This window comes from Spirillospora sp. NPDC052269 (assembly GCF_040679435.1).
Taxonomy (GTDB): domain Bacteria; phylum Actinomycetota; class Actinomycetes; order Streptosporangiales; family Streptosporangiaceae; genus Spirillospora.
In genome coordinates this window covers 281367-326482 of record NZ_JBFAUU010000004.1, presented here as the reverse complement: position 1 = coordinate 326482, position 45116 = coordinate 281367, and the positions used below count along the sequence as shown (strand labels likewise).

The following is a 45116-nucleotide window of genomic DNA, read 5'->3' as shown; positions in this document are numbered from 1 at the left end:
CCGCCCGCCCCGCCTCGGACGCGGCTGGGGGGGGGGGGGTGGGTGGGCGCGCGGCGGCGGTGTTGTTTTCCGCCCTCCCGGGGGGCGGGGGGGGGGGGGGCCCCCCCCCCCCCCGACCGGGCGTTGACGACGACCGTCCAGCCGTCGCGGGCGAGTTCTGCGGCGAGGGCGCGCCCCAGCCCCCTGGACGCTCCGGTGATCAATGCGGTCTTCGTCATGCCGACGACGCTATTTCGCGCGCCCGCGCGGCACATCGGCCGCGCGGGCGCACGAGCCTCAGCCCTTGGACCTAGGGCTTCCGCCCCACCGCCCCACCTCCAGCCCAGGCATCCGGCCACGCCGGGCCCGGCATTACGGGCTGCGTCCCGTGGAGACGAGGGGGGCGGCTCAGGTCAGTGGTTCGGCCTGTACACGACCACGGCCGCGTCCGAGGTGTGAGCGGTGTTCAGGGTGCCCGGGAGCAGGATCGTGCCCATGCCACGCAACGGAGTGGCCGCCTCCCAGGCTTCGAAGCCGCGTCCGGCCAGTTTCTCCGGGACGACGTCCACGTGCCACTTGCCGGGGCCCTTGCGGTGGAACATGATCTCGCGCTCGCGCCAAGCGGGCAGGGTGTCGTCGCCGACCGGCATGGTCATGAACATGGGCTCGCCCCGGTCGGTCAGGAACGGGCGGGACATCGGCCCGAGGTGCAGGGCGAAGGGGATCCGCTCCCGGTGCCAGCCGCGCCGGTCCCGGACGAAGGCGTAGGCCCGGCTGTTCGGGCCATCGGCGTCGTCGCCGGTCACCCAGACTCGGTCGCGGTCGGCGGCGACGCCGGAGAAGAACACGCCCCCGGCCGGAAGCGGCAGGCGTTCGCGCTTCCAGGAGCGTCCGTCGAAGTGCAGGACGCGTTCTTGGCCGTTGCCGGAGGTGTCGAAGCCCGCCGCCCAGATGTCCCTGGGGGATCGGACGGCCACGCTGATGACCGCGGTCTTGGAGTACGTTCGCTTCCAGGTCTTGCCGTTGAAACGCCACATGACGGGCGTCAGGGCCCTCTCGTTCGGCTGAGCACCGAAGACCCGGACGTCGCGCGGGCCCGCTACGGCGATCGCCGACACGAACGTGTTCCGGAGCGACTTCATGACCGTCCATGAGCGTCCGTTCCAGCGCACGATCCGAGCCGGGGACAGCTTGGAGCCAGCCGTCGCGGAGCGGAGGCCGGGACGTTCGGCAGGGAGCCGGGGCGTGGACGCCGTGGACATGGTCATGGGCTTCGCCAGTGCCGCGGCCCAGACGTTGCGGTCGGACGAGGCGGCCGCCTCGATGACATCGCCGTTCACCGTGCGCGGCATTGCGGACGCGCGCCACTTCCCGCCGGACAGGTGGAAGGCGCGGACCTTGGTTCCCGCGTTGTTCGTGACGAACGTCCAGGCGGTCTTCTTGCCAGTGGCGACGACCGGCGACGCCTCCGACCCGGCGGACGTGCGGAGGGAGACGCGCCAGGTGCCCTTGGCGGCGGCCTTGGGTTCAGACGCGTTCGCAGGGGAAGGGACGATCGCCAGGGCGGTCGCGGCAGCGGCGGTGAACACGGTCACCGACCGGAGGGGAAGGCTCAACGGAACCCCGATCTCGGAGAGCATGAAAATCGGCGAATCTTACCGAAAGGTGGTCATAGCGCTGAAGGGGGAGGGGGCGTACACGGGGCTCGTCCGGGCGGATGACGGGCGGACGGCAGAGCCCGGCCCAAGGGCTGATTCGCCGTATGGCGTCCAGAGAGTACGGTCTTCACAGGTGGGCGCACCGGCGCTCACCGACGACGGTGAAGGGCCGGACGGAGCCGGTATGAGCGCATCCGAGGTGGGCTGCGGAAACGCACGCGCGGGCGTGGACACCCGCGTGCGCGCGCTCGCGCGTACTGAGGAACCGCCCACCCACGTGGGCGAAGAGGGCGCGAGGACGGGCGAAGAGGCCACACTCCACGCCGTGAGTTCCGCCGTGCTCGCGGTCACCCGGCACCTGTCGGTCCGCGAGGTGCTCCAGGTGATCGTCCGGGCCGCCGCGCGGCTGCTGGACGCCCGCTACGCCGCCCTCGGCGTCCCGGACGACCAGGGCTCGTTCGCCGAGTTCGTCGTCGAGGGCATCAGCTCCGCCCAGTGGGACCGGATCGGCCCCATGCCCCGGCAGCACGGCATGCTCGCCGCGATGCTCCGCGACAACGAGCCCAAGCGGCTCGCCGACATCCGCACCGCCCCCGAGTTCGAGGGCTGGCCCGCCGCGCACCCCGTCCTGAAGGACTTCCTCGGCGTCCCGATCCGGGACGGCGACCAGGTGCTCGGCATCATCTTCCTCGCCAACCGCCGCCGCTCACCGTCCCGTCCCGCCCACTGCACCTGCGCGAGCGGCGCCTGCGGGTCGAACGCCGCCGCGAGCGACGTGGTCCAGGACGGCGACGGCGCGTCCGGATGCGCGGACGGGCCCGGGTTCTGCGAGCGGGACGAGGAGCTGCTGACCCTGTTCGCCGCGCACGCCGCGATCGCGATCACCAACGCGCGGCTCTACGAGGCGAACCGCGAGCTGACCGTCGTCGCCGAGCGCACCCGGCTCGCGCGTGACCTGCACGACGCCGTCGCCCAGAAGCTGTTCTCGCTGAGGCTCACGGCACGCGCCGCGTCCGCGCTGGCCGAGCGGGATCCGGCGCGGGCCGTCCAGGAGCTCGACCAGGTCGAGAAGCTCGCCGCGGACGCGCTCGCCGAGCTGCGCGCGGTCATCTTCGAGCTGCGTCCGGCCGACCTCGCCGACGGGCTCGCCGCGTCCCTGCGCAAGCACGCGGAGGTCCTCGACCGCGCCTTCGACGCGCGCGTGGTGTGCGACGCGGACGGCGCGGTCGACCTGCCGGAGGAGCACGAGCTCGTCCTGTTCCGGATCGCGCAGGAGGCCCTGCACAACGCGCTGCGACACGCCGGGGCGCGCACCGTGCGCGTCCGGCTCGCCTCCGGCGCGGACGCCGTCACCCTGGAGATCGCCGACGACGGCAGGGGCTTCACGCCGTCCGACACGCCCGTGGACCACGCGGACGGCGGCGTGGGGGACGGCGCGGGAAACGGCTCCGGAAAAGGCGACACGCCCGGGAGCGGAGACCCGAACGGCCTCGGACTCGTCTCGATGCGGGACCGGGCGCACTCGATCGGGGGCACACTGTCGATCGACACCGCGCCCGGCCGGGGCACGGTGGTCCGCGTGGAGGTGGCCCTGTGAGCGGCTCTGTGACGGGCACCGACGGAGGTCCGGCGCGCACCGCGGCCGCGATCCGGGTGCTCATCGCCGACGACCATCCGGTCGTCCGGCAGGGGCTGCGCACCTACCTCGGCATCCAGGACGACATCGAGGTGGTGGGTGAGGCCGCGGACGGTGTCGAGGCGGTGTCCATGGCCGAGCGGCTGGAGCCCGATATCGTGCTCATGGACCTGAAGATGCCGGGTGCGGGCGGCCTGGCCGCGCTCACCGAACTGCGTGCTCGCGGGGTCGCGGCGAGGGTGCTGGTGCTCACCAGCGTCACCGAGCGGGGCCACGTGCTGCCGGCAGTTCAGGCGGGCGCGGCTGGGTATCTGTACAAGGACGTCGATCCGCGGGCGCTCGTCCAGGCGATCCGCGCGGTCCACGACGGACACGTGCTGTTCGCGCCGGACGCGGCCGAGGCGGTGCTCGGCGCCGACGCGGCCGGCGACGGACGGCATGACGACCGCGGCCTGGCCGCGCTGACCGACAGGGAGCGTGAGGTGCTCGTGCAGATCGCGCGGGGCAGGTCCAACCGGGAGATCGCGCGCGCCCTCGCGGTCTCCGAGAAGACGGTCAAGACGCACGTCAGTAATCTGCTCATGAAACTGGGAGTACAGGATCGGACGCAGGCGGCTCTCCATGCCGTCCGGCATGGACTCGTCGCGGACTGATAGAACAACTTCCACTGACAGGATCGTCATCGAAATCGGTATGAACGTAGCAATCAGGTACGCAGCAGGCAGCGACATCGGATGCAGCCGGGAGAACAACGAGGACTCCGGCTACGCCGGGGCCCGGCTCATCGCGGTGGCGGACGGGATGGGCGGCTACGCCGGCGGCGAGGTGGCGTCCTCGACCGTCATCGGATCGCTGCGCTCACTGGACGCCGACGCCCCCGTCGAGGACCTCGTCGGGGTCCTCGGCCGCGCCGTCGCCGAGGCCAACGAGAAGCTCCGCATCGTCCGCGAGGAACGCCCCGACCTGTCCCGGATGGGCACCACGCTCACCGCCATGCTGTGGGACGGGGCGCGCGTCGCCCTCGCCCACATCGGCGACTCGCGCGGCTACCTCCTCCGTGACAACGAGCTGTTCCAGATCACGCAGGACCACACCATGGACGAGCTGCTCAAGGCCGAGGCCGAGCAGGCCGGCCAGACCCCGGACCCGGCCGAGACGTCCCGGCTCTCGCACGTCCTCTACCGCGTGCTGGACGGACGCGAGGACCGCGAGCCCGACCTGCGCCTGCGCGAGGCCCGCGCCGGCGACCGGTACCTGCTGTGCTCGGACGGCCTGTCCAACGTCGTGGACCCGCAGACCACCTACGAGGTCCTCGCCGCCGAACCCGACCCGGCCCGCGCCGTCCACCGGCTCATCGGCCTGGCCAGGGACGGTGGCGGCCCCGACAACATCACCGCCGTCGTCGCCGACGTCGTCGAGGCCGACCACCTCGCCGCCGTCCCGCCGGCCGCCCCCGTGACGGTGGGCGCCGCGGCCAACGCCTGACGCCGCGCGCCCGCCGACCCCCCCACGGGCCGCACCACCACGCCCGCGCCGCGCCGCCCGCTCCCACGGCCGCGCACCCGCGTGTTCTCCCCGCGCCTACCTCGCGCGCTCTCCGCACCCTTCGTGCCGCAACGCGCCCTTCCGCGCCCATCGGGTCCTGACACGCCCCGTCGCGCCACTTCCGCGCCGTGCCCTGCGCTCTTCGTGCCGTGATCTGCGCTCTTCGTGACCGCAGTACGCGCCTGCTGCCGTCCAGCGCCCTTTCGTGTCGTCCTCACGCTCTGGCGCGCGTTGTTTCACGCCGTGCTCTGGCCTCACCCAGCGCGGTGCGCGTGCCGCGTGTTTCGTGTGCGGTCTCGCTGGTCGTTTCAGGGGTTGGACGCCAGGTGTTGCGTATGCGCACGTTCTGTTACGCTGTCCGACCGGTTGTGGAGTGACCTGCTACGTCCTATCCCGTTAATCACGCACTCCATTGAGATGGAATGTCCTACCCTGCTGCCAGGGTGAGACGGGTCATGTGCCAGGTAACGGTCGCATCGCGGATACCTGTGCCGACTTGACCCATCGCGGGGTGGGCCCGCTATATGGGTCAGTTGGACAAAGTGTCATCGGGGCGGAGGAATCGGTGGGGGGAACGACCGGCCCGACGGTCGCCGACGGGCCGCAGGGCTCGCTCGGCGGCATCGTCGACCGGAGCCTCGTCGCCGCACGGCGCGGCCCCCTGGGCGTCGCCCTGCGGATCGCCGCCATGGCCACGGCGGCGGTCGCCGCGGCCTGGATGCACCGCGCCCACGACCCCGGCGTGATCTGTCCCCTCCGGACGGTCACCGGGATCCCCTGTCCCCTGTGCGGGGGCACCACCGTCTTCATGGAGTTCGGTTCGGGCCGTCCAGGCCAGGCCCTGCTCGCGAACCCGGTGGCGCTCACCGGAGCCGTGGTGATCGCCCTGGCTCCGCTCGGGCTGGGAGCCCGGTGGTGGGGGCTGGCCCCGAAGACCCGACGCGGGGTCCTCGTGGCCGCACTCGTCATCTCGGAGCTCTGGCAACTCGTCAGGCTCGGCGTCCTGCGGGTCTGAGCAGGCGTCCGTCGTCGGCCAGATCCATGGAGCCCTCCAGGTCCGGCGGACGTCACAACACCACAGGGTCAATCAATCAAGGAGCGAGTGTGGGCAACCCCTACGACCCGTACGGCCAGCAGCAGCCGGGGTACGGTCAGCAGCAGCCCGGTTACGGCCAGCAGCCCCCGGCGCAGCCGGGCTACGGCCAGCAGCCCGGTTACGGACAGCAGCCTCCGGCGCAGCAGCCGGGCTATGGCCAGCAGCCCGGTTACGGCCAGCAGCCTGGCTACGGTCAGCAGCAGCCGGGTTACGGCCAGCAGCCTCCGGCGCAGCCGGCCTACGGTCAGCAGCCTCCGGCGCAGCCGGCCTACGGCCAGCAGCCGGGGTACTACGGCGGCGGGCACGGTGGCCACCTCGCCGAGTGGGGGTCCCGTGTCGGTGGCTACTTCATCGACGGCCTGATCGCCGGCGCCCCGGCCGGGGTGCTGTACTTCCTCGGCTCCGCCCTCGCGTCGGGCGGCAGCGGCGCGGCCCTGTTCGGCGTCCTGCTGATGCTCGTCGGCGCGGTGCTCGGCTTCGGCATGTTCCTCTGGCTGGTCTACCAGGAGGGCACCACCGGCCAGACGGTCGGCAAGCGCCAGATGGGCATCAAGCTCGTGAGCGCCGACACCGGTCAGCCGATCGGCTTCGGCATGGCCTTCCTGCGCAAGATCTGCCACGCCGCCGACAGCTTCGCCTGCTACCTCGGCTGGCTCTGGCCGCTGTGGGACGAGCGCAAGCAGACGTTCGCCGACAAGATCGTGAACACCATCGTGGTCCGCGCCTGACGAAGACCACCTTCAGCGACGGGGCGTCCTCCCAGGGAGACGCCCCGTTTCGCGTTCCCGGACCGGCCCGGGGTGTGTCTCGAGTCACCTGGCCGCCGCTCGCGACGGGCACCGACTTCGAGACACGCCTCTAGCGCCGCCGGTCGGAGTCGGGGACGGGGTCGAAGACGCTGTCGCAGGCGGACACGACGGCCCGCCGGACGGCCCGGTCGAGCAGCCGCAGGGCCTCGTCGCGGCGGCGCATCTGCGGGGCGTCCAGGCCGCGCGCGTCCATCCGCCGGGCCAGCCGGACGACGGTCGTGAGCTGGACGGCGCGGGCCGCGGTCCGCTGCGCGCGCGGCGGGTACCCGGGCGCGAGCGGCGGCTCGTCGGCGCCGGCCGAGCGCAGGTTCATCAGCTCGTCGGCGATCTCCCGCGGGACGGCCGCGACGTCGTTCACCGTGATCAGCGCCTCGGTGGCCTCACGCATCGCCATCGTGAGATCCCGGTCGGCCTCGGGCAGGGACGGTATGTCGGGCCGTCCGCCCGTCGCCGCCGAGACCTCCCAGCGCACGCCCGCGTAGGACGAGCCGCGCAGATCCTCCCGCGGGACGAACCCGACCGCCCGGTCGGCGAGGACGGCCACGACGGCGCACTCCGCGTCGATCGCCGCCCGGTTGAACGCGGCGGGGCCGGTCAGCCCGAGCGGATCACCCGGCACCGGCAACGCCAGCCGCAGGGCGGTCATCCCCTCCACCCGGAGCTCGCCGAGCGCCCGCCGCAGCGGCACGTCGCCGCCTGCTCCGGGCAGCACGAAACCCGGGCCGGACGGCGCGTCCGGGTGGTTCGGGGAGGCGCCGACGATCTGCGGGCCGGCGGCGCGCTCGACCGCGTCCACGGCCTCGTCCAGGCCCACGTGTCCGGCCAGCCAGGCGTTCCCCCACGCGCACAGCGCGGTCGCAGCCTCGCCCGTCGAGCCCGTTCGGTCAGCGCCTGCGTCCATGCCGACCACCATAAGCGCTGCGAATCGCATAGGTTCTCTTCTGCGGATCGGATCACCTGAGAAGTCGGATTGGGGACAAAGGCGCGCGATGGCCGGCGAGGTACTGCGACTCCAGGGAGTCGGCGTCAAGCGCGAGGGAGCCTCCCTGCTGCGCGACGTCACGTGGACGGTGGACGAGGGCGACCGATGGGTGGTCGTGGGGCCGAACGGGGCGGGCAAGACGACGCTGCTCCAGATCGCCGCCGCGATGCTCCATCCGAGCGAGGGGACGGTGGAGATCCTCGAGGAGGAGCTCGGCCACACCGACGTGTTCGAACTCCGGCCCCGGATCGGGATCGCGAGTTCGGCGATCGCGCAGAAGGTGCCGGCGGGGGAGACCGTCCTCGACGTCGTCCTGACCGGCTCGTACGCGATCCTGGGCCGGTGGCAGGAGGAGTACGAGTCCACCGACCTGGCGCGCGCGCTCGGGCTGCTGGAGGCGCTCGGCTGCTCCGAGCTGGTCAAGCGGCGGTTCGTGACGCTGTCGGAGGGCGAGCGCAAGCGGGTGCAGATCGCGCGTGCGCTGATGCCGGACCCCGAGCTGCTCCTGCTGGACGAGCCCGCCGCTGGGCTCGACCTCGGCGGGCGCGAGGACCTGGTGCGTCGTCTCGGCGTCCTGGCGAACGACCCCGCCGCGCCGACGAGCGTGATGGTCACCCATCACGTCGAGGAGGTCCCGGAGGGCTTCACGCACGCCCTGCTGCTGCGCAAGGGCCAGATCGTGGCCGCCGGGAAGGTGGACGAGGTGTTCACTCCCGCGCACCTGACCGACTGCTTCGGCATCCCCCTCACCGTGGACCGGCAGAACGGGCGCTGGTACGCGCGGGCCGACTACTGACGGCTTTCTGAACGTCGACGGGCCTTCCGAGGGCTGGAAGCGGCTGATCAGGCCGAGGGCTGGGAAGCAGCTGATCAGAGGGCCCAGGGGCCCTGTTCCGGTGTGGTGGACCGATCTACGATCCGGGAGTGAGCGCTGCTCTGACCCTGGTCGTCGTCCTCATCGTGGTGGGCGGGCCGCTGCTGTACCGGTCGGTGCGCATCGTCCCGCGGGACATGGTGGACATCGTCGAGCGGCAGGGCCGGTACGACCGGACGCTGTCCGCCGGGCCCCATCTGATCGTGCCGTTCCTGGACCGGGCCCGCGGCCGCGTCGACCTGCGTGAACGGGTCGTCCCGTCCAACCTGTGGGTGAACACCTCGGATGACCTGCGGGTGATGATCGACATGGTGCTCCGCTACCGGGTCGTCGACGCCGAGGCCGCCACGTACGGGGTGGCCGACGTCCCGAGCGCGATCGAGCAGCTCACGGCCACGGCCCTGCGCGACATCGTCGGCGGTATGGACCTCGTGCGGGCGCTGACGTCCGCCGAGGAGATCGGCTCCGGACTGCGCGGAGTGCTGGCCGACGCGACCGGCAGGTGGGGCGTCCAGGTCGACCGGGTCGAGCTGGAGCTGCCCGATTCGCCCGCGGCGTGGAACAGGCGGCGCGCCGAACGTGAACGGCTCGCGGAGCAGGATCGTGGCGCGGAGCAGGATCGTGGCGCGGAGCGGGAGCGTGGCACCAGGCGGGAGCGCGATGCCGGGCGGGAGGGGCGTGCGGGGCGGGAGCGGGGCGTGGGGCGGGAGCGGCGGGCGTCCGATGATCCATGACGCCCGTCTCGGTATGTGGGCGGACGGCCCCGACCAATCCGGTGAACTCTCCCTTCCCTAACATCGGGTGACTGCAGGACGCTCGGATCACTGGACGGGACGATCGTGAACTTGTTCGACGCGGGCGCGGTGTTCGCCGCGGGGGTCGCCGCGGGCGGGATCAACACCGTCGTGGGCTCCGGCTCGCTCATCACGTTCCCGACGATGGTGGCCCTCGGTTTTCCGCCCGTGACCGCGAACGTCTCGAACAACATCGGCCTCGTCCCGGGATCGGTGACCGGCGCGTACGGCTACCGGGACAAGCTCAAGGGGCAGCGGGGACGGCTGCTGCGGCTCGGCAGCGCGTCCCTTCTGGGCGCGGCGCTCGGGTCGCTGCTGCTGCTGGAGCTGCCCGCGTCGGCGTTCGACGTGATCGTCCCGGCACTGATCATCCTCGCGCTGGTGCTGGTGATCGTCCAGCCGCGGCTGCAGGCGTACCTGAAGGGGCGCGCGAAGCAGCGGGAGCACGGCGGGCCGGGGCTGTGGTCCGGCGTGTTCGGGGCGGGCGTGTACGGCGGGTACTTCGGGGCGGCGCAGGGCATCGTCCTGATCGGGCTGCTCGGGACGGGCCTGAACGAGGACCTGCAGCGCGTCAACGCCGCCAAGAACGTGCTGTCCGCGCTGGTCAACGGCACGGCGGCGGTCGTGTTCATCGGTTCGTGGGCGATGGGCCGGACCGCGATCGACTGGCTCGCCGTCCTGCTCATCGCGGCGGGATCGACGCTCGGCGGGCTGATCGGGGCGAAGGTCGGGCAGCGCATCCCGTCGAACGTGCTGCGCGCCGTGATCGTGGTCGTGGGGCTCGTCGCGCTCTACAGATTCCTGTTCTGACCTGCGTTTTCGACGGTTGCCAACCCCTTGATCTGGGTATGAGTCGAATATACGTTCGACTGCGAGGGGTGCTCATGAAGGGCGACAGGGTCGAGATCGTCATCGACGCGGGCGGCGAGGGTGTCCGCACCTACGAGGTCATCGCCACCCGCGCCGGACGCCGCGTGGAGGTCGACACGCGGCGCGGCGTCGTCGAGGTCAGCGAGGTCACCCGCACCGGAACCCCCGTCCGGACCGCCCGCTTCATGGCCAGCCGCGTCCTCGCCCTGGTCGAGTACCCGATCTCGGACGAAGGGCCCGACACATCCGAGGCGTCCGGTCCGTCCGGGAGCTGACGCGGGGGTTCAGTAGGGCTGGTTCGGGGGTCAGTGGGGGCGGACCGAGCGGTAGCCGGGGTGGACGCCCGGCGTCAGGTCCCGGTCGACGGCGATGCGCTGGAGGAGGCCCATGAGCTGCTGATGCTCCTCGGGTGACAGTGCGGAGGCCAGGTCCGCCTCGTGCGCCATCGCGATGGGGCGCAGCTCGTTCAGGAGGGCCTCGCCCGCCTCGGTGAGGTGGAGCGCGTGCAGGCGGCGATCGTCGGGATTGCGGCGGCGTTCGACCAGCCCGCGCTCCTCCATCGTGTCCACGAACGGGACGAACCGGCTCGGCGGCATCCCGAGCCGGTCGGCGAGTTCCCGCTGGCTGGACCCGGGACTCCCCTTCAGTATCCGCAGCAGCCCCGCCTGCGGCGGCGTCAGATCCAACGCCTTGATCCGCTCCGCGAACAACGCCGCCGCATGCGATCCCAGCTGTGCCAACAGGAACGCCACCCCCACCGGCGGCCCCGGCACGGACTTCGTGGCCCTGTCCGCGGGCGCGGGTGGGGTGGCCTGCGTGGGACGGGACTGGTCCGTGGTCATGCTCCGAATCGTACCCGGTTGACAATCGTTCCGGTTTGTAATCATTATCGAGACGGAACGATTCTAGGAGCTGACATGACCACCGCGTCCCAACAGGCCACCCCGGCCGCCACGCGTCGCCGCCCTCCGCATGGGCCGCCGTTGCTCGTCCCCGTCCTGGCCTATGTGGCGCTGACCATCGCGTATGTCGCGGTCAACGCGTCCACGCCGCAGCCGACGGCCTCCGCCGCGGAGGTCCTGCGGCACGACCTGGGCCACGCCACGCAGATCAAGGTGGGCGCGTTCCTGCTGATCGCCTCGGCGATGCCGCTGACGGTGACCGCCGGCTTCCTCCACCGGCGCCTGCGCGCCCTCGCCGTCAACGCGCCGGGCGGCGCGATCGCCCTGGCCGGCGGCGTCCTCGCCGCGTCCGCGCTGTCCCTGTCGGGGATGTTCGCCTGGACCGGCGCGCGCCTCGGCCACGACGCGAGCCCGGCGCTCGCCCGCGTCCTCGCCGACCTCTCCTTCGCCGCCGGAGGGCCGGGCTTCGCCGTCACGTTCGCCCTGCTCATCGCGGGTGTCTCCGTGCCCGGCCTCGTCGCCCGCCTCCTGCCGCGCCCGCTCGCCGTCCTCGGGCTGGTGATCGCCGTCGTCGGCGTCCTGTCGTCGGTGAGCTTCGCCGTCTACGGCTTCGTCTACCTGGTCCCGGTCGTCCGCTTCGGCGGCACCCTCTGGCTCATCGCGGCAGCCGCCCTTCTTCCCCGCACGCGCACGCGCACCAAGGAATGACCGCCTGCTCCGCACGGAAAGCATGCGGTCACGCCGGAGAGGCGCAGGCGTCGGTCGTGGGCATGTCCGCGTGGGCGTTTCCTGCCTACGCCGTTGGGAACCGCGTTGGCTCGCGTGGACGAGTGGTATCTCCTGCCTACGCGGTCGTGAACGCGTCCTGAGTGCCCGGAAGTGCTCCTTGGCTCTGCGCCTTCGCTTGCGAGGCCGTCAGTGCCGGCCATGGTGGCTGAGGCGTCGCGGGCGGGTCAGGAAAGGGGACGGACCTGGACCATGCCGTCTTCGCTGACACGGCTCTCGAAGGCGGGTTGGCGGCTGGTCGCGGGGCCGTGGACGACCGAACCGTCCGCGACGCGGAACGTGCTGCCGTGCCAGGGGCAGACCACGCAGGTGTCGCCGTCGTCGTCGTTGGTGATCCGGCCCTGGTGGAGGGGGCCGGCGAGGTGGCTGCAGCGGTCGGTCAGGACGTGGATGTCGTCCCCCTCACGCAGGACGAACAGGGCGATGTAGCCGAGGGCGCGGCGCACCGGCCAGCCGTCCGGGAGGTCGTCGGCGGGGCACAGGTCGTGCCAGCCGAGCGAGACCAGGTGGGAGACCTGGTCGGCGTGGTTGGCGCCGGCGGCCTGCCGGAAGGCGAGGTGTCCGCCGAGGTAGCCGCCCGCGAACAGCGCGCCGAGGCCCGCGAGGCCCAGGGTGCGGCCCGCGGCGTCCCGGCCGCGCAGGCGGGCGACCAGCGACGCGCCGTACAGGGCGCTCGCGGCGGCGGTGCCCATCGCGTGGACGAGTCCGACCCGCTGCTGTTCGCGATGCAGGGCGGACCAGTCGGCGATGCCCGTCAGCGCGGTCGGCACGGCCCCGGCGAGTCCGACCGCGACCAGCGCGGACGACGCGCGCCGCGTGCCGGGGACCAGGTCGAGGACGGCCGAGGAGACCCAGCACCCCATCGGCAGGTCGGTGAGCGGCGGATGCGCCGGATGCCCGACCGGGACGCCGTGCAGCGCGTCCTTGACCGGTCCCACGGGGAGCACCCGTGCGACGCCCATGGAGATCGTTCGGATGGCGCGGTCCAGGAAGCCCGCGTGCTCCAGGTTCTCGGCCACGTCCACCGGATGCGTCCTGACCTGCGGTCGGGGGCCGCGCCGGAAGATGCTGCTCGTCCGTCGGTTCAAGGTCGTCCCCTCCTCGGGTGCGTGCCTCGCGTTCCGGCTCCGGACGGATCCGGCGCCGGAGGGCTCCGATGGGTCTCGGCTCCGGTGGTACCGGTCTTCTTGGTGTCTGATCCCGGTCTGGTCCCGGCCCGGCCCGGTCTGGTCCCGGCCCGGCCCGGTCTGGTCCCGGCCCGGCCCGGTCCGGTCCCGGCCCGGTTCCGATTGGCTCCGGTTCCGATTGGCTCCGGATTTCGGTTCGGCTCCGGTTTCGGTGGCCGGACCGTCCGTCCCCGGCGATCGGCCCGTCTTGGGCGACCCCGTATGCCGCTGGTGTCGCCCGTCGCCGTCCCGTCCGCGACCACATGAGGTGGCCGGCCGGACGGGCCGACCCGCCGTCGTTGCCCTTCGCCTAGACGGACCGTCCATGCCGAGGGGATTCCTACCTGTGGGTAAGGGGGCCTAAACCCGGTATCGACCGTCCAGTACCAGGACAAAACCAATCAATCACCGCAGGTTGGACGCCGGGTGGCCGTTCCGCAGCGGGCCGGCCGGGCTCCGCTGAACGGCATCGGGCGCGGTGGCCGGGCCGACTGAAAGATCTTGATGGACGGCCCCAACGTTCCGCGGGGCCCGGACGTTTTACAGGGGTGAGGGCAGCGGGGTGAGGGTGACGGGGACGCCGTTGAAGGCGGCGTTTCCAGAGAGGGGGTCGATGAGCCGATCATCGGTGATGGCGTTGACGTTCACGCCTGGGCGGGCGGCGGCGACCCGCGTGCGGGTGCCGGGGAGGTCGTGCCCCCAGCCGTGGGGGAGGCTGACGACACCGGGCATGACGGTGTCGGTGGGGGAGGCGACCGCCTCGACGGCCCCGGTGCGGGACGTCACGCGGACGCGGGCGCCCTCGGCGATTCCGAGGCGCTCGGCGTCGGCCGGGTTCAGGTGCAGGGTGCAGGTGTTGGAGCCGCCGAGCAGCTCCGGGACGTTGTGCAGCCAGCTGTTGTTCGAGCGCAGCTGCCTGCGCCCGATCAGGACGAGGTCGGGGCGCGGGGCGTCCAGGGCGGCGGCGAGCCGGTCGATGTCGGCGGCGAACGCGGGCGGGCACAGCTCGACACGTCCGGACGCGGTGCACAGCACCTCGTCCAGCCGTGGCTTGAGGGGGCCGAGGTCGACGCCGTGCGGGTGCTCGTCGCGGAGCCGGGCGAGGGTGAGACCGTCCGGGTCCGCGCCGAAGCCCTCGCCGTAGGGGCCGAGCCGCAGCATCATGTCCAGCCGCTGCTCGGTGGAGGACGACCCGTCCGCGAGCATCTTGCGCAGCTCGCCGGGGTCCCGGCCGTGGACGGGCGAGCCGGGCGCCGCCACCGCCCGTCCGAGCGTGGACATGATCACCAGTTCGTCGAGGTCGGCGGGGGAGGCGTCGATCCCGGCCGAAGGGGCGCCCGCCCCGGCGGCCATCGTCGCCAGCCGCGCGAGGATCTCCGTCTCCGCCGGGCGGCCGTCCGGGAGCGGCACGGCGGGCGGCGAGTAGCGGGCGTAGTCGCGCACGGTGAACGCCAGCAGCGCCAGGTCGTAGTGCGGGGTCTGCGCGGGGCGCGGGGGCGGCAGCACGACGTGCGCGTGCCGGGTCGTCTCGTTCAGGTACGGGTCGACGCTGACCACCAGGTCGAGAGAGGGAAGGAGGCGGTCGAGACGGGCACCGTCGGGAGCGGACAGCACGGGGTTGCCGCCCACCGTGATCAGCGCGCGGATCTGGCCCTCGCCGGGCGTCTCGATCTCGTCCGCGAGCGTCGCGACGGGCAGCTCGCCCATGGCCTCGGGCAGCCCGCGCACCCGGCTGCGCCAGCGGCCCGTGGTGAACGGACGCCGCCGCCGGTACACCGGCATGTGCGCGGGCCGGGGGAACATCGCGCCGCCCGGCCGGTCGAGGTTGCCGGTGAGGACGTTCAGCACGTCCACGAGCCAGCTCGCGAGCGTCCCGAACTCCTGCGTGCACGTCCCGATGCGGCCGTATACGGCGGCGCGCTCGGCGGCGGCCAGCTCGCGCGCCGTCCGCCGGATCACCTCCGCCGGGACGCCCGTGATCGGCGCGACCCGCTCGGGCGAGAACCCGACGACCAGCGCGCGCAGCTCGTCCAGCCCGTTCAGCGGCAGCCCTCCGGGCACCGCCGTCAGCTCCTCGGCGAACAGCGTGTGGACGAGGGCCATCAGCAGGTGCGCGTCCGTGCCGGGCCGGACGAACAGGTGCTCATCGGCGAGCGTGGCCGTCCGCGTGCGGCGCGGATCCACGACGACGACCCGTCCGCCGCGCGCCCGGATCGCCTTCAGCCGTCCGCCGAAGTCGGGCGCCGAGCACAGCGACCCGTTCGACTCCAGCGGGTTCGCGCCGAGCATCAGCAGATGGTCGGTCCGGTCGAGGTCCGGCACCGGGATCGCGAGCGGATCCCCGAACAGGTGCCCGCAGCTCACATGCTTGGGCATCTGGTCGGCGGTGCTGGCGGTGTACACGTTCCGCGTGCCCAGCGCCTTGATCAGCGCCGATCCGTACAGCGGCCCGGCCACCGAGTGCGCGGTCGGGTTCCCGACGTAGATCGCGACCGCGTCCCGCCCGTACCGCGCGATCACCCCGGCCAGCTCGTCCCGGACGACCGAGAACGCCTCGTCCCATCCGGCCGGCACTCCGCGCACCAGCGGCCCGTCCAGCCGGTCCGGATCCCCGTCGAGCCGCCCGAACGTCGCCCCCTTGGGACACAGGAACCCCGCGCTCAGCGGATCCTCCCGATCCCCCCGCACGGACGTGATCGAACCCGCCTCGTCCACGGTCAGCTCCAACCCGCAGAGCGCCTCACAAAGCGGACAAGTCCGATACACCGCGCGGCTGCCCATGCCCGTACTCCTTGTCACCGACCCCGCCCCCATGATGCTCCGCCCCCACCCCCCACGCCACCGACTCCCGCCCCCATCCCCGAGTCCTCCAAGCCCACCACCCCAAATCCCCCGCCCAGCCCTCGCCGCCCCTCCACCCCACCCCCCATGCCCGCAGGACACCGGAGCCCAGTGCCCCCCTCGCGAGCCCCCACCGCGCCGCGCCAACCCAAGCCCGCAGGCCGTCCAGCCCAGTGCCCCCGCCCTCCGCCCCCGTACACGTCAGCCCCAAGCGCGCAGGACGCTGGCCCTGGTGTCCCGCGCTTCCGCGAGCCTTCGCCTCGCCCTCGCGCCAGCCTCCAGGTCCGGGGGGGCCTGGCCCGGGCTACCCGTGCTCTGCGAGCCTTCGCCTCGCCTCCACGCGAGTCCCTTTCCCCGCGGGATGTCGGTCCGGTGACTCACATTCCTCTCGAGCGTCCGCCTCGCCCCCGCGGCAGTCCTCAATGTCCGCAGGACGCCGGGCTCCGGTGTCTCACGCTCTTGCGAGCCCTCGTCTCGCCCCCGCGCCAGGTTTCATGATCGCGGGCCGCCTTGCCCCGGCGACCCGGGCCTTGATTTCGCGGCAGGTCCCAAGGTTCGCGGGACGCCCGGTCCTGGGTGATCGAGGCCCTCGGGAGGCCGGGACGTGCTGGCTGTGCGAGGCGCATGCCTGCATTCGTGGGGCCTGCGGCGCTGTCACGCCGTCTGTCGTGCCCCCTGTGGTTCGCGCTGGTGCCCTGTCTGCGCGTGCTCGGCGGCCGTTGGGGCCTTGGTGTTCGTTTTGGTTAGCGGGCGCGCTACGCCGGGCTGGCTGCGCCTTGGCCTGGCGGGTGGTTTTGGGGGCTTTTGCAGGTTGTTTTAGGTGGCGGGGGCTGGGGCGGGGCCTTTGAGAGGGGGTGGGGCGGAGTTAACGTGAAAGGGAGGACATCGACCGCCTCTGGGAGATGACGCGAATGGGGGCGTGGGTCGCCTGGTTGCTGGCTGCGGCGTTGCTCGGTGTGGCTGAGCTGTTGACGTTGACGCTGGCGCTCGGGTTGCTCGCGGTGGCGGCGTTCGCGGCCGGGTTGACGGCCGCGGCGGGGCTTCCCGTCGTGCTTCAGGCGGTGGTGTTCGCTGTGGTCGCGGTCGGCGGGATCGGGGTGGTGCGGCCGCTCGCGCGGCGGCACGTCCGGCAGCCGCCGAAGATGCGGTCGGGCACGGCGGCCCTGGTCGGACGCGAGGCCGTGACGCTGACGGAGGTCAGCCGGACGGGTGGGCGCGTGCGCATCGGCGGCGAGGAGTGGACGGCCCGTCCCTACGACCCCGACCTGGTCATCCCCGCCGGGGCGACCGTCGACGTGCTCGCGATCGAGGGCGCGACGGCACTGCTGTATCCGGTGGGACCGGCCCGGATCCCGGAGGTGGAGCCATGACGGACGTCGTCATCGCCTTGGTGGTGTTGCTCGCGGGGGTCGCGGTGCTGGTCACCGCGACCATCCGGACGGTCTGGATCATCCCCCAGGCGCGGGCGCGGAACGTGGAGCGGCTCGGCCGGTACCACCGGACGCTGGAACCGGGCATCACCTTCGTCGTGCCGTTCGTGGACCGGGTGAAGGCCCTGATCGACCTGCGTGAGCAGGTCGTGTCGTTCAAGGCGCAACCGGTGATCACCGAGGACAACGTGGTGGTGCACATCGACACCGTGCTGTTCTTCCAGGTCACCGACCCGCGGGCGGCGGACTACGAGATCGTCAACTACATCAAGGCGATCGAGCAGCTCACCGCGACCACGTTGCGCAACGTGATCGGGACCCTGGATCTGGAGGCCACGCTGACCTCCCGGGACAGGATCAACACCGCGCTGCGCGGCGTGCTGGACGACGCGTCCGGCAAATGGGGCATTCGCGTCACCCGCGTGGAGATCAAGGCGATCGAGCCGCCGACGTCCATCAAGGACGCGATGGAGAAGCAGATGCGCGCGGAGCGGGAGAAGCGCGCGGCGATCCTGACGGCGGAGGGCGCGCGGCAGTCCAAGATCCTCACTGCGCAGGGTGAGAAGCAGGCGGCGATCCTGCGCGCCGAGGGCGGCAAGCAGGCGGCGATCCTGGAGGCCGAGGGCCAGGCCACCGCCATCCAGAAGGTGTTCACGGCCGTCCATCGCGCTGATCCCGATCCGAAGCTGCTCGCCTACCAGTACCTGCAGACGCTTCCGAAGCTGGCCGAAGGGCCGAACAGCACGTTCTGGGTCATTCCGAGCGAGGTCACGTCCGCGCTGGAGGCCATCACGCAGGCCTTCGGCGGCGATATCGGGTCCGCTGTTCACCGACGCTCGGGCGACGGCGGTCGTCCCGAGGCGTCCGAGGAGCGCGGCGACCGCGAGGTCGAGGCGTCCGATGACGGCGGAGGACGGGCCCGCGCCTTGGAGTCGTCCGAGGAAGGGCGGGGGCGTGCGTTGGAGTCATCCGCCGATTCCGCCGGACTCGGTGAGGACACCGGGTCCAGGGAGGACGTTGAGGGGACGCGCAGGTTCACGCGCCACTGACTTCGCGGCCGTCGGCCCGGCGTCCCACTTCCTTGGTGGCCGCCGACAGCAGTGCGCGGTCGCGAGCGGCGCGACAGCGACACTGTTTCGGGTGGGCCGGACCGAGTCGCGGGCGCGGCTGGTGGCGGTGGATCCGGACGAGAGCGTGCCAGCGATTGCGCGGCGCAAGGCGGTGCGAGCGTTTCTTGGACAGCGCCCGTCCGCCGCCGGGGTGCCGGTGGCGGACGGGCGACGGTCTTTCGGTCGTGGCGCGGGTGTCGGTCTTTCGGGTGTGGTGCGGGTGTCGTCGGGGGGCGCCTCGCGTGTCAGGCGCCGAGGCCCTTGGAGACCCGGTCGCCCAGGTCCTTGTGGACGTTGCGCCAGTACTCGACGACCCGCTTCTTCATGTCGGCGGTGACCTCCGGGGTGGAGGCGTGGCCGACGATGTTGGAGACGAGGTGGTCGCGGTCGGTCTCGGAGAGGACCCTCTCCCAGAGGGCGCGCGGCTGGGAGAAGTCGTCGTCGTCGCGGTGCAGCTCGTAGGCGTGCCGGATGATCTCGCCCGCGACCTCGTAGGACTCGCCCGCCCAGGTGTCCGGGTCGGCGGCGACCGGGCCGCCGGCCGAGTTCGGCGCGTAGACCGGGTCGGTGGGGTTCCGGTAGGTCATCGGGCCGTCGAAGTTGTAGCTGTGGACCGGGCTCTTCGGACGGTTGACCGGGAGCTGCAGGTAGTTCGGCCCGATGCGGTAGCGGTGGGTGTCGGGGTAGGAGAACAGGCGTCCCTGGAGCATCTTGTCCGGGGACGGGCCGATGCCCGGCACGAAGCTGGACGGCTCGAACGACGCCTGTTCGACCTCGGCGAAGTAGTTCTCCGGGTTCCGGTCGAGGGTCCAGCGGCCGATGGTGATCTCCGGGTGGTCCTCGTGCGGCCAGACCTTGGTGAGGTCGAACGGGTTGAACCGGTAGTCGGCGGCGTCCTCGAACGCCATGATCTGCACGTTCACCGTCCAGGACGGGTACTCGCCGCGGTTGATCGCGTCGTGCAGGTCGCGGATGTGGGAGTCGGGGTCGGTGGCCTGGACCTGGGCGGCCTCGGCGTCGGTGAAGTTCCGAATGCCCTGGTCGGTCTTGAAGTGGTACTTCACCCAGAATTTCTCGCCGGACGCGTTGTACCAGAGGAAGGTGTGCGAGCCGAAGCCGTGCATGTTCCGCCAGGAGGCGGGGGTGCCGCGGTCGGACATCAGGAAGGTGACCTGGTGCGCGGACTCCGGTGACAGCGTCCAGAAGTCCCACTGCATGTTGTGGTCGCGCAGGTGGCTGTCGGCGCGGCGCTTCTGGCTGTGGATGAAGTCGCTGAACTTCTGCGGGTCGCGGATGAAGAAGATCGGCGTGTTGTTGCCGACCAGGTCGTAGTTGCCGTCCTCGGTGTAGAACTTCATCGCGAAGCCGCGCGGGTCGCGTGCGGAGTCGGCCGAGCCCATCTCGCCCGCGACCGTGGAGAACCGGACGAAGGACTCGGTGCGCGCGCCCTTCTGGAACAGCTTGGCCTTGGTGAACTGGCTGACGTCCTCGGTGATCTCCAGGACGCCGTAGGCGCCGCCGCCCTTGGCGTGGACGACGCGTTCCGGCACCCGTTCGCGGTTGAAGCGGGCCATCTTCTGGATGAGGAACTGGTCCTGGAACAGCAGCGGGCCGTTCGGGCCGACGGACTGCGAGTGCTCGAGGCTCGGCGCCGGGTTGCCGGTGTCGGTGGTCGCGATGCGCTTGTCGGACATGGGCGCGTTCCTCCTTGCTCGTCGCTGCATCGGATCCGCGTGGGCGGTGCCACCCGGTCGGCCGCCGCGATGTCCGAAATGCCGGGCTTCAAGGTGCTGGCACGATCGATTCAATGAAGCGAGTCATCCAGGTTTCTGGCTCTTTTCCCTGGTTGTATGCCCGCAAGGTGTGGTTCGTACGGGTCGGCACCCCTGATGTTTCTTGTGAAACCAGGTAAAGAGAGGGCCGTGCCAGACGCCTCCCATCTGGGGAAATCACCTGAATTGCCCGGCTCGTCTGTCATTCTTGGGCCAGACGATCATGGAGGTGCGGGCGGATGCGGCGGACGCGGGGCTTCGCGCTGGTGGCCGTGGGATGCGCGGTGGCGCTCGCCGCCTCCGCCTGCGGGAGCGACGGCAAGGGCGGCAAGGACGGCTCGAAGGACGGGACGTACTCGCGCCCCGGCGGCGCCCCCAAGTCAGGGAAGGGGCACGGGCGCGAGCCGATCACGATCGCGTTCGGCGGCGACACCCACTTCCAGGGCTCGGCACTGCGCAAACGGCTCGCCTCGCCCGACACCGCGCTCGGCCCGATCACCGCCACGCTGAAGTCCGCCGACTTCACCATGCTCAACCTGGAGACGGCGATCACCACCGGCGGGACGCCCGCGCCGAAGAAGGAGTACCACTTCCGCTCGCCGCCGTCGGCGTTCACCGCGCTCAAGGCGTCGGGGGTGGACGTGGTGTCCATGGCCAACAACCACGGCATGGACTACATGGAGTCCGGCCTCCGCGACTCCCTCCGCGCGATCAAGAAGAGCGGCTTCCCGGTCGTCGGGATCGGCAAGGACGAGGACGAGGCGTTCCGTCCGCGCCGCTTCACCGTGAAGGGCAACAGGCTCGCGGTCGTCGGCGCGACGCAGGTGCTCGACGACCACCTCGCCAAGGCGTGGACGGCGACTCCGACCAAGGGCGGCCTGGCGTCCGCGAAGAACGTGCCGCGGCTCGTCCAGGCGGTGAAGGAGGCCAGGAAGGGCTCCGACTACGTGATCGTCCACCTGCACTGGGGTCAGGAGATGCACAACTGCCCGCTGCCCCGGCAGCAGGCGCTCGCGAAGACCCTGATCGCGGCGGGCGCGGACATGGTGATCGGCGGGCACGCGCACGTCCCGCTGGGCGGCGGCTTCATGAACGGCAAGTACGTCCACTACGGGATGGGCAACTTCGTGTTCAACGGAGTGTCCGGGCAGCCCGACACGACCGGGCAGACCCGCCTGTCGGGCGTCCTGGAGCTGCGCCTCGCGGACGGCAAGGTCACCAACGCCGCCTGGAAGCCCGCGCACCTCTCCGGCGGGCTCCCCATCCCGATGACCGGAGCGTCGGGGGCCGCCGAGCTCAAGCGCTGGAACGGGCTGCGCGCCTGCACGGGCCTCACCGCCAAGCCCTGAGCCGCCGAACCCCGACGCCGCCGAGCCCTGAGCCGTCGAATCCCTGAGGTCGTCACGTCCTGAGGCTGCTGAATCCCGGCGCCGTCGCGTCCTGAGCCGCCGAATCCCGGCGATCGTCGCGTCCTGAGGTCGGCGACGTCTGAGTGGACTCTCCCATGGTGGGAGAGGACACAGTGGGGGACGTGAGCGAAGATCTCCTTCCGATCGGGCGGTTCGCGCGGCTGTGCCGGTTGAGCGTGAAGCGGCTGCGGCACTACGACGACCTCGGGCTGCTGGCCCCCGCGCGCGTCGACCCGGTGTCCGGCTACCGGTACTACCGGCCGGAGCAGGCGCGGGACGCCCTCGCGATCGGGCTGCTGCGGACGCTGGACGTCCCGCTGCCGATGATCGCCCGGACCCTGGCCGAGGACGACCCGACCGGTCCGCTGACCGAGGTCCGGGACCGGCAGGCCGCCGAGCTGGCGCGCCGCCGCCGTGCCCTGGACGTGCTGGAACGCCTCCTCACCGAGGGGCTTCCCGCGCCGTCGGTCACGGTCGTGGACGAGCCCGGCCGCACGGTCGCGATCGCCCGTGACATCGCGCCGCTGGACGAGGTCGGTCCGGCGATGGGGCGGTGCGCGGCGCGGCTGGCGGGCGTCGCGTCCGCGGAGCCCATGATCGGCGTCTTCCCGCTGGAGCCCACCGACGAGCTCCCCGTCGCGCTCGCCGCCGTCCTGCCGGACGGGGCGGAGGCGCCGCCGGGGACGCGGTGCGAGCTCCTGCCGGGCGGGCCGTTCGCGACGGCCGTGCACGTCGGGCCGTTCGACCAGGTGGGGCTGGTGGTGCACGGGCTGCTGGCCTGGTGCGCCGACCACGGCCACACCCCCGGCGGGACGACCCGGGAGACCTACCTCGCCGACCCTGAACGCACCCCACCGGAAGCGCTGGTGACGCGGGTGCAGATCCGACTGGAGGACGAACGATGACCGACGCCCCAACGACCACGCCCGGGGGCCCGACGGCCATGCCCGACACGACGACGACCATGCCCGGGGCGCGGAACGCGGCGCCCGACGCCTGGTACGCGGCGACGGACGAGCCGACGCTCGTCGAGCTGGACGCCGTCCGCGGCCTGTCCGTGAGCGGGCTCGGCGACCCCGAGGGCCCCGAGTACGGCGCCGCGATCGAGGCGATGTACGCGGTCGCCGCGGCGATGGGGACGCCCGGCATGCCGCTCGAGGCGCGCTGGTGGGTGGAGGACGAGCGTCCGCCGCTGGAGGTCCCGCGCTCCGAATGGCGCTGGCACATGTTCCTCAAGGCGAGCGGGGAGATCACGGCCGAGCAGGTGGAACGCGCCCGGGACGCCGTCCGGCCGAAGCTTCCGGCGGCGGGGCGCGTGCAGCTCGTCGAGTTCGCGGAGGGCCCGTCCGTGCAGGTCCTGCACCATGGCGCCTACGCGGACGAGCCCGCCACGCTGGGCCGCATGTACGCCTTCATGGGCGAGCGGAACATCGTCCCGCGCGGATTGCACCACGAGATCTACCTCAGTCTCGGCGAACTGACCATCCTGCGCCAACCGGTCCTGAGGGTCGATCCCGGAGCGAACGAGGCGTAGGTTCGCAAGAGGCAGGCGGGAAGGACACCCTCCGACGGAGAAGGTGATTCGCGGTGCGGGATCACAGGGTGAGGTCGGGCGACGTCGAACTGGCCGTGCGCGAACGGGGTGAGGGCCATCGGCCCACCGTCGTGCTCGTGCACGGCTACCCCGACACCGGCGCGGTGTGGGACGAGGTCGCCGAGGCGTTGTCGGAGCGGTTCCGCGTCGTCACGTACGACGTGCGCGGGGCCGGGGCGTCCACCGCTCCCGAGGATCCGAACGACTACCGCGTGGAGACGCTGCTGGGCGATCTCGTCGCCGTCCTGGACGCGGTCGGCGGCGAGGCGCCCGTCCACCTCGTCGGGCACGACTGGGGATCCGTCCAGTGCTGGCCCGCCGTGACGGACGGCCCGGACGGTGAGCCCTTCCGCGGCCGGATCGCGTCCTTCACCTCCATCTCCGGCCCCGACTGGCGGCACGTCGCCGCCTGGGCCCGCCGCGAGACCCTCGGCACCCGCGACCAAGGCCCCGGCGTCCGCGACGGAGGGCGCGGTGGTCGGGGCGGAGGGGCGGCGGGCGGGCATGGGTGGTCGATGGTCGCGGGCGCAGAGCGGGCTCGGGCGCGGGCCCGGCGGACGGCGCGGGTGCTCGGACAGGCGCGGCGCAGCGTGTACATGCCGGTCTTCGCCGCGCCCAAGGCGGGCGAGGCGCTCGCGAAGGTCGTGGCGGTCACGTTCGCGCGCAACCTGACCCATGCCGAGGGCGGCGAGCCGAGGCCGGGGCATCCCGCGCCGACGCTCGCCCGCGACGCCCGGAACGGACTCGGGCTGTACCGCGCCAACCTGCGGAGACTGCCCGCCGGGGGCGCGACCGCGCAGGTTCCGGTGCAGGTGGTCGTCCCCACCCGCGACCGGTACGCGCTGCCGGACGTGCTGCTCTCGGCGCGCGGGCACGCGGACCCGCTGTACGTCCGGCGCGTCCCGGCCGGGCACTGGGTCGCCCGCACCCATCCGGATCGGCTCGCGCACTGGATCACCGAGTTCATCGACCATCTCGCCGGCGGCCCGGACACGCCCGACCTCGTGCGCGCGCGGGCCGCCGGACGTCCCGGCGGCGAATACACCGGACGGCTCGTCGTGGTGACCGGCGCGGGCAGCGGCATCGGCCGCGCGACCGCCCGCGCGTTCGCCGCCGAGGGCGCGATGGTCGTGGTCGCCGACATCGACGAGGCCGCCGCCAAGCGCGTCGCCGACGAGATCTCCGCCGCCTCGCCCTCGCCCGGCGGAGCGCATCCCTACGGGGTGGACGTCGCGGACGCCGAGGCCATGGAGCGGTTCGCCGAGCACGTCACGGAGAACCTCGGTGTCCCGGACGTGGTCGTGAACAACGCGGGCATCGGGGTGGCCGGGCCCCTGCTGGAGACCGGCGAGGCCGACTGGGCGCGGATCCGGGCCGTCAACCTGGACGGCGTGTACCGGGGCTGCCGCCTGTTCGGCACGCGGATGGTCGCGCGCGGCGAGGGCGGGCACCTCGTCAACGTCGCGTCCATGGCCGCGTACGCGCCGGGCGCGCAGGTCGCCGCGTACTCCGCGACCAAGGCGGCCGTGCTCCAGTTCAGCGAGTGCCTGCGCCTGGAGCTGGCGGACGAGGGCATCGGCGTCTCCGCGATCTGCCCGGGAGTGATCGACACCGGTATCGCGCACCGCACCCGGTACGTCGGGATGTCGAGTGCCCAGGCCGACGGGTTGCGCGAGGGCGTGGCGAAGGCGTTCGAGCGCCGGGGCTACCCGCCCGAACGCGTTGCCCAGGCGATCCTCCGGGCCGTCCGGAACAACCGTCCGCTCGTGCCGGTGGCGCCCGAGGCGCACCTCGCGCTCGCCCTCGACCGGTACGCGCCGCGGCTCAACCGGGCCGTGGGCCGCATGATCCTCAGAACGGGCGAACGGCTCCGAGGCGGCCTCGCGTCGGACTGACCCCAGATCGCGCAACGGGCTGCCCCCAGGGTGCGTGTTGGACTGGCCCGGGCGCCTGTCGGGCTGACCCCGAGACACGCGCCGGGCCGCGTCGGGCCGCGCTGGGGCGTCGGTCCGGGTGATCTTGGGTTACGCGTCTGGGAAGCGCCGCTTCTTGGCTCCGTCGAGGATCACCAGCAGGACGGTGGCGGTCACCAGGGCCGCCGCCGCCACGATCCACCAGGACGGCGAGGGCATTCGGGACGGCAGGGAGAGCAGCGGCTTCCAGCCGAAGTACTTGGCGGGGAACGGCAGCAGCCCCTCGTAGAAGCCGGCGAAGAACACGATCGACATCAACCCGTCATATGTCTTCGGATCGTCCATGCCCCCAGCCTTCCGGCGGGCCAGGACGGTCACCAGCGACCAAGGTCGATGCCCGGCGCACCAAGGGCGTTCTTCGGTCAATCCGCCGTGCCGTGTCCTGGATCCCGCGCGCCCCTGAAGGAACAGGAGAGATGTCCGGTTCGTTACTTGTGCGAGCGGTGACGTCACCGCCGTCCTGGAACGGCGCCCAGCGGGGGCGGGCGTCGACCGGGCCGCCCGCGGTCCCACCGCGAACCCGGCCGTAGGAGAGGACAAGATCACGCCGAATGCCCTCTGACCAGCGCGTTCGGCCAGCAGAGGACAAGAGGGGCGTCGATGGTCGGCAACGGGGACGGGCGGGAACGCCACGAGCGGAACGGACCGTCCTTCCCGGACGACCATGCCCGCGCCGAAACCGGCGCCTGGACCATCCACCCGGCCAGCCCGAACGATGCGGACGCCGGTATCGGATCTTCTACGGAAGACGACGCGTCCGGCGAGAACGCGTTCTGGAACGCGGACGGCGGGGGCGACAGCGGCGACCGTGACACCCCGCGCCGTTCGAGTGGATATCGGACGCGGCGGTTGCGGCGGCGTCGGCGGATCCGGCGGCTGGTGCCGCTCGGCGTGGTGGCCGTGATGGCCCTCCCGATCGCCGGATACGGGCTGTATTCGCAGGTCGAGGGCAACATCCGCCACGTCAGCGCCGAGGATCTCGGGCCTCGTCCGGCCAAGCGGACGCAGGCGGAGAACCTCCTGGTCGTCGGCTCGGACAGCAGGCAGGGCGCGAACTCCGCGTACGGCAAGGAGGAGGGCGCCCGCACCGACACGATGATCCTCTTCCACGTCCCCGCGGACGGGAGGAACGTGCGCGGGATCAGCCTGCCGCGCGACTCGATGGTGCGGATCCCCGCCTGCCGGACGCCCGGCGGCGCCGGCACGACCGTCCCGGCCCGCACCGGGATGATCAACTCGGCGTTCAACGAGGCCGGGCTGGCCTGCGCGTGGAAGACCGTCGAGTCCGCCACCGGGATCCGCGTCGACCACGCCGTCCAGATTGACTTCGCGGGGTTCAAGTCCATGGTGGACGCGCTGGGCGGGGTCGAGCTGAACGTCCCGGAGAAGATCGACGACGCCAAGGCCGGGCTGCACCTGGCCGCCGGGCGGCAGAAGCTGAACGGCGAGCAGGCCCTCGGGTACGCGCGCGTCCGGTACAGCATCGGCGACGGCTCCGACCTGGGCCGGATCAAGCGGCAGCAGCAGCTCATGACGGCGATGGCGGACAAGGCGCGCGGCCAGTTCACCAACCCGGCCCGCCTCTACTCCTTCCTGCGCGCCGCGTCCAAGTCGGTCGTCACCGACAAGGACCTCGGCCTGAAGCAGATGTTCGACCTGTCGTCGAGCGTCGGGGACACCGGCAAGATCAAGCTCGGGACGGTCCCGGTCGGCCCGTACCCGGGCGACCCGAACCGCCTCCAGTGGACGCAGCCCGCGGCCGACCGGCTCTTCCAGTCCCTTCGCTGACGGCGTTCAGGCGCGCCGGAAGCGGAGGCAGGCGAGGGCCGCGGCGACGCCCGCCCCGGCCATCAGGCACCACCCGAGCCGGTAGTCCGCGATCACCGGACGGCCGCCCAGGACGAACGTCAGCACGGCCACACCCAGCGCGGACGCGATCTGCCGCGTGGTCATCAGCACCGCCGAGCCGAGCGAGATCCGGTCGCCGGGCAGGGCGGTGGACGCCCCGAACAGCGGCGGCTGGAGGAGCGCGGTGCTCGCGCCGAACAGGATCCCGCCGGGCAGGTAGCCGAGCGCGTAGCCCTGCCCGATGCCGACCGCCCACCACGCCGCGCCGGCCGCGAGGGCGAGCCCGCCGAGGACGGCCGAGGCGCGTCCGCCGATCCGCCCGACGACCCGTCCGGACAGCGGGGACAGGATCATGCACGCCACCGGGACGGGCGCCAGCGCCAGCGCCGCCGTGACCGCCGACCAGTGCCTGACCTGCGTGAAGTACAGCGTCGTCGCCAGGAGCCCGGCCGCGAACGCCAGGTAGTAGAGCCCGACCCCGGCGACCGCGACCGCGAACGTCCGGTTCCGGAACAGCGCCGGGTCGATGATCGGGTCGCGCGCCCGCATCAGCCGCGCGACCAGCAGCGGCGCCAGCACCATGAGCAGCGCCGCGCTGAAGATCGTCGGGACGGACGGGAAGCCCCACCCCGGCCCCTGCGTGAGCAGCGCGGTCATCGTCCCGGCGGTCGCGAGCAGCAGCGCCGCCCCCTGAAGATCAAGCCCCCGCCCCGCCCTCCGCCCCTCCGCGACCAGCTCCCCCGCCTCCCGACCACCCGCGCGCGCCTCATTCGCTTCCCGGCCGGTCGCGCGGGCCTCGCTCGTTCCTCGAGCGGCCGCGTGCGGCGCGGTCGTTGCCTGGGCCGCTTCCTTGCGGGCGGGCTCGTCGCGGGGGAGGAGGCGGCGTCCCGCGATCACCGCGCCGATCGTGATCGGCAGGTTGATGAGGAAGATCCAGCGCCATCCGGCGAGCAGCAGCAGCCCGCCGAGGACCGGTCCGCACCCGGCCCCGGCCGCCGCGACGGCCGTCCAGATCCCCATGACCGTGGGGTGCTCGCGGCGCGGGAACGCGGGCAGCGCCAGCCCCAGCGACGTCGGGATCAGCAGCGCTCCGGCCATCGCCTGGACGACCCGGGCCGCCACCAGGATCCCGAGCGTCGGGGCCGCCGCGCACGCGACCGACGCGATCCCGAACAGGGCCATCCCGATCAGGAAGACGCGCCGCCGTCCGACGTCGTCCGCGATCCGTCCGGCGGGCACCAGCAGCGCGGCCAGCACGATCGTGTAGGCGTTCAGCACCCACGACACGTCCGCCAGCGAGGCCCCGCCGAAGCTCTCCCGCAGCGAGGGGAAGGCGATGTTGACCGCGAACAGGTCGAGGATCGCCAGGAACTGCGCGGCCGAGGCCACCCCGAGGACCCACCACCTCCGGCGGTCCGCGGGCGTGGCGAGGGCAGGAGGGGCCGCCGTGGACGCCGTGGACGCCGTGGACGCCGGGGGCGCCGGAGCGGGGATCTTGATGTTCATGGACACAGCGTCGGCGTGACCGCCCATCCCGGACGAGTGGCAGAAATGACGCGATGCGCTAGATTCCTGCCATGTCCCTTCTCGCGGTCCTCGTGATGGACGAGATGCCGGTCTTCGAGGTCACCATCCCGTGCCAGCTGTTCGGCACGCCGCCGCCCGGACACACCGGCCCCTGGTATGACCTGCGCATATGCACCGAAGGCGGGCCCCGGAACGTGCCGATGCGCGGCTCGACCGGGCACCACGACCTGCCCGGCCTGTTCGGCGTCCACGCCGGGCACGGGCTGGACGGGCTCCGCGACGCCGACACGGTCGTCGTCCCGGCGACCCCCGACGTGAGCCGCGACCCGTCCGAGCCGCTGCTCGACGCGCTGCGCGAGGCGCACGCGCGCGGCGCCCGGATCGTGTCCCTCTGCTCGGGCGCCTTCGTCCTCGCCGCCGCCGGGCTCCTGGACGGCCGAGCCTGCGCCGTCCACTGGAAGCACGCCGAGACCTTCGCCCGCCGCTTCCCGCGTGTCCCGGTCGACCCGGCCGTCCTCTACCACGACCACGGCGACCTGCTCACCGGCGCGGGCGCCACCGCCGGGGTCGACCTCTGCCTGCACCTGATCAGGCACGACATCGGCGCGGAGACGGCCACGGCCGTCGCGCGGCACATGGTCGTCCCGCCGCACCGGTCCGGCGGCCAGGCGCAGTACGTCGAGTCGCCGATGCCGCGCGCCCGGGACGTGGACGGCCTCGGGCCCGTCCTGGACTGGGCCGTCGAGCACCTGCACGAGCCGCTGACGGTCGCGGGCCTCGCGTCCCGCGCCGGGCTGACCGTCCGCACCCTGCACCGGCGCTTCCAGGCCGAGCTCGGCATGACGCCGCTCCGCTGGCTGCTCACCCAGCGCGTCCTGCGCGCCCGCGAACTGCTTGAACGCACCGACCTGCCGGTCGACGCGGTCGCCGCCCGCTGCGGCCTCGGCAGCGCGCCCAACCTCCGCGCCCACTTCTCCCGCGAGATGAGCGTCTCCCCGAGCGAGTACCGCCGAGCCCACCGCGACTCCGTCCCCGCCTGACCACGCCGACCGCCCCCGGCCGGGTTCAGAGGGTGATGATGACCTTTCCGGGTACTCCGGACTCCTTGGCGTGGAAGGCGGCGCGGGTGTCGGCGAGGGGGTAGGTCGCGCCCACGCGCGGACGGATCCGGCCGTCGGCGGCGCGCGCGACGATCTCGGCGAGCTGGTCGCTGTTCGGCTCGACGATGAAGACCACGCCGCGCGTCCCCTCGGGAAGCTCGGGCGGCGGGGCCGTGATCGACACCAGGACGCCGCCCGGACGGACGACCGAGGCCGACCGCGCGAGCACGTCACCGCCGATCGTGTCGAACACGACGTCCACCTGGCCGGCGTCCTCGAAACGGGCGGCCTCCAGGTCGACGAACTCGTCCACGCCCAGCTCGCGGGCCAGGTCGGCGTCGCGGGCGCGTCCGGTGCCGATCACGCGCGCCCCGGCCTCGCGGGCGAGCTGCACGATGAGGGAGCCGGTTCCGCCGCCCGCCCCGTGCACCAGCACGGACTGCCCGGGCTTCAGCCCGGCGTGCGTGAACAGGCCCTGCCACGCGGTCAGCGCCGAGATCGGGAGCGCGGCGGCCTCGGTGAAGGACACCTCGTCCGGCAGCCGGGTCAGGTTGCGCGCCTCGATCGCGATGAACTCGGCCGCGCCGCCGTCGCGGTGCCAGTCGGCGAGCCCGACCACCCGGTCGCCCACCTCGAAGCCCGTCGTCCCGTACCGGACGGCCGCGACGACGCCCGCGACCTCGTGCCCGGGGACGCTCGGCGCGCGGTCGCGTCCGGCGCGGTCGGCCCAGGTGCCGGGCCAGGACAGCTCGTCCGGGACGATCCCGACGGCGCGGACCTCGACCAGCACGTCGCCCGTGGCGGGACCCGGCATCGGGACGGTCTCGACGGTGATGCCGTCCGCCGGCTTCTCGGGGGTGTGCGCGAGCGCGGCCCGCATCGTCTGTTCGGTCGTCATCGCTTCTCCTTGATCACAAGTGCCTGCCCGGAGAACCCGGCCCCGCCCCCGATGATTCCGTTCCCGCCGGATGGTCCCGGGACGGACGTCCGGCGTGTCCGCCGGGGTGTGATCTCGGCTTCGTCATGTCCGGGCACGGCGAGGAGGGGCGACAATGGGGGGTGTGACCGACATCCGAACCCCGCTCCGCCGCCGTCCCGCCCAGCGCCGCAGCGCCGAACGCGTGCAGCGGATGCTGGACGCCTGCGCGGAGATCCTGGACGAGGACGGCTACGACGGCCTCACCACGACCCGCATCGCGCAGCGCGCCGAGGTGGCGATCGGGTCGGTCTACCAGTTCTTCCCGGACAAGCGCGCCGTCGCGCAGGCGCTCGCGCTGCGCAACCTGGAGCAGTTCGAGCAGCGGGTGTCCGAGCGGCTCGGCGGCGGCGGCTTCGACGACTGGTCGGACACGGTCGGCGCGATCATCGAGATCTTCGTGGACATGCACCGCTCCGTCCCCGGGTTCCGGGTGCTGCGGTTCGGCGACGTCGCCGACGTCCGGCTGCTGGACGAGGGGGCGGAGAACAACTCGGTCGTCGCCGACCGGCTCCGCGAGCTGATCGTCGACACCTTCGGCATCACCGAGACGCCCGGCCTGGCGCGCGCCCTCGCGATCGCCGTCGAGGCCGCCGACGCCGTCCTCAAGCTGGCCTTCCGCCGCGACCCGGCGGGCGATCCGGACATCCTCGCCGAGGCCGAGCGCCTCATCCACGGCTACCTCGCCGACCACATCACCACCGCCTGATCTCCCCGGGCGGGGCGCTCAGGGGGAGACGTCGGCGCTGGGGGTGAAGGTCATCTCCGGCGGCACGTCCGGGCCCGGCGCGCGCCAGTCGTGCTCCCCGCCCGCGCCGCGGACGCCGTCCCTGTCGTGTTCGCCATTCCTGTCGTGTTCGCCCGCGCCGGCCGTCCCGGTGGACGGGTGGTCGTGCCGGGCCCGCCAGCGCGGAGTGCCGCTGGTGAAGGCGTCCAGGGTCACGGCGGTCGCGTCGATCTTCTTCGTGGACGCGCCCGCTCCCACGGCCATCGACCCCGGCCAGGCGTGGCCCGTGCCGCTGACGGTGTAGAGGTCCACGCGGGCGTCGCGGCGGCAGGCCGTCCAGGCGCGGTGCCGGACGCCGGACGCGGGTTCCGCCGAGGCCGTCTTCCCGCAGCCGAACGCGCGTCCCCAGGCCGCCGCCGAGGCCGACACGGACGGGAGGTCGAACGAGCCGTCCGACGGGACCATCCAGGACGGGATCCGTGAGCGGTTCCCGCCGAACGGCTCGCCGCCCCCGTACGGGACGACCGGGTCGGACGTGCCGTGGAAGGCGACGATCGTGGTGGGCGCGGGCTGCGGGCAGGGCCGCGTCAGGTTCAGCCCGGAGACGGCGGCGATCCCGGCGAGCCGTCCGCCGAGGCCGCAGACCAGCGCGGCCGCGAGGCCCGCGCCGTTGGAGAAGCCCGCCGCGAACTCGCGCCGGCGGTCCAGGCAGAGGCCCTTCTCCAGGTGGTCGAGGAGCGCGCTCACGTAGCCGATGTCGGCGCGGCCGTCCGGCATGCCGGGGAGCTTCCAGCCGGTGCGGCCGGGCGCGCTGTCGGGTTCGACGACGACGAACCCGCGCGCGGCGCCCTCGTCGGCGAGCCGTCCGTAGACCGCCTGCTCGAACCCGGACGAGTCCAGCCCGTGCAGGTCGAGGATGAGCGGCATGGGCCCGCTGTCCTGCGGGTCGTCCCGCTGCCTGTCCGGGACCCGCACGATGAGGCCGCGTCCCTGGAACACGTGCTGCCCGGTCGCGATCGTCCCGCCGGCGCAGCCGATGCTGGCCCAGCGCGGCACGGCCGGGGCGGGCCCGACCGGCGTCGCCTTGATCGTCCCCGGGTCGCCGCTCTGGCAGGCCGCCGCCAGCGTTCCGGCGAGCAGCAGCGCGCCGACCCGCCGTCCGGGACGGCGGAGGAGCGAGCGCCGGAGCAGCGAGCGGTAGCGGAGGAGCGAGCGGCCGAGGAGGGAGCGGCGGCCGGGTGCGGCCGCCGCTCGGCGGGGCCCGCGCGCGCGGGCCCGGGGGTCGCGGGGGCTCAGAGCCATCCCTGCGCCCGCGCGGTGTGGACGGCCTCGATGCGGTTGCGCGCTCCCACCTTGTTGATCGCGGACGAGAGGTAGTTGCGGACCGTGCCCTCCGACAGGGACAGCCGCACGGCGATGTCGGCGATGGTCGAGCCGTCCGCGCCCGCCGTCAGGACGTCCCGCTCGCGCGGGGAGAGCGGGTTCGGGCCCGCGCTGAGCGCGGCGGCCGCGAGGTTCGGGTCGATCACGCGCTGGCCCGCGACCACGCGGCGGATCGCGTCGGCGAGCTCCCGCGCCGGGCTGTCCTTCACCAGGAAGGCCGAGGCGCCGGCCTCCATGGCGCGACGCAGGTATCCGGGGCGGCCGAATGTGGTCAGGATCATCACCCGGCAAGACGGGACGGCGGCGCGGATCTCGGCCGCGGCGGTCAGGCCGTCCTTGCCGGGCATCTCGATGTCCAGGAGGGCGACGTCGGGCCGTTCCCGCTCGGCGAGCCGCACCGCCTCCGCCCCGCTCGCGGCCTCGGCGACCACCTCGAGGTCGTCCTCGAGCCCGAGCAGCGTGGCCAGAGCGCCGCGCACCATGCCCTGGTCTTCGGCCAGCATCACCCGGATCACGACGCCGACCCTACTGCCGGTCTGGAGTCCCCGCCGTCCGCCGGGGGATCGGTCCCGTCCGGCTGCGGACGCTCCGCACCGCGTCCGGACGACGACCTGGAGCCACCGGACGGCGTGAGCGGCAGGCGCGCGGTCACCGCGAAACCCCCGGACGGGCGCGGCCGGGCGGTCACCGTGCCGCCCGCGGCGTCGATGCGCTCGGCGAGCCCGGTGAGGCCGTTGCCCGGGACGAAGGCGGCCTCGGACGCCGTCCCGTCGTCGGTGACCGACAGGACGGCCGACCCCGGCTCGCGCCGTCCGCCCGGCTCCCGGCGGACGACGATCTCGCAGCGGTTCGCGCGGGAGTGCCGGACGACGTTGGTGACGGCCTCGCGGACGGCCCAGCCGAACAGCCCGTCGGCCTCCTCCGGGAGCGGGGTGCCGGAGGTGCGGACGACCGGCTCGATCCCGGCGGCGGAGAGCACGGCGCGCGCGCCGTCCAGCTCGCCGCTCAGGTCGCGGCGCCGGTACCCGGAGAGCGTGGCGCGGACGTCGCTCAGGGCCTCCCGCGCCACCGACTCGATGTCGTTGACCTCGGCGATGGCACGGTCCACGTCGCGGGCGGCCATCCGCCGGGCCAGCTCGCTCTTCAGGACGATCAGGGACAGGCTGTGCCCGAGCAGGTCGTGCAGGTCGCGGGCGATGCGCAGCCGCTCGTTGGCCGCGGCGAGCCGGCTGGCCTCGGCGCGCGCCTCGCGGAGCTGCGCGACGAGAGTCCGGGCGTGCCGGAAGGCGAACATGAACAGGCCGAGCGACAGCGTCGACATCGTGACCGTCAGCAGCCCGCCCCGGTCGATGCCCAGCCGCCAGCACTGGACGACGGCGAGCACGGCCGCCGCGACGACCCCGTACGGGACGATCCGCAGCGGCAGCGCCATCGCCACGATGATCGCCAGGTAGATCGGCATCCCGGCCCACTCGCGGCCGAACGCGAACGGCAGCCCGGTGCAGAGCACCGCGAACAGGCCGACCAGCGCGTAGGTGCGCCGGCCGGCCGGTTCCATCCAGCTCGTCATGCTCAGCGGCGTCGCCACGTACACCGCGACGTACAGGACCAGGGCGAGCGAGGCCAGCACCAGCCGGGGCCCGTGGTACCCGCTGACGATCTTGGCGACCGGGATCAGGTAGATCAGCCCGAACGAGGCCCAGAAGGCGCGGCGCGCCCGGGATCTCCCCGGGTCCTCGCCCGCGATCGTCTCCTTGATCAGCCCGCTCATGGCTCGCTTTCCCCGGCCGGTTCGATGCGGCCGCTCAGTCAGGTCCAGTCCTTCCGGTCCAGTATTTCCTGCTACGTCCCTTTCTGGTCAGCGCGCCCGCAGGGTGCGGCCGTAGGCGGGGACCGCCAGGGCGGCCAGGCCGACCGTCCAGGCCACGAGCACGAGCGCCGTGGTGACCGACGGCGCGTGCCCGGACACCAGCGTCCAGCCGAGGTTCCCGAACCGGTTGGACGGCGTCCAGCCCGCGATCGAGCGCAGCGTGGACGGCAGTTTGCTCACCGGAATCCACAACCCCCCCAGAATGGACAGCGCGAAGTAGCAGCCAAGCGTTACCGGCTGCGCCGCCTCCGGCCCCACCAGGGAGCCGATCAGGATGCCGAGCGCGGCGAACGGCAGCGAGGCGACCCACATCAGCAGGACCATCAGCGCCCAGTGCAGCGCGTTCACCCGCACGCCCTCGGCGGCGAAGGCGATCAGGCTGACCAGCAGGATCGCGGGCAGCGCCAGGAACATCGAGGCGACCGTCCGGCCGGCCACCACGGCCCACGGGCGCAGCGGCGTGGTCTGCAGCTGGCGCAGCCAGCCGGACGCGCGCTCGGCCGCGAACCGCTGCCCGGTCGCCGACAGCGAGGCGCCGATCGCGCCGAACGACGCCATCGACACCATCAGGTAGGTCGCGAGCGGAAGGCCGCTCTTCGGCTCCGGGCCGTCGCCCTTGAAGACGCTCGCCCACAGCAGGTAGAAGCCGACCGGGACGGCGAGGGTGAAGAACGTGAAGCGCCGGTCGCGGAACAGCCGCACGATCTCGAGGCGCGTATAGGTGAGCATCACAGGATCCCTTCGATGGCCGGAGAGGTCAGCCGCGGTCGGTGGTCAGGTCGAGGAACGCCTCCTCGAGGTCCGCGCCGCGGACCTCGAGGTTCTGGACGGTCAGCCCGCTCTGGTAGAGCCCGGCGGTCGTGGCGTCCGCGTCGGTGCTGGTCAGGATGGCCGTGGTGCCGCGGATCTCGACGCCGGTGACGCCCGTGAGGCGGTCCAGCCCGGCGGCGGACTGGTCGCCGAGGGTGAACCGGACGGTCCGGCTCCCCGCGCGCGACTTGATCTCGGCGGCGGAGCCGTCGGCGACGATCCGCCCGGACGCCATGACGACGATCCGGTCGGCGTTCTCGTCCGCCTCCTCCAGGTAGTGGGTGGCGAACAGGATCGTCCGGCCGCCCGCCGCGTAGGCGCGCATGCTCGCCCAGAAGGTGCGGCGCGACTCGACGTCCATCGCGGCGGTCGGCTCGTCCAGGACGAGCAGCTTCGGCGCGCCCGCGATGGCCAGCGCGAACCGGACCCGCTGCCGCTGCCCGCCGGACAGCTTGTCGGCGCGGCGCTTGGCCAGGTCGGTGAGGTCGGCGGTCGCGAGGATCTCGTCGAGCGGCAGCGGCTCGGGGTACAGCCCCCGGACGAACCCGACGACCTCCTTCACGGTGAGGCCCTCGACGAGCGCGCCGTCCTGGAGCATCGCGCCGACGCGTCCGCGCGCGACCGCGGTGGACGGGGCGTCGCCGAAGACCTCGATGGCGCCCGCGTCCGGACGGGCCAGCCCGAGCAGCATCGAGACCGTGGTGCTCTTGCCCGCGCCGTTCGGGCCGAGCAGCGCGAGCGACTGCCCGACGGGAATGGTCAGGTCAAGCGACTCGACCGCGCGGACCGTTCCGTAGCTTTTCGCGACATTGGTGACCGTGATGGCGTCCATGGGGTCAACGTTAGGAACGCGCAGGTCAGCGGGTTAGTGAAGGTTGTCGTGAGCCCGTGGTGACTTTTGTCATGGGTCCCGGTCCGATTCCGGACGGAGGGAAATGGGTCTGTTCGCGGGCTCCTTTACATGTTACGAAGTGATGTAAAGCGGTGGGCGGCACCACTCCGCGCCGACCCGCGGTCGCCGAGGTCCGCGGGAGGCCACGTCCCGGGAGGCCGGCATGACCTCGTACGACTTCTACGTCTCGCCCGTCCCGAAGGAGACCTGGGACGTCCCGATGTCCGGCGACGCCCGGTTCACCTGGGAGTACGACGACGGCCGCGACCGGCTGCTGAACCTGTACCAGAAGGGCAAGGACAAGCAGTGGGACGCGCAGAAGCGCATCGACTGGGACCTCGAGGTCGACCCGAACAACGTCGCCGGGCTGCCCGAGGCCTTCAACCCGCTCGTCGGCTCGGACATCTGGGACAAGATGTCGCAGGAGAACCGGGACGAGTTCGGACGGCACCAGGGCGCGTGGCTGTTCAGCCAGTTCCTGCACGGTGAGCAGGGCGCGCTGAACGTGTCGGCGCGGATCGTCCAGTCCGTCCCGGACCTGGACTCCAAGTTCTACGCGGCCACGCAGACCATGGACGAGGCGCGGCACGTGGAGCTGTACTCGCGGTTCCTGCGCGAGAAGATCGGCACGTACTACCCGATCAACCAGGACCTGGCGAAGCTGCTGGCCGAGTCGCTGGAGGACTCCCGCTGGGACCTGCCCTACCTCGGCATGCAGGTGCTGATCGAGGGCCTCGCGCTCGCCGCGTTCGGGCTGTACCGGGACATGTCGACCAATCCGCTGGTCAAGCAGCTGCTCGCGTACGTCATGCAGGACGAGGCGCGGCACGTCGCGTTCGGACGGCTCGCACTCCGCGACTACTACGCCGAGCTCACCGAGAAGGAGCGCGCCGAGCGCGAGGAGTTCGTCGTCGAGGGCTGCTACCTGATGCGCGACCGGTTCAAGGGCCGGGAGGTCTTCGAAACGCTCGGCATGCCCGTCGACAAGTGCATGGAGTACGTCGACAACTCCGACATGTACACGCTCTACCAGTCGCTGCTGTTCTCCCGGATCGTCCCGTGCGTGAAGGACGTCGGCCTTTGGGGTGACAAGGTGCAGGCGGCCTATCTCGACATGGGTGTCCTGGACAACGCCAAGGCCGACCTCGAGGCGCTCATGAAGCAGGACGAGGACATCGCCGAGGCCGTGGACCGCGAGCGCTACGAGACGGAGCTCGCCGCCCGCCACGCCGAGGTGGACGAGGCGATCGCCCTCGGCGAGGGCTCCTAGGGCGGTCCCGGACGGCAGGGAAGACCACCGCCGGGGTAAGGACAGTAAAAAGCGGGGACGCCGGGTTGGCGTCCCCGTTCTGTTTTCTCCGCCAAGAAAGATTAAAGCCGTCTTGGTGGAGCGTGCTGAAATGCCGAAGATGTCATTTCATAACGGACGCACCTGAAACGGTCCAGTCCATTCTCTTGATCGTTCTCCGGCCACTTGACTTCCTTCGGGAAAGAGCTGTGTTCGGCCATCGGCTGTACTAACGTCCCCGACCGGAAAGCCGGTGCACACCACCGGACGGCCCACGGGAGCGGATGCGCCCCGGCCGTGCAGGATCAATCCGACAACCGGGGGGAAAGCATGAACCGTTCCGCGCGGAGCCTGATCAGGGCCGCCGCATTCACGCCGCTCTGCGTCGCCGTGGCCGCCCTGTCCGGACCGGCGTTCGCCGACGGCGGCCGCACGGCCGCCACGCCCGTGCCCGTCCCGGGCGCGCCCGGCGCCGCCCGTCCCGGCACGCCCCAGCCGAACGCGCCGATGCCCGGCGTGAACATGCCCGGCGTGTACGCGCCCGGGTCGGGCTCGCACATGCCCCACCCGGGGCCGCCGCCCGGCCCGAACGCTCCCGGCGGCATGCCCGGAGGCAGGCCCGGTGCGCCCGGCGGCAGGCCCGGAGGCATGCCCGGCATGCCCGGCGGTAGGCCCGGTGGCATGCCCGGCCGTCCGTCCGGCCAGTGGAACGGCGCCGCGCGCGGCCCGCTCGCGCTGCCGGCGGTCCACTCGATCCACCACTCGATCCACGCGGGCTCTTCCGGCCCGATGGGCCCGCGTGGCCCGGTCCCGGCGCCCGGCCACGGCCAGCGTCCGGGACAGGGCCGTCCGGCCGTGCCGCACGTTCCGGCCGGCCACCCCGGGCACGTGGTTCCGCGCGTCCCCGCGCAGCCGGGGCATGTGGTTCCGCACGTTCCCGCGCACCCCGGGCACGTCGTGCCGCACGCCGTCCCGCACGTTCCCGCTCAGCCGGGGCACGTGGTTCCGCGCGTCCCGGGTCACGTGGTCCCGGGGCACGCGGTCCCGAACGGTTCGGTCAGGCACGGGCTGATGTCGCACCCGAGGGGCCGCGCCGCCGCCGAGAACGTCCTGGCGGGGCCCCCGCCGGAGGGCGCGGAGGGCGGCCCGGAGGGCGGCGCGGAGGCGTCCCCGTTCGACTCGATCCCGCTGCTGGGCCCCGTCCTGGGCAAGCTGGTGCCGAAGTCCAAGGAGCAGCACTCGGACAGCGTGCAGCACGGCCGGCCCGGCATGCAGGACCAGCGCGGTCCCGAGGGCCAGGGCGGCCCGGAGGGCCAGGGTGGTCCGTACGGGTCGAACGAGCGCGTGACCGGCCGGCGGGCCGCGGTCTCGCCTCCCTATGACGAGGACGCGCTGGACCAGGCCCTGGAGGCGGGCGACAACTACCCCTTCCGGTCCACGTCCCAGCGGCAGCCCGACTCCCAGGACCAGGCGTTCGGCCAGGACCGTCCTTCGGCCGAGGGCCGTCCGTTCGGCCAGGACCAGGCCTTCGGTCAGGACCGGTCGTTCGGCCAGGACCGGCCCTGGGCCGGGCAGGCGTCGTCCTACGACCGGAGCCCGAACCCCAACCCGCACTCCGACCCGAGGCAGGGCGGGGAGCCGGGCATGTCCGAGGGGCCGGACGTCAACAACAGCCAGCCGCTCGGCGGGAAGCTCCTCAGCCCGCTGAGCAAGCTGCTGGGCGGCCTCGGTGGCCAGGGCGGCCAGAGCGGCAGCGCGCTGCGCCGTGCCGCGTCGAACCAGCGTGTTGCGACCGACGCGCGGGCCACGAACGCGCCTTCGGAGCTGCCTCCGGTGCCCGTCGTCTCCGACGTGCTGAAGAGCCTGAACGGCGGCGCTGACCCGGCGAGGCTCGGCGGCCTTCCCGGCATGAGGGGGACCCGCTAGGCGGTCCCTTGATCCATCCCACGACGGGACGTCCGCGCCACGACGGCGCGGGCGTCCCGTTCGCCTGTCCGGGGTGAATGACATCGTTGTTATTCCCCCGAGATAGGCACGGCGGAATCTTGACGGAGCGCACTAGATCCACTTCGCAGCGATGAAATCGGGGTGACAAACCCCACAAAGTCGATGCTTTGGCTTGCGCCAAGCGGATCCCAACGTACGGTCAAGAACTTGTGTGCGGCCCCATGTGAGAGAGCTCTGGTTCGTCCAACTGAAGATGGCCGGGAGCCGCACTGCCGGACGTCCGATCCGCTGAGCGGCGGACACGTCGAACCACCGGTGCCGAAAGCGGGCCGCGAGGCGGAGAACCCCTCGCCGGAGTAGATCCCGCACGGCGTACGCGACCAGGAACGAAACCGTTGTCAGCGCGCGCCGGAACGAACACGGCACGGACGTCCGGGGTCCTGTCCCCGATCAAAGGACTTCTCCGTGGGTAAGCATCGTCCCAGGTTCCGGCTCCGGAACATCCTGGTCGCGTCGGGCGTCGCGGTCGCCGTTCTGGCGGCGGGCGCGGCGGCGCTCCTGATGGGTGGCGGCTCCGGCGGCTCCGCCGACGCGGCGCAGACGCGCCAGATGGCCGCCCAGCCCTCGCAGACGCCGTCACAGACGTCCTCCCGGGCCCCGGTGGCCGACAAGCCCCGCGCCAAGCCGAGCAAGGCCGCCCGCGGCGCGAAGCGGGACCCCGAGCCGCAGCCGGTGGAGATGACCCAGGCGCCCAAGGTCAAGCCGAAGGCCAAGAAGCCGAAGTACACCGTCCTGTCGACCGGAACCTGCGAGGCGTCCTCGTACGGCGAGGGGCAGTCGACGGCGAGCGGCGAGCCGTTCGACCCGAGCGCGCTGACCGCCGCGCACAGGACGCTCCCGTTCGGCAGCAAGGTCCGCGTGACCAACAAGAACAACGGCCAGTCGGTCGTCGTCCGCATCAACGACCGCGGGCCCTTCGTCTCCGGCCGCTGCCTGGACCTCTCGACCGGCGCGATGCGGCAGGTGGACGGCATGGGCGCGGGCGTCATCCCGGTCCGCTTCGAGGTCCTCTCCCGCGGCTGAGCCCTCTCTCCCGCGGCCGAGCCCTCTCCCGCGGCGGAGCGGGCGCTACACGGCGGTCTGGCGCGCCCTGGTGAAGGCGTCCGCGAGGACGCCGGTCAGCGCCGCCCCCGCGGCGCCGTCCGGATCCACGTCCGGGTCGTAGATCGCCACGTTCATCCCGATCGCGCGCGGGCTCGACAGCAGGACGGCCAGCAGCCCGGTGAGCGCGTCCAGGGACAGGCCGTCCGGGTTCGGCGAGTCCACGGCAGGCATGACGCTCCGGTCGAGGACGTCGGCGTCCAGGTGGATCCAGAAGCCGCCGGACGCGGACTCCAGGACGTCCAGCGCGGCCCGGCCCGTGGCCTCCGCGCCGCGTGCCCGGATGTCCGCGCTGGAGTGCTTCGGGAGCGCCGAGGTCTCGAAGAGCTCGGACGCGACGTCCTCGTGGTCCTCCGGCTCCCACTGGTAGCCGAGCGCGACGGCCCGCTCCTCGGCGACGTAGGGGCGCAGGCCGTCCAGGTCGGCGAGCTCGGCGGGGCCGTGGCCGGTGGCCAGGCGGAGCGCGTAGCCCGCGACGTTGCGCGTCCCGTGCGCCTTGGCGCGGTCGCGCGGGGGCGCGTAGTCGGCGTGCCCGTCGAGGTAGGCGAGCCCGTGCCCGCCGCGCCGCCTGAGCGCCAGCAGCGGGCCGAGCAGGATGCCGCAGTCCCCGCCGAGGACGAGCGGGAACCGGCCGTCGTCGAGCAGCTCTCCGACGCGTCCGGCCAGCAGCCTCGTGTACGCGGTGTGAGCCGGACCGTTCCGGTATCCCGTGACCGGATCCGGGACGGACGCGTACGGCGGCGGTTCGACGCGTCCGGCCTCCTCGGCCGCGAGCCGGGCGGCCAGTCCATGGGCGCGCAGCGCCTCGGGCAGGTGGCGCGCGCCCGGCACATGCCCCTCCCGCAGCGGCCGCAGCCCGAGGTTGGACGGGGCGTCCAGCAACCACACGCGACGACTCATCCCACGCCTCCCGTCACCACCTAAACCGTTTAGCTGGTGTCGTGAATGAGCGTAGCGTCCACCGGGCGGATCGGTCGAGAGGCCCGGAACGGCGATCGTCAGGCGGAGTTGCTGCTGGTCAGGTGCAGTGAGACGGGCGGGGCGGCCGCCGGGGTCGGCTCGGCGAGCCGTTCGCGGAACCAGTCGGTGAGCACGCCGTCCACCCGGACGGCCTCGGTGATCGGCGCGCGTGCGTCCGTGCCGGGCGCGGCGGCGAGCGTGTGGCCCATCCGGAAGGTGGCGGCCTCCACGGCCGGGGCGCCGCACCTGGTCAGGAGGTCGCGGAGCGCGGTCACCTCGACGGGCGGGACGATCCGGTCCCGGCCGCCGCCGATCAGCAGCAGCGCGGCGCCCGACCGGGCGATCAGTCCGGCGTGGGCGGAGAGGTCGAGGCGTTCGGCCAGTTCGTCCGCGGCGGGGCCCCAGGTGCGTTCCCGCCCGGCGCGCTTCTCCACCGACACGGCCACCCGCGCGGGCGACACGACCGGCGCGACGAGCGCGGCCGTGCTGACCTGCACGTTCTGTTGCGCGAGGGTGAGCAGCACGACCGCCGCGCCCACCGAGAACCCGGCCAGCGCCACCGGACCCGGCGGCACGCCCAGGTCGCGCCCCAGGTCGTCGAGGACGGCGGGCAGCAGGGCCGCGGCCTTCTCGACGGACGTGCCGAACGCCGTGACGCCCGCGTGCGTGAGGAATCCCTGGGAGTCGAGCCCGGTCGGGAGGGCGGCGGCCGGATCGTCCTGATGCGGCAGATCCAGGAACACGCGCCAGGTCGGGACCCCGGTCATCGGCAAGGCCGTCGCCATCGCGGCGGCCGTCCGGGGCGGGTCGAACCCGGGCCAGCTCAGGATCAGCCGCGTCGGCCCGTTCGCCCGCGCGTCCACGGCCGTGGGCGGCAGCGCGACGTACGTGAGCCCTGCGGCCGTCCCCCGAACCGGCCACATCGGCTCCGTCCGGGCGTCCACGATCGGTGATGTGGACGTGTCCGCCGCGGGCTCGGCGGACGGCCTTGTCGGGGTTCGCGGGGGTTCGGGGGAGGGTGGATGAGGATCGTGGCCGGCGGGGTGGGCGGTCATCGTCCTGCTCAGCTCCTCGCGGTCGCGGCGGTCGCCTGTGCGGACGGGAGGCGGCGCCCCTCCCGCGAGTCCGGAGTTCCCGAAGCTCATGTTTCCAGCGGACGGCGAATAATGCCCCCCAATCGGCACAGTCTGTTCCCGGAGGACAGCAAATTGTCACCTCGCATCACCGGCCCGGTGCTTCCCGGCGAGATTGAGACGCTGCTCACCAGGAAGGGTGGGACGGGTGGCCGGGGGAACAAGATAGGTCGCGTTTGCGTCCTAGTTGGAGACGGGTGGTGTCGGATCGCCCGCAGAGCATCCGGGAGGACGAGTGAAGGGGAAGCGAGGAACGGCGGCCGCGGGCCAGGCGTGGCAGATCTACAGCGAGACCCTCGAGGACGGTGCGCCCCGCTTCGGCGAGCGCGTCCGCGCGGTCCCGAGAATGCTCAAGTCGGTCATGCGCGGCGAGTACAAGGGCATGTCGTTCGGGTCGATCGGCCTGCTGACGCTCGGGCTCGTCTACATCATCTCGCCGATCGACGCGATCCCGGACATGCTGCCCATCGTCGGCGTCGTGGACGACACGGGCGTGGCGCTGTGGATGGCGACCGTCCTGATCCGCGCGGCGGGTGACTTCGTCTCCTGGGAGCGCGGCGGACGACCCCACGTCGTCGTCGGCGACATCGTCGACTGACCTGCGACAACGATCGATTCCGCGCGGCCCGGACGGGGTGATCCGCGCGGAGTGGGAGAGCCGACGGCCCAGGCCGTCGGCTCTTCGTTTTCGGCGGGATCAGGGGCGCTGGGAGCCGTCCAGGTCGGCGGCGAAGCCCGCGGCCACGGCGTGCATGACCGGGACGACCTCGAGGACGGCCTCGTGGGTCACCCGCGCGGACGGCCCGGACACGGAGAACGCGGTGAGCGTCGGCGCGCCCGGCAGGGGGACGGCCACGCAGCGGACGCCGATCTCCTGCTCCTCGTCGTCCACGGCGTAGCCGCGCTGGCGCACGCGCGCGAGTTCGTCCACCAGGGCGTTCGGGTCGGTGAAGGTGTTCGGGGTGCGGGCGGGCATGCCGGTGCGGCTGAGGATCTCCCGCACGCGCGCCTCGGGCAGCTGGGCGAGCAGCGCCTTCCCGACGCCCGTGCAGTGCGGCAGGACACGCCGTCCGACCTCGGTGAACATCCGCATCGAGTGGCGGGACGGCACCTGGGCGACGTAGACGACCGAGTCGCCCTCCAGGACGGCCATGTTCGCGGTCTCGCCGACCTCGTCCACCAGGCGCGCGAGCGCGGGGCGCGCCCACGTTCCGAGCAGCCGTCCCGCGCCGTCGCCGAGCCGGATCAGCCGGGGGCCGAGCGCGTACCGCTTGTTCGCCTCCTGGCGGACGTAGCCCTGGTTCACCAGCGTCCGCATCAGCCGGTAGATCGTCGGCATCGGCAGCCCGGACACCTCGGTCAGTTCCGACAGGGCCATCTCGCCGCCCGCGTCCGCCAGATGCTCCAGCAGCTCGAAGGCGCGTTCCAGGGACCGTACGGCCTCCGCCACCGCCATCTCCTCTCCACACGTGATCCGGCCCATCTTACGGAGAACCGATTTCACTGTGCGAAAGACGATCGGGTGGTTACGGTCCGTGCCTGAGTGGTTATAACAGCGAGGTGCCCCCCGGCGTGACCTGACCGGAACGCGTAGCGGAGAGGAAACGGCGATGGGGCACCAGGCGATGCGACGCCGCGGACCGAGGACACGGCGTGCACGGAGGTTCCGCCGCCTCGGCCTGGCAGTGCTCGGAGGCGTCCTCGCGGCTCCTGCGACCCTGGTCGTCCCGTCCGCCTCGGCGGTGAGCGGCCCGCCCGATCCGGTGGAGTCCGCCACTTCGTCCCCGATGGACCCGCAGGGCGCCGACGAGTCCACGCCGGGTCCCCTGGACTCGGAGACGCCCGGAACCTCGTCCGCGGATTCCGATTCGTCCTCGCCATCGGGTGAGGAGAACGTGCTGCCTGCGGGCGTCCGGCTGGACGCCACGGCGTCGCCGATGGGGGAGCGCCGTCGCGGTGCGGGACGCGTCCTCCTGTACCTCGTGAAGATCCGTCCGGTGGGCGGCGTGGCGCGCGACACCTCGGTCGCGCTGGCCGCGGAGCGCCCGCTGAGGTGGGCCGGACGAGCCTCCGGCTGCTCTCCCGGCCAGGACCGCGCCGAGCTGAGCTGCGCCCTGGGCGATCTCAGCGACCGCCGCGTGATCCCGATCGCGGTCCGCGTCCCCGGCGGCCTGGCCGCCCGGAGCGAGCGCCGTGCCATCGTGCCGCGCGTGGTGATCGTGGCGCGCGCGGGCAACGCGTCCGCGCAGACCGTCCTGTCCTTGACGCC

The 45116-nt window shown here is 72.7% G+C and carries 42 protein-coding genes (1 of these 42 only partly in view); 24 read left to right on the top strand and 18 right to left on the bottom strand.

Translation table 11 applies throughout. From position 1 onward, the window contains the following. On the bottom strand, positions 1–218 hold a 218-nt coding region (locus tag AB0L06_RS10485), incomplete at its 3' end, for an SDR family NAD(P)-dependent oxidoreductase (RefSeq protein ID WP_500230862.1). A 174-nt stretch (positions 219–392) separates the two neighbouring features. Continuing rightward, positions 393–1574 (bottom strand): hypothetical protein, encoded by a 1182-nt coding sequence (locus AB0L06_RS10480; protein WP_500230683.1) that lies wholly within the window; start codon positions 1572–1574, stop codon positions 393–395. Between the two features lie 388 nt (positions 1575–1962). Here AB0L06_RS10480 and AB0L06_RS10475 point away from each other — a divergent pair, with 388 nt between their 5' ends. From AB0L06_RS10475 to AB0L06_RS10455, 5 genes are all read left to right on the top strand, one after another. Next, on the top strand, positions 1963–3234 hold the full coding sequence (locus AB0L06_RS10475; protein ID WP_500230682.1) for a GAF domain-containing sensor histidine kinase: 1272 nt from the start codon (positions 1963–1965) through the stop codon (positions 3232–3234). Next, positions 3231–3926 carry a response regulator gene (locus tag AB0L06_RS10470; protein WP_500230681.1) on the top strand — a complete coding sequence of 232 codons (696 nt, stop codon included), beginning with the start codon at positions 3231–3233 and terminating at the stop codon, positions 3924–3926. The genes AB0L06_RS10475 and AB0L06_RS10470 overlap by 4 nt, the downstream gene beginning before the upstream one ends. Positions 3927–3966: 40 nt before the next feature. Beyond that, complete coding sequence (locus AB0L06_RS10465; RefSeq protein ID WP_500230680.1) at positions 3967–4758, top strand: PP2C family protein-serine/threonine phosphatase; 792 nt, start codon at positions 3967–3969, stop codon at positions 4756–4758. A gap of 625 nt (positions 4759–5383) precedes the next feature. Further along, complete coding sequence (locus tag AB0L06_RS10460) at positions 5384–5833, top strand: DUF2752 domain-containing protein (RefSeq protein ID WP_500230679.1); 450 nt, start codon at positions 5384–5386, stop codon at positions 5831–5833. Between the two features lie 89 nt (positions 5834–5922). Beyond that, on the top strand, positions 5923–6642 hold the full coding sequence (locus AB0L06_RS10455) for an RDD family protein (protein ID WP_500230678.1): 720 nt from the start codon (positions 5923–5925) through the stop codon (positions 6640–6642). Positions 6643–6772: 130 nt separating this feature from the next. Here AB0L06_RS10455 and AB0L06_RS10450 read toward each other — a convergent pair whose 3' ends face one another. Further along, complete coding sequence (locus tag AB0L06_RS10450; RefSeq protein ID WP_500230677.1) at positions 6773–7624, bottom strand: Rv1486c family protein; 852 nt, start codon at positions 7622–7624, stop codon at positions 6773–6775. Positions 7625–7712: 88 nt separating this feature from the next. Between AB0L06_RS10450 and AB0L06_RS10445 the strand changes: the two genes are divergently transcribed. The 4 genes from AB0L06_RS10445 (at position 7713) to AB0L06_RS10430 (ending at position 10518) form a co-directional block, all read left to right on the top strand. After that, a complete protein-coding gene (locus AB0L06_RS10445; protein WP_500230676.1) occupies positions 7713–8501 on the top strand; it encodes an ABC transporter ATP-binding protein in 789 nt (262 codons plus the stop codon). A gap of 128 nt (positions 8502–8629) precedes the next feature. Next, a complete protein-coding gene (locus tag AB0L06_RS10440) occupies positions 8630–9313 on the top strand; it encodes an SPFH domain-containing protein (RefSeq protein ID WP_500230675.1) in 684 nt (227 codons plus the stop codon). 105 nt (positions 9314–9418) lie between these two features. Beyond that, positions 9419–10183 (top strand): sulfite exporter TauE/SafE family protein, encoded by a 765-nt coding sequence (locus AB0L06_RS10435; protein WP_500230674.1) that lies wholly within the window; start codon positions 9419–9421, stop codon positions 10181–10183. Positions 10184–10257: 74 nt separating this feature from the next. Further along, positions 10258–10518 (top strand): DUF8836 family protein, encoded by a 261-nt coding sequence (locus AB0L06_RS10430; RefSeq protein ID WP_500230673.1) that lies wholly within the window; start codon positions 10258–10260, stop codon positions 10516–10518. A gap of 30 nt (positions 10519–10548) precedes the next feature. Here AB0L06_RS10430 and AB0L06_RS10425 read toward each other — a convergent pair whose 3' ends face one another. Continuing rightward, complete coding sequence (locus AB0L06_RS10425) at positions 10549–11085, bottom strand: MarR family winged helix-turn-helix transcriptional regulator (RefSeq protein ID WP_500230672.1); 537 nt, start codon at positions 11083–11085, stop codon at positions 10549–10551. Positions 11086–11160: 75 nt separating this feature from the next. Here AB0L06_RS10425 and AB0L06_RS10420 point away from each other — a divergent pair, with 75 nt between their 5' ends. Next, entirely contained in the window at positions 11161–11853 is a 693-nt protein-coding gene (locus tag AB0L06_RS10420; protein WP_500230671.1) for a hypothetical protein, read from the top strand. A gap of 245 nt (positions 11854–12098) precedes the next feature. Here AB0L06_RS10420 and AB0L06_RS10415 read toward each other — a convergent pair whose 3' ends face one another. Beyond that, positions 12099–13019, bottom strand: a complete 921-nt coding sequence (locus AB0L06_RS10415) for a Rieske (2Fe-2S) protein (protein WP_500230670.1) — start codon at positions 13017–13019, stop codon at positions 12099–12101. A gap of 618 nt (positions 13020–13637) precedes the next feature. Beyond that, positions 13638–15878 carry a molybdopterin oxidoreductase family protein gene (locus tag AB0L06_RS10410; RefSeq protein WP_500230669.1) on the bottom strand — a complete coding sequence of 747 codons (2241 nt, stop codon included), beginning with the start codon at positions 15876–15878 and terminating at the stop codon, positions 13638–13640. A gap of 971 nt (positions 15879–16849) precedes the next feature. Between AB0L06_RS10410 and AB0L06_RS10405 the strand changes: the two genes are divergently transcribed. Continuing rightward, positions 16850–17308, top strand: coding sequence for an NfeD family protein (locus AB0L06_RS10405; RefSeq protein ID WP_500230861.1), 459 nt, complete (start codon positions 16850–16852; stop codon positions 17306–17308). After that, a complete protein-coding gene (locus AB0L06_RS10400; protein WP_500230668.1) occupies positions 17305–18417 on the top strand; it encodes an SPFH domain-containing protein in 1113 nt (370 codons plus the stop codon). Before AB0L06_RS10405 ends, AB0L06_RS10400 begins: the two co-directional genes overlap by 4 nt. 305 nt (positions 18418–18722) lie before the next feature. Here the strand turns inward: AB0L06_RS10400 and AB0L06_RS10395 are convergent, their stop codons facing one another. Next, positions 18723–20171 (bottom strand): catalase, encoded by a 1449-nt coding sequence (locus tag AB0L06_RS10395; RefSeq protein ID WP_500230667.1) that lies wholly within the window; start codon positions 20169–20171, stop codon positions 18723–18725. Between the two features lie 317 nt (positions 20172–20488). On the opposite strand from AB0L06_RS10395, the gene AB0L06_RS10390 reads away from it, so the two are divergent. The 4 genes from AB0L06_RS10390 (at position 20489) to AB0L06_RS10375 (ending at position 25147) form a co-directional block, all read left to right on the top strand. Beyond that, a complete protein-coding gene (locus AB0L06_RS10390) occupies positions 20489–21598 on the top strand; it encodes a CapA family protein (RefSeq protein ID WP_500230666.1) in 1110 nt (369 codons plus the stop codon). A gap of 182 nt (positions 21599–21780) precedes the next feature. After that, on the top strand, positions 21781–22563 hold the full coding sequence (locus AB0L06_RS10385; RefSeq protein WP_500230665.1) for a MerR family transcriptional regulator: 783 nt from the start codon (positions 21781–21783) through the stop codon (positions 22561–22563). After that, the gene (locus AB0L06_RS10380) at positions 22560–23192 is read left to right on the top strand and encodes a GyrI-like domain-containing protein (protein ID WP_500230664.1); all 633 of its coding nucleotides are present in this window, start codon (positions 22560–22562) and stop codon (positions 23190–23192) included. Before AB0L06_RS10385 ends, AB0L06_RS10380 begins: the two co-directional genes overlap by 4 nt. Positions 23193–23245: 53 nt before the next feature. Continuing rightward, positions 23246–25147 (top strand): SDR family oxidoreductase, encoded by a 1902-nt coding sequence (locus AB0L06_RS10375; RefSeq protein ID WP_500230663.1) that lies wholly within the window; start codon positions 23246–23248, stop codon positions 25145–25147. Positions 25148–25276: 129 nt separating this feature from the next. On the opposite strand, the gene AB0L06_RS10370 is transcribed toward AB0L06_RS10375, so the two are convergent. Next, positions 25277–25510 carry a hypothetical protein gene (locus AB0L06_RS10370; protein WP_500230662.1) on the bottom strand — a complete coding sequence of 78 codons (234 nt, stop codon included), beginning with the start codon at positions 25508–25510 and terminating at the stop codon, positions 25277–25279. 315 nt (positions 25511–25825) lie between these two features. Between AB0L06_RS10370 and AB0L06_RS10365 the strand changes: the two genes are divergently transcribed. Then, on the top strand, positions 25826–27013 hold the full coding sequence (locus AB0L06_RS10365; RefSeq protein WP_500230661.1) for an LCP family protein: 1188 nt from the start codon (positions 25826–25828) through the stop codon (positions 27011–27013). Positions 27014–27019: 6 nt separating this feature from the next. Here AB0L06_RS10365 and AB0L06_RS10360 read toward each other — a convergent pair whose 3' ends face one another. Next, on the bottom strand, positions 27020–28579 hold the full coding sequence (locus AB0L06_RS10360; RefSeq protein ID WP_500230660.1) for an MFS transporter: 1560 nt from the start codon (positions 28577–28579) through the stop codon (positions 27020–27022). A gap of 71 nt (positions 28580–28650) precedes the next feature. Here AB0L06_RS10360 and AB0L06_RS10355 point away from each other — a divergent pair, with 71 nt between their 5' ends. Further along, positions 28651–29640 carry a GlxA family transcriptional regulator gene (locus AB0L06_RS10355; RefSeq protein ID WP_500230659.1) on the top strand — a complete coding sequence of 330 codons (990 nt, stop codon included), beginning with the start codon at positions 28651–28653 and terminating at the stop codon, positions 29638–29640. A 25-nt stretch (positions 29641–29665) separates the two neighbouring features. Here the strand turns inward: AB0L06_RS10355 and AB0L06_RS10350 are convergent, their stop codons facing one another. Next, positions 29666–30598 (bottom strand): NADP-dependent oxidoreductase, encoded by a 933-nt coding sequence (locus AB0L06_RS10350; protein ID WP_500230658.1) that lies wholly within the window; start codon positions 30596–30598, stop codon positions 29666–29668. Between the two features lie 163 nt (positions 30599–30761). On the opposite strand from AB0L06_RS10350, the gene AB0L06_RS10345 reads away from it, so the two are divergent. Then, on the top strand, positions 30762–31385 hold the full coding sequence (locus AB0L06_RS10345) for a TetR/AcrR family transcriptional regulator (RefSeq protein WP_500230657.1): 624 nt from the start codon (positions 30762–30764) through the stop codon (positions 31383–31385). A gap of 18 nt (positions 31386–31403) precedes the next feature. Here the strand turns inward: AB0L06_RS10345 and AB0L06_RS10340 are convergent, their stop codons facing one another. From AB0L06_RS10340 to AB0L06_RS10320, 5 genes are all read right to left on the bottom strand, one after another. Further along, positions 31404–32705, bottom strand: a complete 1302-nt coding sequence (locus AB0L06_RS10340; protein ID WP_500230656.1) for a CE1 family esterase — start codon at positions 32703–32705, stop codon at positions 31404–31406. Then, positions 32696–33301: a response regulator transcription factor gene (locus AB0L06_RS10335; RefSeq protein ID WP_500230655.1), complete on the bottom strand. Its 606-nt coding sequence runs from the start codon at positions 33299–33301 to the stop codon at positions 32696–32698. The genes AB0L06_RS10340 and AB0L06_RS10335 overlap by 10 nt, the downstream gene beginning before the upstream one ends. Continuing rightward, positions 33298–34557, bottom strand: coding sequence for a sensor histidine kinase (locus AB0L06_RS10330; RefSeq protein ID WP_500230654.1), 1260 nt, complete (start codon positions 34555–34557; stop codon positions 33298–33300). The genes AB0L06_RS10335 and AB0L06_RS10330 overlap by 4 nt, the downstream gene beginning before the upstream one ends. Positions 34558–34644: 87 nt before the next feature. Beyond that, complete coding sequence (locus AB0L06_RS10325; protein ID WP_500230653.1) at positions 34645–35385, bottom strand: ABC transporter permease; 741 nt, start codon at positions 35383–35385, stop codon at positions 34645–34647. A gap of 28 nt (positions 35386–35413) precedes the next feature. Continuing rightward, positions 35414–36298, bottom strand: a complete 885-nt coding sequence (locus tag AB0L06_RS10320; protein ID WP_500230652.1) for an ABC transporter ATP-binding protein — start codon at positions 36296–36298, stop codon at positions 35414–35416. A 223-nt stretch (positions 36299–36521) separates the two neighbouring features. Between AB0L06_RS10320 and AB0L06_RS10315 the strand changes: the two genes are divergently transcribed. The 3 genes from AB0L06_RS10315 (at position 36522) to AB0L06_RS10305 (ending at position 40676) form a co-directional block, all read left to right on the top strand. Further along, the gene (locus AB0L06_RS10315) at positions 36522–37628 is read left to right on the top strand and encodes a ferritin-like domain-containing protein (protein ID WP_500230651.1); all 1107 of its coding nucleotides are present in this window, start codon (positions 36522–36524) and stop codon (positions 37626–37628) included. 348 nt (positions 37629–37976) lie between these two features. Then, positions 37977–39572, top strand: coding sequence for a hypothetical protein (locus AB0L06_RS10310; RefSeq protein WP_500230650.1), 1596 nt, complete (start codon positions 37977–37979; stop codon positions 39570–39572). Positions 39573–40058: 486 nt separating this feature from the next. Then, on the top strand, positions 40059–40676 hold the full coding sequence (locus AB0L06_RS10305; RefSeq protein ID WP_500230649.1) for a septal ring lytic transglycosylase RlpA family protein: 618 nt from the start codon (positions 40059–40061) through the stop codon (positions 40674–40676). A 45-nt stretch (positions 40677–40721) separates the two neighbouring features. Here the strand turns inward: AB0L06_RS10305 and AB0L06_RS10300 are convergent, their stop codons facing one another. Further along, a complete protein-coding gene (locus tag AB0L06_RS10300; protein ID WP_500230648.1) occupies positions 40722–41654 on the bottom strand; it encodes an arginase family protein in 933 nt (310 codons plus the stop codon). A gap of 98 nt (positions 41655–41752) precedes the next feature. Further along, entirely contained in the window at positions 41753–42859 is a 1107-nt protein-coding gene (locus AB0L06_RS10295; RefSeq protein WP_500230647.1) for an alpha/beta hydrolase family protein, read from the bottom strand. Between the two features lie 223 nt (positions 42860–43082). Between AB0L06_RS10295 and AB0L06_RS10290 the strand changes: the two genes are divergently transcribed. Beyond that, positions 43083–43445 (top strand): YkvA family protein, encoded by a 363-nt coding sequence (locus AB0L06_RS10290; protein ID WP_500230646.1) that lies wholly within the window; start codon positions 43083–43085, stop codon positions 43443–43445. 99 nt (positions 43446–43544) lie between these two features. Here the strand turns inward: AB0L06_RS10290 and AB0L06_RS10285 are convergent, their stop codons facing one another. Continuing rightward, on the bottom strand, positions 43545–44303 hold the full coding sequence (locus AB0L06_RS10285) for an IclR family transcriptional regulator (RefSeq protein WP_500230645.1): 759 nt from the start codon (positions 44301–44303) through the stop codon (positions 43545–43547). A gap of 154 nt (positions 44304–44457) precedes the next feature. On the opposite strand from AB0L06_RS10285, the gene AB0L06_RS10280 reads away from it, so the two are divergent. Continuing rightward, positions 44458–45116 carry the beginning of a hypothetical protein gene (locus AB0L06_RS10280; protein ID WP_500230644.1) on the top strand. The gene runs 1162 nt beyond the window's last position, so only the first 659 of its 1821 coding nucleotides appear in the window; the start codon lies at positions 44458–44460; its stop codon lies beyond the right edge, outside the window.

Coding starts and splice junctions, on each gene's coding strand:
- AB0L06_RS10465 (WP_500230680.1), top strand. CDS start 3,967: ATGAACGTAGCAATCAGGTACGCAGCAGGCAGCGACATCGGATGCAGC.
- AB0L06_RS10450 (WP_500230677.1), bottom strand. CDS start 7,624: ATGGACGCAGGCGCTGACCGAACGGGCTCGACGGGCGAGGCTGCGACC.
- AB0L06_RS10445 (WP_500230676.1), top strand. CDS start 7,713: ATGGCCGGCGAGGTACTGCGACTCCAGGGAGTCGGCGTCAAGCGCGAG.
- AB0L06_RS10430 (WP_500230673.1), top strand. CDS start 10,258: ATGAAGGGCGACAGGGTCGAGATCGTCATCGACGCGGGCGGCGAGGGT.
- AB0L06_RS10425 (WP_500230672.1), bottom strand. CDS start 11,085: ATGACCACGGACCAGTCCCGTCCCACGCAGGCCACCCCACCCGCGCCC.
- AB0L06_RS10420 (WP_500230671.1), top strand. CDS start 11,161: ATGACCACCGCGTCCCAACAGGCCACCCCGGCCGCCACGCGTCGCCGC.
- AB0L06_RS10410 (WP_500230669.1), bottom strand. CDS start 15,878: ATGGGCAGCCGCGCGGTGTATCGGACTTGTCCGCTTTGTGAGGCGCTC.
- AB0L06_RS10405 (WP_500230861.1), top strand. CDS start 16,850: ATGGGGGCGTGGGTCGCCTGGTTGCTGGCTGCGGCGTTGCTCGGTGTG.
- AB0L06_RS10400 (WP_500230668.1), top strand. CDS start 17,305: ATGACGGACGTCGTCATCGCCTTGGTGGTGTTGCTCGCGGGGGTCGCG.
- AB0L06_RS10395 (WP_500230667.1), bottom strand. CDS start 20,171: ATGTCCGACAAGCGCATCGCGACCACCGACACCGGCAACCCGGCGCCG.
- AB0L06_RS10390 (WP_500230666.1), top strand. CDS start 20,489: ATGCGGCGGACGCGGGGCTTCGCGCTGGTGGCCGTGGGATGCGCGGTG.
- AB0L06_RS10380 (WP_500230664.1), top strand. CDS start 22,560: ATGACCGACGCCCCAACGACCACGCCCGGGGGCCCGACGGCCATGCCC.
- AB0L06_RS10370 (WP_500230662.1), bottom strand. CDS start 25,510: ATGGACGATCCGAAGACATATGACGGGTTGATGTCGATCGTGTTCTTC.
- AB0L06_RS10365 (WP_500230661.1), top strand. CDS start 25,826: ATGGTCGGCAACGGGGACGGGCGGGAACGCCACGAGCGGAACGGACCG.
- AB0L06_RS10360 (WP_500230660.1), bottom strand. CDS start 28,579: ATGAACATCAAGATCCCCGCTCCGGCGCCCCCGGCGTCCACGGCGTCC.
- AB0L06_RS10355 (WP_500230659.1), top strand. CDS start 28,651: ATGTCCCTTCTCGCGGTCCTCGTGATGGACGAGATGCCGGTCTTCGAG.
- AB0L06_RS10350 (WP_500230658.1), bottom strand. CDS start 30,598: ATGACGACCGAACAGACGATGCGGGCCGCGCTCGCGCACACCCCCGAG.
- AB0L06_RS10340 (WP_500230656.1), bottom strand. CDS start 32,705: ATGGCTCTGAGCCCCCGCGACCCCCGGGCCCGCGCGCGCGGGCCCCGC.
- AB0L06_RS10330 (WP_500230654.1), bottom strand. CDS start 34,557: ATGAGCGGGCTGATCAAGGAGACGATCGCGGGCGAGGACCCGGGGAGA.
- AB0L06_RS10325 (WP_500230653.1), bottom strand. CDS start 35,385: ATGCTCACCTATACGCGCCTCGAGATCGTGCGGCTGTTCCGCGACCGG.
- AB0L06_RS10320 (WP_500230652.1), bottom strand. CDS start 36,298: ATGGACGCCATCACGGTCACCAATGTCGCGAAAAGCTACGGAACGGTC.
- AB0L06_RS10315 (WP_500230651.1), top strand. CDS start 36,522: ATGACCTCGTACGACTTCTACGTCTCGCCCGTCCCGAAGGAGACCTGG.
- AB0L06_RS10310 (WP_500230650.1), top strand. CDS start 37,977: ATGAACCGTTCCGCGCGGAGCCTGATCAGGGCCGCCGCATTCACGCCG.
- AB0L06_RS10300 (WP_500230648.1), bottom strand. CDS start 41,654: ATGAGTCGTCGCGTGTGGTTGCTGGACGCCCCGTCCAACCTCGGGCTG.
- AB0L06_RS10295 (WP_500230647.1), bottom strand. CDS start 42,859: ATGAGCTTCGGGAACTCCGGACTCGCGGGAGGGGCGCCGCCTCCCGTC.
- AB0L06_RS10285 (WP_500230645.1), bottom strand. CDS start 44,303: ATGGCGGTGGCGGAGGCCGTACGGTCCCTGGAACGCGCCTTCGAGCTG.